49 protein-coding genes and 2 pseudogenes are annotated in these 57,671 nt (G+C 60.2%); 27 read left to right on the top strand and 24 right to left on the bottom strand.

Annotated elements, in window-relative coordinates; all coding sequences use genetic code 11:
- Positions 1 to 940 precede the first annotated feature (940 nt).
- Entirely contained in the window at positions 941 to 2,221 is a 1,281-nt protein-coding gene (locus tag CO656_RS23940; RefSeq protein WP_234819577.1) for an MFS transporter, read from the top strand.
- A 171-nt stretch (positions 2,222 to 2,392) separates the two neighbouring features.
- Here the strand turns inward: CO656_RS23940 and hisN are convergent, their stop codons facing one another.
- From hisN to CO656_RS23920, 4 genes are all read right to left on the bottom strand, one after another.
- Complete coding sequence (hisN, locus tag CO656_RS23935; RefSeq protein WP_097527375.1) at positions 2,393 to 3,175, bottom strand: histidinol-phosphatase; 783 nt, start codon at positions 3,173 to 3,175, stop codon at positions 2,393 to 2,395.
- A gap of 147 nt (positions 3,176 to 3,322) precedes the next feature.
- Complete coding sequence (locus CO656_RS23930) at positions 3,323 to 3,502, bottom strand: hypothetical protein (protein WP_234819576.1); 180 nt, start codon at positions 3,500 to 3,502, stop codon at positions 3,323 to 3,325.
- A gap of 144 nt (positions 3,503 to 3,646) precedes the next feature.
- Complete coding sequence (locus CO656_RS23925; RefSeq protein ID WP_097527373.1) at positions 3,647 to 4,528, bottom strand: sugar phosphate isomerase/epimerase family protein; 882 nt, start codon at positions 4,526 to 4,528, stop codon at positions 3,647 to 3,649.
- A gap of 84 nt (positions 4,529 to 4,612) precedes the next feature.
- A complete protein-coding gene (locus CO656_RS23920; RefSeq protein ID WP_097527372.1) occupies positions 4,613 to 5,629 on the bottom strand; it encodes a Gfo/Idh/MocA family oxidoreductase in 1,017 nt (338 codons plus the stop codon).
- Between the two features lie 134 nt (positions 5,630 to 5,763).
- On the opposite strand from CO656_RS23920, the gene CO656_RS23915 reads away from it, so the two are divergent.
- A complete protein-coding gene (locus tag CO656_RS23915) occupies positions 5,764 to 6,588 on the top strand; it encodes a helix-turn-helix transcriptional regulator (RefSeq protein ID WP_097527371.1) in 825 nt (274 codons plus the stop codon).
- 29 nt (positions 6,589 to 6,617) lie between these two features.
- On the opposite strand, the gene CO656_RS23910 is transcribed toward CO656_RS23915, so the two are convergent.
- Positions 6,618 to 7,325 (bottom strand): hypothetical protein, encoded by a 708-nt coding sequence (locus tag CO656_RS23910; RefSeq protein ID WP_234819575.1) that lies wholly within the window; start codon positions 7,323 to 7,325, stop codon positions 6,618 to 6,620.
- Between the two features lie 128 nt (positions 7,326 to 7,453).
- Here CO656_RS23910 and CO656_RS23905 point away from each other — a divergent pair, with 128 nt between their 5' ends.
- From CO656_RS23905 to CO656_RS23865, 9 genes are all read left to right on the top strand, one after another.
- The gene (locus CO656_RS23905; protein ID WP_234819574.1) at positions 7,454 to 9,481 is read left to right on the top strand and encodes a thiamine pyrophosphate-binding protein; all 2,028 of its coding nucleotides are present in this window, start codon (positions 7,454 to 7,456) and stop codon (positions 9,479 to 9,481) included.
- Between the two features lie 100 nt (positions 9,482 to 9,581).
- Complete coding sequence (hisD, locus tag CO656_RS23900) at positions 9,582 to 10,895, top strand: histidinol dehydrogenase (protein ID WP_097527369.1); 1,314 nt, start codon at positions 9,582 to 9,584, stop codon at positions 10,893 to 10,895.
- A gap of 63 nt (positions 10,896 to 10,958) precedes the next feature.
- Entirely contained in the window at positions 10,959 to 12,206 is a 1,248-nt protein-coding gene (locus CO656_RS23895) for an ABC transporter substrate-binding protein (RefSeq protein WP_097527368.1), read from the top strand.
- Between the two features lie 63 nt (positions 12,207 to 12,269).
- Complete coding sequence (locus CO656_RS23890) at positions 12,270 to 13,163, top strand: sugar ABC transporter permease (protein ID WP_097527367.1); 894 nt, start codon at positions 12,270 to 12,272, stop codon at positions 13,161 to 13,163.
- Entirely contained in the window at positions 13,156 to 14,061 is a 906-nt protein-coding gene (locus tag CO656_RS23885; protein ID WP_097527366.1) for a carbohydrate ABC transporter permease, read from the top strand. Before CO656_RS23890 ends, CO656_RS23885 begins: the two co-directional genes overlap by 8 nt.
- 4 nt (positions 14,062 to 14,065) lie before the next feature.
- The gene (gene ugpC, locus CO656_RS23880) at positions 14,066 to 15,166 is read left to right on the top strand and encodes a sn-glycerol-3-phosphate ABC transporter ATP-binding protein UgpC (protein WP_097527365.1); all 1,101 of its coding nucleotides are present in this window, start codon (positions 14,066 to 14,068) and stop codon (positions 15,164 to 15,166) included.
- An 11-nt stretch (positions 15,167 to 15,177) separates the two neighbouring features.
- Positions 15,178 to 16,677, top strand: coding sequence for a GMC family oxidoreductase (locus tag CO656_RS23875; protein ID WP_097527364.1), 1,500 nt, complete (start codon positions 15,178 to 15,180; stop codon positions 16,675 to 16,677).
- Entirely contained in the window at positions 16,677 to 18,359 is a 1,683-nt protein-coding gene (locus tag CO656_RS23870; RefSeq protein WP_234819573.1) for a GMC family oxidoreductase N-terminal domain-containing protein, read from the top strand. The genes CO656_RS23875 and CO656_RS23870 overlap by 1 nt, the downstream gene beginning before the upstream one ends.
- Positions 18,356 to 19,360 carry a glycoside hydrolase family 3 N-terminal domain-containing protein gene (locus CO656_RS23865; RefSeq protein ID WP_097527363.1) on the top strand — a complete coding sequence of 335 codons (1,005 nt, stop codon included), beginning with the start codon at positions 18,356 to 18,358 and terminating at the stop codon, positions 19,358 to 19,360. The genes CO656_RS23870 and CO656_RS23865 overlap by 4 nt, the downstream gene beginning before the upstream one ends.
- A 331-nt stretch (positions 19,361 to 19,691) precedes the next feature.
- On the opposite strand, the pseudogene CO656_RS23860 reads toward CO656_RS23865, so the two are convergent.
- Positions 19,692 to 20,135 (bottom strand): annotated as a pseudogene (locus tag CO656_RS23860) (SDR family NAD(P)-dependent oxidoreductase); the annotation flags it as partial.
- Positions 20,136 to 20,152: 17 nt separating this feature from the next.
- Positions 20,153 to 21,037: a LysR substrate-binding domain-containing protein gene (locus CO656_RS23855; RefSeq protein ID WP_097527362.1), complete on the bottom strand. Its 885-nt coding sequence runs from the start codon at positions 21,035 to 21,037 to the stop codon at positions 20,153 to 20,155.
- 142 nt (positions 21,038 to 21,179) lie between these two features.
- On the opposite strand from CO656_RS23855, the gene CO656_RS23850 reads away from it, so the two are divergent.
- The 10 genes from CO656_RS23850 (at position 21,180) to CO656_RS23805 (ending at position 31,225) form a co-directional block, all read left to right on the top strand.
- Positions 21,180 to 21,941 (top strand): SDR family NAD(P)-dependent oxidoreductase, encoded by a 762-nt coding sequence (locus CO656_RS23850; protein WP_097527361.1) that lies wholly within the window; start codon positions 21,180 to 21,182, stop codon positions 21,939 to 21,941.
- A gap of 42 nt (positions 21,942 to 21,983) precedes the next feature.
- Positions 21,984 to 22,823, top strand: coding sequence for a transketolase (locus CO656_RS23845; protein WP_097527360.1), 840 nt, complete (start codon positions 21,984 to 21,986; stop codon positions 22,821 to 22,823).
- Complete coding sequence (locus CO656_RS23840; protein ID WP_097527359.1) at positions 22,820 to 23,857, top strand: transketolase family protein; 1,038 nt, start codon at positions 22,820 to 22,822, stop codon at positions 23,855 to 23,857. The genes CO656_RS23845 and CO656_RS23840 overlap by 4 nt, the downstream gene beginning before the upstream one ends.
- A gap of 61 nt (positions 23,858 to 23,918) precedes the next feature.
- The gene (locus CO656_RS23835) at positions 23,919 to 24,923 is read left to right on the top strand and encodes a TRAP transporter substrate-binding protein (RefSeq protein ID WP_097527358.1); all 1,005 of its coding nucleotides are present in this window, start codon (positions 23,919 to 23,921) and stop codon (positions 24,921 to 24,923) included.
- A gap of 27 nt (positions 24,924 to 24,950) precedes the next feature.
- Complete coding sequence (locus CO656_RS23830) at positions 24,951 to 25,478, top strand: TRAP transporter small permease subunit (RefSeq protein ID WP_097527357.1); 528 nt, start codon at positions 24,951 to 24,953, stop codon at positions 25,476 to 25,478.
- Positions 25,475 to 26,734, top strand: coding sequence for a TRAP transporter large permease subunit (locus tag CO656_RS23825; RefSeq protein ID WP_097527356.1), 1,260 nt, complete (start codon positions 25,475 to 25,477; stop codon positions 26,732 to 26,734). The genes CO656_RS23830 and CO656_RS23825 overlap by 4 nt, the downstream gene beginning before the upstream one ends.
- A 13-nt stretch (positions 26,735 to 26,747) precedes the next feature.
- Entirely contained in the window at positions 26,748 to 28,238 is a 1,491-nt protein-coding gene (locus CO656_RS23820; protein ID WP_097527355.1) for a sugar ABC transporter ATP-binding protein, read from the top strand.
- The gene (locus CO656_RS23815; protein WP_097527354.1) at positions 28,235 to 29,248 is read left to right on the top strand and encodes an ABC transporter permease; all 1,014 of its coding nucleotides are present in this window, start codon (positions 28,235 to 28,237) and stop codon (positions 29,246 to 29,248) included. Before CO656_RS23820 ends, CO656_RS23815 begins: the two co-directional genes overlap by 4 nt.
- A 44-nt stretch (positions 29,249 to 29,292) precedes the next feature.
- Complete coding sequence (locus CO656_RS23810) at positions 29,293 to 30,270, top strand: substrate-binding domain-containing protein (protein ID WP_064253085.1); 978 nt, start codon at positions 29,293 to 29,295, stop codon at positions 30,268 to 30,270.
- Positions 30,271 to 30,331: 61 nt separating this feature from the next.
- Positions 30,332 to 31,225 carry an amidohydrolase gene (locus CO656_RS23805; RefSeq protein WP_097527353.1) on the top strand — a complete coding sequence of 298 codons (894 nt, stop codon included), beginning with the start codon at positions 30,332 to 30,334 and terminating at the stop codon, positions 31,223 to 31,225.
- A gap of 211 nt (positions 31,226 to 31,436) precedes the next feature.
- Here the strand turns inward: CO656_RS23805 and CO656_RS23800 are convergent, their stop codons facing one another.
- The gene (locus CO656_RS23800; RefSeq protein WP_234819581.1) at positions 31,437 to 32,000 is read right to left on the bottom strand and encodes a LysR substrate-binding domain-containing protein; all 564 of its coding nucleotides are present in this window, start codon (positions 31,998 to 32,000) and stop codon (positions 31,437 to 31,439) included.
- On the opposite strand from CO656_RS23800, the gene CO656_RS23795 reads away from it, so the two are divergent.
- Both CO656_RS23795 and CO656_RS23790 read left to right on the top strand, forming a co-directional pair.
- The gene (locus CO656_RS23795) at positions 31,884 to 33,011 is read left to right on the top strand and encodes a DMT family transporter (RefSeq protein WP_234819572.1); all 1,128 of its coding nucleotides are present in this window, start codon (positions 31,884 to 31,886) and stop codon (positions 33,009 to 33,011) included. The two genes, CO656_RS23800 and CO656_RS23795, sit on opposite strands and share 117 nt — an antisense overlap.
- A 91-nt stretch (positions 33,012 to 33,102) precedes the next feature.
- Positions 33,103 to 33,279, top strand: coding sequence for a Beta-galactosidase C-terminal domain (locus tag CO656_RS23790; RefSeq protein WP_337441764.1), 177 nt, complete (start codon positions 33,103 to 33,105; stop codon positions 33,277 to 33,279).
- Between the two features lie 69 nt (positions 33,280 to 33,348).
- On the opposite strand, the gene CO656_RS23785 is transcribed toward CO656_RS23790, so the two are convergent.
- From CO656_RS23785 to CO656_RS23755, 7 genes are all read right to left on the bottom strand, one after another.
- Positions 33,349 to 34,947, bottom strand: coding sequence for an MFS transporter (locus CO656_RS23785; RefSeq protein WP_097527351.1), 1,599 nt, complete (start codon positions 34,945 to 34,947; stop codon positions 33,349 to 33,351).
- Complete coding sequence (locus tag CO656_RS23780; protein WP_097527350.1) at positions 34,944 to 35,387, bottom strand: DoxX family protein; 444 nt, start codon at positions 35,385 to 35,387, stop codon at positions 34,944 to 34,946. The genes CO656_RS23785 and CO656_RS23780 overlap by 4 nt, the downstream gene beginning before the upstream one ends.
- A 174-nt stretch (positions 35,388 to 35,561) precedes the next feature.
- Complete coding sequence (locus CO656_RS23775; RefSeq protein WP_097527349.1) at positions 35,562 to 37,544, bottom strand: amidohydrolase; 1,983 nt, start codon at positions 37,542 to 37,544, stop codon at positions 35,562 to 35,564.
- Positions 37,544 to 37,831, bottom strand: a complete 288-nt coding sequence (locus CO656_RS23770) for a XapX domain-containing protein (protein ID WP_097527348.1) — start codon at positions 37,829 to 37,831, stop codon at positions 37,544 to 37,546. Before CO656_RS23770 ends, CO656_RS23775 begins: the two co-directional genes overlap by 1 nt.
- Before the next feature lie 66 nt (positions 37,832 to 37,897).
- The gene (locus CO656_RS23765; protein WP_097527347.1) at positions 37,898 to 38,587 is read right to left on the bottom strand and encodes a hydrolase; all 690 of its coding nucleotides are present in this window, start codon (positions 38,585 to 38,587) and stop codon (positions 37,898 to 37,900) included.
- A 672-nt stretch (positions 38,588 to 39,259) separates the two neighbouring features.
- Positions 39,260 to 40,180, bottom strand: coding sequence for a LysR family transcriptional regulator (locus tag CO656_RS23760; protein WP_097527346.1), 921 nt, complete (start codon positions 40,178 to 40,180; stop codon positions 39,260 to 39,262).
- A gap of 166 nt (positions 40,181 to 40,346) precedes the next feature.
- A complete protein-coding gene (locus CO656_RS23755) occupies positions 40,347 to 41,279 on the bottom strand; it encodes a VOC family protein (protein WP_097527345.1) in 933 nt (310 codons plus the stop codon).
- A gap of 118 nt (positions 41,280 to 41,397) precedes the next feature.
- Here CO656_RS23755 and CO656_RS23750 point away from each other — a divergent pair, with 118 nt between their 5' ends.
- Positions 41,398 to 42,297, top strand: a complete 900-nt coding sequence (locus CO656_RS23750) for a LysR family transcriptional regulator (RefSeq protein ID WP_097527344.1) — start codon at positions 41,398 to 41,400, stop codon at positions 42,295 to 42,297.
- Positions 42,298 to 42,337: 40 nt separating this feature from the next.
- Here the strand turns inward: CO656_RS23750 and CO656_RS23745 are convergent, their stop codons facing one another.
- The 8 genes and pseudogenes from CO656_RS23745 to CO656_RS23700 all read right to left on the bottom strand — a co-directional run bounded on the left by CO656_RS23745 (position 42,338) and on the right by CO656_RS23700 (position 54,356).
- On the bottom strand, positions 42,338 to 43,066 hold the full coding sequence (locus tag CO656_RS23745; protein WP_097527343.1) for a gamma-glutamylcyclotransferase: 729 nt from the start codon (positions 43,064 to 43,066) through the stop codon (positions 42,338 to 42,340).
- Between the two features lie 75 nt (positions 43,067 to 43,141).
- Complete coding sequence (locus CO656_RS23740) at positions 43,142 to 43,600, bottom strand: Rid family hydrolase (protein ID WP_097527342.1); 459 nt, start codon at positions 43,598 to 43,600, stop codon at positions 43,142 to 43,144.
- 97 nt (positions 43,601 to 43,697) lie between these two features.
- Positions 43,698 to 44,534: an alpha/beta hydrolase gene (locus tag CO656_RS23735; protein WP_097527341.1), complete on the bottom strand. Its 837-nt coding sequence runs from the start codon at positions 44,532 to 44,534 to the stop codon at positions 43,698 to 43,700.
- Positions 44,535 to 45,217: 683 nt separating this feature from the next.
- Positions 45,218 to 45,601 carry a hypothetical protein gene (locus CO656_RS23725; RefSeq protein ID WP_144353231.1) on the bottom strand — a complete coding sequence of 128 codons (384 nt, stop codon included), beginning with the start codon at positions 45,599 to 45,601 and terminating at the stop codon, positions 45,218 to 45,220.
- Positions 45,602 to 46,858: 1,257 nt separating this feature from the next.
- Positions 46,859 to 50,236 (bottom strand): adenylate/guanylate cyclase domain-containing protein, encoded by a 3,378-nt coding sequence (locus CO656_RS23720; protein WP_097527338.1) that lies wholly within the window; start codon positions 50,234 to 50,236, stop codon positions 46,859 to 46,861.
- A 795-nt stretch (positions 50,237 to 51,031) separates the two neighbouring features.
- Positions 51,032 to 51,853 carry an alpha/beta hydrolase gene (locus CO656_RS23715; protein ID WP_097527391.1) on the bottom strand — a complete coding sequence of 274 codons (822 nt, stop codon included), beginning with the start codon at positions 51,851 to 51,853 and terminating at the stop codon, positions 51,032 to 51,034.
- 654 nt (positions 51,854 to 52,507) lie between these two features.
- Positions 52,508 to 53,005: a hypothetical protein gene (locus tag CO656_RS23705; RefSeq protein WP_234819570.1), complete on the bottom strand. Its 498-nt coding sequence runs from the start codon at positions 53,003 to 53,005 to the stop codon at positions 52,508 to 52,510.
- 470 nt (positions 53,006 to 53,475) lie between these two features.
- A pseudogene (locus CO656_RS23700) lies at positions 53,476 to 54,356 on the bottom strand (LysR family transcriptional regulator).
- A 96-nt stretch (positions 54,357 to 54,452) separates the two neighbouring features.
- Between CO656_RS23700 and CO656_RS23695 the strand changes: the two are divergent.
- Positions 54,453 to 55,079, top strand: coding sequence for an SDR family NAD(P)-dependent oxidoreductase (locus CO656_RS23695; RefSeq protein ID WP_234819569.1), 627 nt, complete (start codon positions 54,453 to 54,455; stop codon positions 55,077 to 55,079).
- Between the two features lie 96 nt (positions 55,080 to 55,175).
- Here CO656_RS23695 and CO656_RS23690 read toward each other — a convergent pair whose 3' ends face one another.
- Positions 55,176 to 55,631 (bottom strand): Rrf2 family transcriptional regulator, encoded by a 456-nt coding sequence (locus CO656_RS23690; protein ID WP_097527336.1) that lies wholly within the window; start codon positions 55,629 to 55,631, stop codon positions 55,176 to 55,178.
- A gap of 85 nt (positions 55,632 to 55,716) precedes the next feature.
- Here CO656_RS23690 and CO656_RS23685 point away from each other — a divergent pair, with 85 nt between their 5' ends.
- Both CO656_RS23685 and CO656_RS23680 read left to right on the top strand, forming a co-directional pair.
- Positions 55,717 to 56,496 carry a class I SAM-dependent methyltransferase gene (locus CO656_RS23685; RefSeq protein ID WP_097527335.1) on the top strand — a complete coding sequence of 260 codons (780 nt, stop codon included), beginning with the start codon at positions 55,717 to 55,719 and terminating at the stop codon, positions 56,494 to 56,496.
- Positions 56,497 to 56,698: 202 nt separating this feature from the next.
- Entirely contained in the window at positions 56,699 to 57,208 is a 510-nt protein-coding gene (locus CO656_RS23680) for a nucleoside kinase (RefSeq protein WP_097527390.1), read from the top strand.
- Positions 57,209 to 57,671: the final 463 nt, after the last annotated feature.

The following is a 57,671-nucleotide window of genomic DNA, read 5'->3' as shown; positions in this document are numbered from 1 at the left end:
CGAAAGGCTTTTCCGACCGTAGGGGACAGGTATAGGTGGAATCACCGGCAACTGTGTCGCAGCCCAAAGGCAGCCGTGCATCATAGGTGAACAGCGGTTCTCAGGCCAGCGAGGACCGCGCGGTCCGCTGGCCCGCTGGAGGTAACGATGGATAGGACAACGAAAACGATCATCGCGGTGGGCATCTTTGGATTGATGATCGTCGCTTTCGCGATGCTCTGATAAGGCTTGCTCGGAAGGTGAAGAAGGGACGGTTGCGGGCGTAGGGCTGCCATTCATGACCCGGCGGGTCAAGGTCGGCTGAGGGTCGAGAGTTCACCTTCACCAGCGTCGTGGGTGGGTGGAAAACAGGCATTCAGCGCGGTTCATCCGAGCGGCTTCACAGGGGTCAACACGGGACATTGGACTCAGGCATGTGCCGTTTCAGCGTAGGTCCGCAGTCTGCGAAAGAAACCACTCAAGGAGAATGTCGAGGTTCTCCTGTTAGGCTCTTCGTTCGTTGACGACCAGGAAAAATGCTCCTCCCGTTCGCACTGAAACGTCCAGCGGTTTCACGAGAAGCGCCGAAAAGTTCCAGCCCAACGTTCTCGTTCTGGCGACGTCCCCCAGGGCCAGTTTTCGTGCGGTCGTAGCTTGGGACATCGGCGTAGAAGCTGCGGCAAGGGCGCGGACACTGTGAGCGCCATTGGCCCGCTTACATGTCACCGGCGACGTAGCCGCTTCTCCTTGATGGCAAGCAGACTGAATTCACCGCCGAAACCCCCACAATTTCCCACCGGGAGACATGATTGACGCTCACTGATGCAGGCTAGGGAGCCCCGTGATGGCCGTACAGCGGAGTGCGTCAGCTTGCGTCAGGAAAGTGGACAGTGCGAGCTTGCGTCCCTGGAGACACAAACTAGAACTGTCATGACGAGGCTTCCTCGCCGCGCGGCAGACATTGCTGAAGCCTCTGCAATTCCCTCAACATCAAGACTGGGCATTCTTTATGAATAGGCTTCCGTTTTCGGCCGAAACCCTCCGCAGTTCGAAGCGCGTGCGGTGCAGCCTCTTCTTCCTCGCGGGCGGCGTGGGAATTGGGGCATGGGCTTCGAGTCTGCCGTTGCTTGCAGCGAAGCTGGGCTTGGACAAAGGGCAACTTGGGACTTTGCTGTTGTGTTTCGCCCTTGGAGCGATCGTTCTAATGGTGAATGTCGGGCGCATTAGTGATCGCTTTAGCGGGAGCTATGTCTTGAGTCTTGGGGGTAGCCTGGTGTTCGGCCTGGCAATTCTCATGATTCCATTCGTTGACGGCCTGGTCGTGGTCGGAGCGCTGGTGTTGCTGGCGGGCGCCGCCTTTGGAACGCTCGACGTATCGATGAACATCGAGGCATTGGATATCGAACGAGCAACGGAAAGGCACTTAATGTCGTCCTTTCATGCCCTGTTTAGCATCGGGAACATCGTTGGGGCTTCCTTGGTCGGATTCCTTGCTTCCTACGGCGGCGGGCTGCGAGCATGTCTGGGAGGCGCCGGAATTCTCGTGCTTCTTTCAGCGTTGTCGACACGATTTGTTGCTCGTAACGACGCTAAACAACAATCACGCACCACCGATACTGTGGCTACTGATAGCCGAGCTAAGCTGAACAGGTCGCAGACACTGCTGGTCCTCCTGTTCGGCGTTGTTGCCTTTCTGGCTTTCCTGGCCGAGGGCGGGATCATGGATTGGTCGGCTGTTTACATGGTCGACACACTCGGTTCTTCGGAAAGTGTGGGGGCTTACGCTTTCGCCATCTTCGCCGCAGCCATGGCAATCGGCCGTCTGCTTGGCGACGGCGTGACGAAACGAATTGGGCATGTGAACGTGCTGAGATTCGGAGGACTCATTTGCGCACTGTCCCTTTCAACGATGTTGATTGGAAACAGCGTTGAAATCAGTATGGCGGTTCTTGCGTTGTGCGGTTTTGGCGTCGCGAACATGATACCTGCGGTCTTCGCGTCGGCGGGAAGAATTGGTTCTCGTGCAGCCGGAAAAGCGATGTCGATTGTGACCACGATGGGATATAGCGGACTGCTACTTGGACCAGCGCTGCTGGGTTTCGTCGCACAGGTTTCGAGCCTCACAATCAGCTTGGGACTGGTGACGCTTGCGTTTGCGTTGATTTCACTCGGCACCCTTTACTTGAAACGCCGCTTATCGCAGTTCCACAAGCAAACTCAAACCAGTGAAAGCTTCGCGTGATTTCGGAAACCAGGAGGCTTTCGGAAAGATGTGAGCCAGAGCCCGGCGAGGCGTGCGCTGTATAAGGGCGCGGAGTGGGTCGCCATCGGAGATTGCGAAAGCCGACCAAACTGTCACGTGTACGAGCCATCGCCTCAATGGCCGACGGAGTTCTCGCATCCCTCTGAAATCTTAAGCGGTCAGCGTTCTAAGCACACGCTCGTGCAGCACTTCATTGGCAGACGCCAGAACGTGCCCGCCCGCTTCGGGGCGCTCGCCTGTTAATCCCGTCACAACGCCGCCCGCCCGCTCGATGATCGGGATCAAGGCGACGATGTCGTATGGCTGCAGGGACAATTCCAGACAAAGATCGATCTGTCCGGCTGCGAGCATGGCGAATGCATAGCATTCGCCCCCATAGCGCGTCATCTGAACGCTGTCTCGCAAGCGTTCGAAACGGACTTCCGGGAATTCCCCATATCGTTCGGGAGAGTTCGTATGCAGGATTGCGTGCGGCAAATCTGTCGTCGATCTGGTCCTCATGCGGTGGGTGCCCGACACGTTTTTCGCCCAAGCCGCTTCCTGATCAGCCCAGAAGCGCTCCTGCGTGAAGGGTTGGCTCATCATCCCCATTACACCGCGACCTTCCAGTGTCAGACCGATCAACGTACCCCATACAGGAATGCCGCATATGAAAGGCCTCGTGCCGTCGACCGGGTCGATGACCCACTTCCATGGTCCAGTCCCGGTCTCGCCGAACTCTTCACCGAGGATTGCGTGCTCGGGATACTCAGACGAAATCAGTTCACGCAGGACTCTTTCTGCTTCCTTGTCCGCCAAGGTCACGGGATCAAAACGATAGCCAGGCTTGAACTTCTCTTCGACTTCGAGAGTGGTGCGGAATCGAGGCAACGTCTCCATGGAAGCCGCGTCCGCCAGGCGATGGAGAAATGAAACGGGAGGGAACGTGTCCATGGCCTTATCCAATCTGGTCCATTTATGTGTAAGACCGCGCCTGGCTGCTTCTAAAACACAGGCCGGAAAGAGTGGCGGCGATGGGGAGAACCACCGCCGCCTGCCACCTTTTGCGATGTTGGTAACGTACAGCAGGTGGCGAGCGCGTTAGATGCCCTGGAATATGGTGATCACCGCATCCCTCTTCAGGGTGGCCTGGAGCTCGTAGAGGGAAGCAATCTGGGCAGAAGAGTTGCCGATGAGAGGGCCGAGCCACCAGAGGCAGAGCGCAGTCAGGATTGCGACAGCAATCGGGGTGCCCGGAACGCCTATTCTGTAAAACCTCAAGATTGCCTCCCGTTGCCAAGTATGCAAGCAGGATAAGTCACAGCGGCCCGCGGGTGGATTTCTCATCCCTAAAATACCTGAAGCAAAGTGACGCAAATGCCTGCGTCTGTTGCGAATGGTCACTGCAACCATTGCAAATGGAGATCAGCCAGCGACCAGCGTCGACATCAGCGCGTGCAGACCGCGGGCGACATCGTAGCTGTTCTGCTGTTGTTGTTTCCTGCAGAACAGCTCGCAACTCCACCACCCCTCGTAGCCAGTCGCCTTGAGCGCATCGGCCCACAGCTTCAGGTCGATCACACCTGCGCCCGTTGGCACGTCTCTCAAGACCACTTCATTGGGAACTCCGCCGGAAAATGCCAACGAGTCGCACACATGGACGCCATAAATGAGTTCCTTGTCGAGCCGCGCGATATCGTCGGGGGTGTCTCCGGACGTATAGCAATGCCAGAAATCGATCACCATCCGGACGTTATCGCGCCCGGCGCGATCGATTATCATCAGTTGTTTTTCAATCGTGTTCAGGGGCGTCCAGGAAAGTGCTTCGAGGTATATGAGAAGCCCATGGCTGGCAGCGAGGTCGGCGATCTCCGAAAGGTTCGTTGCGGTAAGGGCGATTTGCTCCTCAATGGCTCGACCGAGAAATCCGCTGTAAAGGTTCGCTGGGAGTCCTTCCTGATGGCGCAGTACCGCCTCCACGTTGACGGGGCCGGTCAGCACCTGAACCCCTTTGGCCCCAGCCACGGAAGCGAGACGAAACAGCTCTTCCGCTTCACGCATGAGCTGTTTCCTCGCCTCGCCCTGGCGCTCGATATCGACCAGGAAGCCCATTCCTGGTACGTTCACATCCCGCAGCAGCGCCGCCAGCTCGGCTTCGGAAAAGCCTGACTCCAGAAATGCTGTCAGCTTGGCTGCGGATGCTTCTATGCCGTCGAACCCGACATCTTCGGCGATGTCGAGATCGATCGCGAGCGTAGAATCTTTGGCGACGAGTGAGTGCAGCAGGAGCTGGTGCTTTTTGGTCATGAGTTCACCTTTTTTATCTCACGTTACTGCTCGTCGACAGCCTCGTGAGTGCGGCTGAAGACGAGCATCCAATTGGCGGTGTGTTCAGGCGCTCTCGTCAAATGGCCGGATTCCCGTCGCCCGGCCTCTTTTTGCCGCTGAAGCCACCGCCTCCGTAGCGACCAGCGCCGCGAAACTGTCCCTGCCAGTCGCTAGTGGGGACGCTTGATGTCTCGCTGCTGCCACGAATTCCTCCAGGGTGGCGGTATGCAGATCGCGGTCACGCACTGGAACGAGTTCGTTACGGCCCGCGAGCCTGCGCACCAGGACGCCGGAACCGCGCGAGCTCAAGGTCCCGCTGGCAAGCAGCACGCCATCAGTGCCGGCTGCCACCACCATGCTTTCCATGTCAGCTGTGCCAAAACTCTCATGCGCTTGGAGAAAGCTGCCATCGTCCATGCGGATCGTATATGCCAGATGGTGAGGCGAGCCGTTCGATTCCTTGGCAAAGGCAATCGCCTCAAGGGGCTCGCCACCGGTGAGAAAGCGCGCGAGATCGATGTCCTCGGCGCAGATGTGAAGGAATACGCTGCCACGATCACAGGATATCTCCCCCCTTCGATTTGGAGGAGGTTGAAAGGGGCCTCCGCGCAAGATCGAAACCGACTGGATGGTACCAATTTCCCCATCAAGAATGAGGCGGCGCATAGTTTGGTGAATCGCGGAGGCACGAAGGGGCTGGTTGACCGCGAGCACGACTCCATTGTCTGAGCAGTGCTTGATCAGTCGCCTGGCGGTTTTGCTATCTTCCGACAGCGGTCCATCGCAGAGAATGTGTTTTCCTGCAACCGCCGCTGCGAGGACATAATGCTGTCGGCGCTTGAGAGTGGCGCTGATGTAGACGAACTTGACCGCCGGGTCGGACCAGATCCGCTCCATATCCGTAGTGGCCTGCGGAATGTCCAGGTCATTTGCGAAATGCAGAGCATCGGTTTTGCTTTTGCTCACCACCCAAAGCGGCGAATGCCCGATCGCACGGATGGCCGCAACCATCTGCTCGGTCGCGATTGGCCCGGTGCCCATAACGCACCAACCTTCGGCGGCGCTCTGTCGCAATCCCATGGGTGCCTCGCGGATCGGCTTTCGGGCCACAGTGCGGCAAGACCCCGCGCAGAGCAACTTCGCAGCCGGTTGATGTCCTTCGCGAAAAGACGTATGATGTGCTTCCTATTGCTTCAGTTCGGAGGGTTGCGAGGTTGGATCATTTCGGGGGAAATGCCGCTGCTCTGGCGGCCAATCTCAGAACCCTGTGCGAAGGCCACGGTTCGATTGCGGCGGTCTGTCGAAAGATCAACGTCAACCGGCAGCAGTTCAACAAATATCTTTCAGGCGCTCACGTGCCATCTGCATCCAATCTTAGAATGATCGCAAACTATTTCGGCCTCAGCGTTCCAATACTGTTTTCGGATCCAGACGAGTTTCGCACACTTGTCGACGGAAACTTCTTCCACGCCATGTCTACCGCTCGCCAGCTACCGGAATTCTCGCGATTCGTGTCAAACATGATCGTCGAGAACAATTCTCTGGATGACGATATCCTCGGTGTCTATGACAGGTATCAGTTCTCCTCCATATACAAAGGTTTCGTGCTGCGGTCCGCCTTTTGCATCTACCGCAACAAGGAATTCCTTCAGCACTATTATGTCGAACGGTTCCCGAGCTTCGAAGATCCAAAGAAAACTGAATATGTTTTCAAGTACTACGGCTTCTGTTTCCCCGTGGCTGACCGCATCTTCACGGCCGACTTTGAGGGAATCCAACGCAATGAGCTGACCTTTGGAGTTTACGCTCAGGTAAAGCGTAATGCGAAAAAGTTCATGTTCGGCATAGCCAGCGGCATCGCCGCAAACATGTTCAGACAGCCATACTCCACCAAAGTAGCTCTCCACTACCGCGGGCCAGGCCTTTTGAAACGCGAGCACCTCAACAACCTGACCGTGATGGACCGGAACGATCCGTCAATACCCCGCGAAGCCTTGCAATACCTGGGTGACGGGTCTGACATGATTCAGATGGGTTGAAGCCCGACTGAAATGGTCGGGCTCTATTCTCACGGATGCAACTCCACAGCCAACCAGACGGAGTCGGTGTCCGCATAGTACCGGTGCCAAGGGTAGGTCCACTGGTTCTTTCCGGTCACCCTGCAGAATGGATCATGCGAATAGCCGACGGGCATCACCACGTCTTCGTATAAGGTGGATGGGTCGCGTTCTCTGAACTTCTGCATCCTGCCAGAACCGTGGATCTGCGTGTGTGTCTCCAAAAACGGATGCTCATGATGAATGAAGCAGTCCGTGTCGCCGGGTGCCCACCAGAGATTTAGCTTCAGCGTGAAAGCCTGCGGCGCCTCGTGTTTCGAGCGCTCGTTCGTGAAAACGCGGGGGTCCGTCGTGACCGTGCCGACCTCGTCCTGCTTCGAGATAAAGAGGGGCGTGTCCCTCGGGAAACTGCGGATCCGGTTGCCGAGCCAATCCCAGCCCCGGAACATGGCTCCTCCAAGATTGGTCGCCCGCTGCACCTTCACCAGCGCGACCCGTTCGGCGCTCTTGATGCGCCCGCCGCGCAGCCAGGTGGATTTCCAAGCGGGAACGATCGCCGGATGCTCATCCCCGGTTACAAGCGGCCGCGGGCTCAGATTGACGACGATTGCATCCTCGACCTCGTGGTCAACCACGTTCTCGACGAGCTTCGCGTAAATGAACTCGTCGGCAAACGCGAGATCTCTAGTTTTGTTCTCCACGGCGAACTCCTCCTGCAAGGCTACTTTCTTCACAGGAAGCCACGACAAGAGCGAAATTCCTATTGCGCGGGACTCTGATTTACCGCGCAAGTATACGCGCAGCGTGCGTCTGGTTGCGAATTCTCTTGAGGCGACCACCAAGCGGCATGCAGATCGTCTGGGAACAAAGCCGCGCGAAGAGCCAGCCTCTCGAGCGGAAGGTCCCAGAGGGGCGATGCAAAACTCAGCAGACCTTGCTTCAGTCTGCGTCAGCTAATCGTACCCTGCGAACTTGTAAGGTTTGCACGAAACGCGGACTGTTTCTCCCATGGTCGAAAGAGCCGGCGTCCGAAGGCTCGCTGGCAAGAACACTACCGAGGAGGGTTGATCAGATGAAGCTCACGGGCGGTCAAGTCGTCGCGAAAGCACTAAAGGAATACGGAGTGGAGTATGTGGCTGGTGTTCCGGGCCACGGCATCTGGTCACTCTTCGACGCATTTCTCGAAGAAGGTTCGCAGCTTCCTTTCATCCAGGTCATGCACGAGCAAAGCGCCGTGCATATGGCCGATGGCTATTTCCGGGCGTCGGGACGCCCGATGGCCTGTTCGACCTCGGTCGGTCCGGGTGCGGCGAACACGATCATCGGTCTGGCCACAGCCTATTGCGACTCCACCTCGTTGTTTTATGTTTCCGGCTCGCCGCAGACCTACATGCATGGTCATGGCACCATGCAGGAACTGGAGCGTCAGCAGGACAATGCGTTTCCGCGTATTACCGAGCAGGTGACGAAGCGTGCCTGGCAAGCGAACTCGGTTCAGGTCCTGCCGAGCATCATGCACCGTGCATTCAGCGCGATGATGACGGGCCGTCCCGGTCCCGTGCATGTCGAAGTGCCGATGGATGTGCAGGTCGAGACGGCAGATGTCACGATTCACCCGCTGGAAAAGCGCCTGCCGATCGGTGTGGCCTACCCGGACCCGAAGGCGATAGAGGCGGCCATCAAGGTTCTGCTGAACGCCGAGCGTCCGGTCATCGTCGCAGGGGGAGGGGCGATCACCGCCAATGCCTCGGCCGAACTGACGCGCCTTGCCGAAAAGCTCGGCGCGGCCGTCTCCATCACCTGGAACGGCAAAGGCGCAATCTCCGAAGATCACGCGCTGTTCATCGGAGCCGTCGGGCAGACCGGCACGACCTGCGGCAACACCATCACCGCTTCCGCTGACGTCGTCGTCTCGGTCGGTTGCCGTTTCACCGACTGGTCCGCCTCATCCTACGCCAGGGGCGTGTCCTTCTCGATACCGGCGGCCAAGCTGATCCACATCGACCTTGATCCGCGCGAAATCGGCAAGAACTATGAGACCGAAGTCGGTATCGTTTCCGATGCCAAAGTCGCTTTGGAAGCGATGCTTGCCATGATTTCCGATGCCGACTCGACCAGGATGCTGTCGCGTCGCGAGAAGTTTCTGGCCGACGTGCAAAAGGCCAAGGCCGACTGGCGCGCGCAAGTTGAGCCGCGCGAGAACAGCCGCGAAACCCCTTTCACCTCGCAGCGACCCCTCATGGCGCTGCGCAAGGTTCTGGACCGCAACGGCATCGTTGTCGTCGGATCGGGCAACACGCAAGGTTCGGTCAAGCAGAGCTTCCCCGTCTACGAGTCGCGCACGCATCTGACTTCGGGTTCCTATTCTCCGATGGGCTGGGCGGTCCCGGCCGCGCTTGGCGCCAAGCTTGCCTGCCCCGATCGCCAGGTGGTCGCGATCGTCGGCGACGGTGACTTCATGATGTCCCTGCCGGAAATGGGTACGGCGGCGATGAACGGCATCAATGTGGTGTTCCTAGTGTTGAACAATTCCGGTTACATGTCGATCCGAGGTGGTCAGCGCAAGTTCATGGGGCGCCACATTGCATCTGAGTTCAACCGTCACGCCGGCAATGGGGAGCCCTATTCGGCCGATATCGCCGCGTCGGCCCGCGCCTTCGGTCTGGAGGCCTGGAAAGTTGAAAAGGACGAAGACCTGGAAAGCAGCCTGAAAGCGGCTTTGGAATGCGGCGGTCCGGCCCTGGTTGAAGTCGTCGTATCACGCGATGCGGCAGGTCCGTTCGCCACTGGCTGGTGGGACTTCCCGTCGCCGGCCTATTACGAGAAGGAACAGGCTGCTTACGCTGAGATGCGTGCACGCGAACAGCATCTCTAAGCAGATCTCGCGGGGGTGGCAGTAGGCCGCCCTCGCCACTCACCATCCCTCACGTTGAGAGTACGGCGCTTGCGGCGACCGTAAACGAAGAGTCTTTGTCATGATACGGCACATCAAATCAGCGCAGGCCTCTGTAGAAGAGGGCGGTACCGACAGCGCGGTGACCAAAGCAGTCGAGGCGCTTCTCGCAAAGGTCAAAAACGGTGGTGACAAGGCAGTTCGCGAGCTGTCGATCCAGTTCGATAAGCTCGATCGAGAATCCTATCGTCTTTCGAAGGAAGAAATCGACCGATCCATCAATTCCCTCACGAGCCGCGAGCGCGAAGATCTCGACTTCGCACAGGATCAAGTCCGAAAGTTTGCAGAAGCCCAGAAGGCAACCCTGACCGATCTTGAGGTGGAGACTCTGCCGGGAGTGATCCTGGGTCATCGAAATGTCCCTATCCAGAATGTCGGCTGCTATGTGCCGGGCGGCAAGTACCCACTGTTGGCCTCGGCGCATATGACCGTCCTAACCGCCCGCGTGGCCGGCTGCGAGCGTATCATCACCTGCGCCCCGCCTTTCCAGGGCAAGATTTCCGAGAAGATCGTCGCGGCCCAGGCACTTGCAGGTGCCGACGAGATCTATTGCCTGGGTGGCGTTCAGGCGATCGCAGCGATGGCTTACGGGACGGAAACGATTGCACCGGTCGACATGCTGGCGGGTCCAGGCAACGCCTATGTTGCCGAGGCGAAGCGATTGCTCTTCGGGAAAGTCGGCATCGATCTCTTCGCCGGCCCGACTGAAACACTTGTCATCGCTGACGACAGCGCCGATGGCGAACTGGTGGCGACGGATCTGCTGGGGCAGGCCGAACACGGCGTAAATTCGCCTGCGGTTCTGATCACGAATTCCGAAAAGCTCGTCCGTGATACTCTGACCGAGATCGATCGTCTCCTGAAGATCCTGCCCACAGCCGCGATTGCAGCAAAAGCATGGGAGGACTTCGGGGAAATCATTCTCTGTGACACGGTCGACGAGATGGTCGCCGAAGGTGACCGGCTTGCTTCCGAGCACGTCCAGATCCTGACGCGCGATCCCGACTACTTCCTTAACAACATGAGGAACTACGGCGCGCTGTTCCTGGGCGCCCGCACGAACGTCTCCTTCGGCGACAAGGTCATCGGCACCAATCATACGCTGCCGACGAACAGGGCTGCCCGCTACACAGGCGGTCTCTGGGTCGGCAAGTTCCTCAAGACCTGCACCTATCAGCGCATCGAGACGGACGAGGCATCCGCTCTGATCGGCCAATACGGCTCGCGACTTTGCCTCATGGAAGGATTTGCCGGCCACGCAGAGCAGTCGAACATCCGCGTTCGTCGCTACGGCCGCAAGAACGTCGGCTATGCCATGCCGGCGGACCCCAGCTAACAACTTCGCGCCAAGAACCCGCCAAGGGCCTGCGATCAACCGCAACCAGAGAGGAATACATAGATGTCAAAGTTTATTGCCAGTCTTGTCGCTGCCACGATGCTGGTGCCGGCGGCCGCGCGTGCGGAAGGCACGATCGAGGTTCTCCACCACTGGGTTTCCCAAAGCGAAGTCGACGCCTTGAACGTCATCCGCAAGGACCTGGAAACAAAGGGCTTCCAGTGGAAGGACTCCGCCGTCGGCGGCATGAGCGGCGCGAACGCGCAGCAGGCCCTGAGGTCACGTCTGACTTCGGGCGACCCTCCGGGCGCAATGCAATTCTTGGGTTGGGAAGGACCCCAGTGGGCCGAACAGGGTGTTGTTCGCGATCTGAACGACCTTGCCAAGGAAGGCGGGTGGCGTGAGGCGCTTCCCCCGCAACTGCTTACTTTCGTCACCTCCGGCGACGCGTTCATTGCGGCACCGATCAACATGCACCGTCAGAACTGGGTGTGGGCCAACAAGAAGATCTTCGACGAGGCCGGCATCGCGCCTCCCAGGACATGGGAGGAACTTATCGCTGCCGGTAAGAAGCTCAAGGAGAAAGGCGTCACGCCGGTCGCGATGGGCGACGAGGCCTGGCAGATCGGGATCATCTTCGATGCACTGCTGTCGGACTTGAACGGCCCCGAATTCTACAAGAAGGTCGCAATCGACCTCGATCCGGCGGCGCTGAACAGTCCGGAAATGACCAAGGTCTTCGACACGCTGCGCGAGGTCCGTGGCCTCGTCGACGACAATTTCGTCGGCCGAGACTGGGCCGTGGCGACCGGCATGGTCATCAACGGCGAAGCCGCGATGCAGTTCATGGGAGACTGGGCAAAAGGCGAGTTCCTCGCCAAGGGCCTGAAGCCGAACGCAGACTTCTACTGCTTCGCCACGCCAGCCAAGGTTTCCTCGTTCCAGTACGTCATCGACAGCTTCGGCATGTTCACGGTGAAGGACGAGACTGTCCAGAAAGCCCAGGTGGCTCTCGCCGAAACGATCATGGACCCCAAGGTTCAGAAGGGCTTCAACCTGATCAAGGGTTCCATCCCGGCTCGAACGGACGTTTCCGTGGACGATTTCGACGAGTGCGCAAAGCGCGGCTTTAACGAACGTGCCGAAGCCATAAAGGCGGGCAGCATGCTGGGCGCGATGACGCACGGTTTTGCCGCCAAGCCGGAATTCGCATCTGTCTTTGGCGATGTGGCTGCCCAATTCTTTGTCGGCAACATGTCTTCGGAGGACGCAGTGAAGATGCTTGTCGAAGGAATCGACAACGCCCGCTGACGCAGCCGGCCGGGTGCCCAGCACCCGGCCCACCTCGAAGGATTCGGTCATCGGAGCTAGCTCATGAACGCCGCCAAGAGTTTTTCATCACGATTGGCAGGCTGGCTTCCACGCATTGTCGTCGCTCCCAGCCTGCTGATCGTCATCGTCACGGTCTACCTGTTCATACTTTGGACAGGAGTGATCTCGTTCACCTCCTCGAAGTTCGTACCGGTCTACGACTTCGCGGGTTTCGAGCAATTCGTTCGGTTGTGGGCGACGCCGCGCTGGCACACCGCCGTCGCGAACCTCTTTATCTTCTCCGCGCTGTTCCTGATGCTCTCGACGGGCATCGGCCTGCTCATGGCAATTCTGCTCGACCAGAACATTCGAGCGGAAGGATTCTTTAGGGCGGTCTACCTTTATCCGATGGCGCTATCGTTCATCGTCACCGGGACGGCATGGAAGTGGATCATGAATCCCGGTCTCGGCATCCAGAAGGTCGTCAACGAACTCGGCTGGACGAGCTTCACGTTCGACTGGATCACTGATCCCAACATGGCGATCTACACGGTCGTGATTGCTGGCGTCTGGCAATCCTCGGGTTTCGCCATGGCGATTTTCCTGGCCGGTCTCAGAGGGATCGACAACTCGGTCATTAAGGCCGCGCAGATCGAAGGAGCCAGCCTCCCGCTCATCTACCGGCAGATCATCATCCCGATGCTGCGGCCGGCGATGCTGAGCGTAATTGTCCTTCTGAGCTACATCGCCATCAAGAGCTTCGACCTGGTGCTGGCGCTCACCAACGGTGGCCCCGGTTCAGCGACTGAGCTTCCCTCAACCTTCATGTTCTCGGCGACGTTCCGCAGGAACCAGATGGGGGTCGGAGCGGCGAGCGCCATCATGATGCTCATGACCGTCGCGGCAATCATCATCCCCTACCTCTATTCAGAACTCCGGGAGCGCAACAATGGCTAACGCCCTCGCGCAGCAGAAACCAATTGCGGAAACCCTCCAACGACAAAACCGGATGCGTCTGGGTCGCGTGTTCATCTATGGCCCACTCGCTGTCATGGCAGTGCTCTATCTGATGCCTCTTTGGGTTATGGTCGTGACATCGCTCAAGCCGCTCGACGAAATCTACGGCGGCTCCTTTATAGGGCTGCCGCAGACCATCACCCTCGATGCCTGGCGTTCCGCCTGGTCGCAGGCCTGCATCGGTACCGAGTGCACCGGCCTCAGACCCTATTTCGTGAACTCGCTGCTGATGGTCATTCCGGCCGTCGTCCTGTCGACAGGCATCGGCGCCATCAACGGCTACATCCTGACGAAGTGGCGATTTCCGGGCGCGAACTTTGTGTTCGGCTTGCTGCTCTTCGGATGCTTCCTGCCCTATCAGGCGATCCTGATCCCGATGGCGCGAACGCTCGGCCTGCTCGGCCTCGCCGGCAGCATTCCTGGCCTCGTATTCGTCCATGTCGCCTACGGCATCTGCTTCACCACGCTGTTTTTCCGCAACTATTTCGTCTCGTTGCCGGACGAACTCACCAAAGCGGCCATGGTGGATGGAGCAGGCTTCTTCAGAATCTTCTGGAGCGTCATCCTGCCCACGTCGATTCCGATCATCGTGGTCTCCTGTATCTGGCAGTTCACGCAGATCTGGAACGACTTCCTGTTCGGTGTCTCGTTCACATCCGGCGGCAACAGCCCGATAACGGTCGCGCTCAACAACATCGTCAACGTGACCACCGGGCGCAAACAGTACAACGTCGACATGGCCGCCGCCATGATCGCCGCTATCCCCACTCTTTTGGTCTACATCGTCGCAGGACGCTACTTCGTCCGCGGACTGACGGCCGGCGCTGTGAAAGGCTGATCCAATGTCCACTCTTGAAATCGATCGCGTTCGCAAGACTTACGGCAATCTCGAAGTCCTCAAGGAGGTGAGTATCTCCATTGGCACTGGCGATTTCCTCGTCCTTCTTGGTCCTTCCGGGTGTGGAAAGTCTACCCTCCTAAGCATGATAGCCGGGCTGGAAAACATCTCGGGCGGCGAGGTCCGGATTGCCGGAAAGGTTGTTAACGAGCTGTCGCCGAAAGATCGCGACATCGCGATGGTCTTCCAATCCTACGCGCTTTACCCGACGATGACGGTTCGACAGAATATCGAATTCGGCATGAAGATCCGCGGGGTGCCGCCAGCTCAGCGCGATAAGGCCGTTCGATCAGCCGCCGATCTTCTGCAGATCACGCATCTCCTGGATCGCAAGCCGTCGCAATTGTCGGGCGGCCAGCGTCAGCGCGTTGCAATGGGACGCGCCATCGTGCGCCAACCCAAGCTGTTCCTGTTCGACGAGCCGTTGTCGAACCTCGACGCGAAGCTGCGCGTCGATATGCGCACCGAGATCAAGCGCCTGCACGCGCGGCTCGGCACGACGATCGTCTACGTCACGCACGACCAGATCGAAGCGATGACGCTGGCGACCCGCGTGGCCGTCATGAAGGGCGGTGTGGTCCAGCAGCTCGACGATCCCCAGACGGTCTATGACCGGCCGGCGAACGTTTATGTTGCAAAGTTCGTCGGCTCGCCGTCCATGAACATCATTCCCGGCAGGATCGAAGTCGAAGGCACGACCGCGACCGCGATCATCGACGTTGCCAACCGGCGGGCAGCGCGGATACCAGGAATCAGTCTGTCCGGTCAGGCTGCTTCCAAATATGCGAACCGCAAGGTTCTCATCGGCATCCGGCCCGAAATGTTCAGTGTCGGAAATGGGCAGGCGCAAGGTGCAGTTTCGGTGGACGTTGACGTGGTGGAGCCCACCGGCCCGGATACGCTTGCCGTGTTCCATCTCGGCGGCGTGGAAGTCACGGCCCGTCTGCCGCCAAAGCAGGTCAATGCACGCACCTCAGCCACGCTCGCCGTCGATACTTCGAAAATCGTCCTCTTCGATCCGGACAGCGAAGAGCTGATCAATTGACAGGATGTTTAATGGACCAGACAGCGGACATTGTAATAATCGGGTCGGGGATCGGCGGCAGCTCTCTCGCCTATAGTCTTGCGGGCTCGGGAAAGCGCATCGTCATTCTCGAACGCGGGGAGTACCTGAAGGACACCCCCGAGGCTCGGGATGACGTGGCCATTTTCCAGAAGGGCTTCTACCGGTCGACCGAAGAATGGGTGGGTACCGATGGCGAGTCGTTCCTGCCGGGCAACTACTACTATGTCGGTGGCAATTCCAAGTTCTTCGGGGCGGTGATGTACCGTTACCGGGCCGAGGACTTCGAGCCCCGTCCGCATATGGAAGGCCGCTCGCCTGGCTGGCCATTAGGCTATGCCGATATGGAGCCCTGGTATCAGCGGGCAGAGGAAATCTATGGCGTCCGTGGTGCGGCCGGCGAGGATCCGACGGAGCCGCCGCGATCGCATCCGTATCGCTTCCCGGCTGTTCCCGACGAACCGGCCATTGCCGCGGTGCGGGCAAGGTTGCGCAGGGCCGGCGTCCACCCGGCAAGCCTGCCGCTGGCGATCGATATCGAGGAGTGGCTTCGACGCGGGAAGACAGGGTGGGATGCGTTCCCGAATACCGGACGCGGTAAGATCGACGCGGAAGTCGGTCCGCTTGCCAGTGCACTGGCGCACCCGAACGTGAGCGTCATTACGGGCGCAAATGTGGTGCGGCTGGAAACTGATCCGCTCGGCACGAAAGTGACGGCCGCCGTTTATATCAAGGATGGTGTGGAGCAGCGGATCGGCGCCGAAATTTTTGCAGTGGCTGCCGGTGCGGTTCAGTCGGCCGCCCTACTGCTGAGATCTGGCAATAGCACGCATCCCCGAGGCCTCGGCAATAGCTCCGACCAACTTGGCCGCAACTTCATGAATCACAACACGACTGCGATGCTGGCGATCGATCCAAGATCACCCAACACCGCCGTCTATCAGAAGACGTTGGCCTTCAACGATTTCTACAACAAGGACCCCGATACGGGCTTCCCGCTGGGCAATGTTCAACTGCTGGGCCATATCACCGGCAATATCCTCAAGGCGCAAACGCCGTCGGTGCCGGCCTGGATGTCAAGGCTCATGGCGCGTTATGCCTATGGTTGGTTTCTCACAAGCGAGGACCTTCCCAATCCAGACAGCCGAGTAATGGTGAAGGACGGCAGGGTCGTAATGCATTGGGTGCGCTCAAATATGCGTGCCCACGAAGCGCTGATCAAAAGAACCCGCGACGTCATGCGTAGGGCAGGCTTTCCGATAGTCCTGACGCGCACGTTCGGACGGAAGACGACCTCTCACCAATGCGGTACCGCCCAAATGGGAACTGACCCGCAAGCGTCGGTTGTCGATCTCGATTGCCGCAGCCACGACGTGGAGAATCTGTACGTCACCGACGCGTCGGTCTTACCTACTTCGGCTGCCGTCAATCCGGCACTGACGGTCGCTGCGCTCGCTATCAAGGCAGGCAATTCGATCTCAAGGGGGCGTTGATGGCACGCTGGGACATTGGGTCGGCGGTTTTCGGACTTCGCTCGCGGCAGCCGGACGAGGTCAACACGTACGATTACATCGTCGTGGGCGGAGGCTCGACCGGCTGTGTCGTGGCCTCGCGTCTCTCGGAGGACCCCGCTGTTAGCGTATTGCTCATCGAGGAGGGGCCGCGCGACCACAATCCCTACATTCACATTCCCGGCGCCTACTACAAAACGGCGCAGGGTGACTTGTTGAAGCGCATTCACTGGGAACCGATGGCCGATCAGGCACGTGATGAAAAGCCGACCATGGTACAGGCGAGGGTGCTTGGCGGCGGCAGCTCCGTCAACGCGATGATCTACATTCGTGGCGTGCCGTCCGATTATGAGCAGTGGGTCAACCTGGGTGCTGAAGGCTGGGGCTATGCCGATGTCCTGCCGTTCTTCATGCGCGCCGAGGACAACAATCGCTTTTGCAACGGAGTCCATGGCGTCGGGGGGCCCCTCGGAGTTTCGGATATCGACTATATTCATCCCCTGACCCGCGCCTGGTTGCAGGCCTGCCAGCAGGCGGGGCTTCCTTACAACCCCGACTTCAATTCAGGAAATCCGGCCGGTTGCGGCCTGTATCAGATAACGTCCCGCAACGGGCGCCGCAGCTCTGCCGCGGTTGCCTATCTCAACCCGGCCCGCAAACGGAGCAACCTGCGTATCGAGACTGGGACTACGGCTACGCGCGTGATAGTTGAGAAGGGACGCGCAGTCGGTGTCGAATGCGTGAGGGGCAAACGCACCCTGGTCTATAGGGCCGAGCAGGAAGTCGTCCTCTCCGCCGGGGCGATTGGCACGCCCAAGCTCCTGATGCTGTCCGGGATCGGTCCCGAAGACCAGATCAGACGCCAGGGCATAGACCTCCAGGCGGACCTGCCCGGCGTGGGCCAGAACCTGCAGGATCACATCGAAATCTCGTTGGTCTACCAGCTCAACGGACCTCACAGCTATGACAAGTATAAAAAGCCTCTCTGGAAGGCGGCGGCGGGTCTGAACTACGCCCTCTTCCGTGGCGGACCCGCGTCATCGAACCTGATTGAAGGCGGCGCATTCTGGTGGGGCGACAAGGCAGAGATGACCCCTGATATCCAATACTTCATGGTCGTTGGCGCGGGCATCGAGGAGGGGGTCGATGCAGTGCCGGGCGGTAACGGATGCACGGTCAATCTGGGGCAGATCAGACCCCGCTCCAGAGGTGAGGTGACGCTCGCTAGCGCTGACCCGACGGCAAATCCGCGCGTAGCGCCGCGCTACTTCTCGGACCCGTACGATCTCGACGCCATCACCGACGGAACAATGACCGCGCTCGACATCATGGCGCAGCCGGCAATCGCGCGATACGTCGCCGCCCGGCACACGCCGTCGCCGTCTCTCAAGTCGCGCGAGCACATCAGAGCTTTTTGTCTCAAGGACGCCCACGCCGCCTTGCACCCTTCTGGGACATGCCGCATGGGCCAGGACGAGATGGCGGTGGTCGATTCTCAGCTTCGAGTGAGAGGGATCGACGGACTGCGGGTCGCTGATGCCTCGGTCATGCCAACGCTGATCTCGGGCAACCCCAACGCCGTCTGCATCATGATCGGCGAGCGTGCGGCCGATTTCCTGCGCTTAGAAACCGCGCAGAGACATCAAAAGGATCACGGCTTATGACCCTCACACTCGATCAGGACGCCAGGGCAATACTCCTGCCGGCGTTCGATAATCTGGATTTTGCGGACGTCATGGAACCGTTTCTGGAAAAGGGCGGCCGTTCCATTCTGATCGGGGAAACTCGGGCCGAGTACGTGGCTCGAGAGATGTCAAAAGAAAGACTCGCCACGGAGACCCCGGATATCTTTCGAACCGCTGTCGACAGGCTCCGGGCTGGATGTCCCGAGCTCATAGTCGCCGTCGACCAAGAGTTGGGCGGCATCCAGAGGCTGGAAGGGCTTGTCTGTGCGCTCCCCGCCTTGCAAGACGCGGGCGCGTTGTCTGAGAACGTGCTCGCCGAACGTTGCCAACAAGTCGCGGCAGCCGCTTGCGAGCTCGGCGTCACGATGTTCCTGGCGCCGATCGCAGACGTCGTCGACGGCCGAAATCCATGGCTGCACAACCGGACGATGGGCAGGGATGCGCAAACCGTCGCGAGGCTTGCCGCGGCGTACGTCAAGGGCGTCCAGAAGGCGGGGATCATTGCAGTGACGAAGCACTTTCCGGGCTTCAACGATCTCGAAGCTGACCCCGCGCTGGTCGATGTTTCGCTAGGAACGACACTCGACCGTATTCTCGCAAGTGCCCTGCCGTTCAGGGCTGCGATCGAGGCTGGGACGAAAGCGGTGATGACAGGCCCCGCGCCCGTCGCCGCGCTCGACGCACAAAATGCTGCCAGCACGTCAGCGGCCGTGATCGCCCTGTTGCGCGGGCACTTCGGCTTCAAGGGCCTCGTCGTCAGCGACGATCTTGACGCTCCTGCCACGATGCGTGGCGCATCGCTTCTGGACACCGCGATCGCCTCCCTCAATGCAGGGGTCGACCTCCTGCTCGTCGGAGGAGGGCCACACATCCACGCCTTGTCCGACGGCATCGCAGACGCAGTGCGGGCTGGGCGTCTTTCTGCCGAGCGGTTGGCGGACGCGGCGCGCCGCGTGAGGGAAATCGCCGCTGGACGTTGAACGAACGGTACCGGATTGCTCGCCGGGCTTCTCCGGCGGGTGCGTAGCAAAAAGCCCTCGAGAACATTCGTGGGTCGACACGCAGTCGATTGCAGTCAACGCGCCTGCGGTAGAGCGGATCGCCAACTGCCGCAAGCTGCCTGTGCGGCTATGTTAGCCGTCCAAAGCGAGCACACGGAACATTGCCAACGAGCTGTCCAGGGTCGTGGTGATTGGGTTCCGCAAGCGTTGCACTGGCCACTCAGCGAGGAGTCCGCATTAAGCCCATGCCAACCAATCCCTCTGCGATCAGACGGGACAGGAGATAGTTGTCGAGCCGCTCACGATAATTGGTGGATGCTTCAGTGAGCAGTTCCGTGCGGAAAAAACCAGGATTGACGATCATTGTCTGGATGCCGAATGGATCGACTTCGGCCTGTAGCGCTTCCATCCAGCCATCGAGGCCGAACTTTGACGCCGAGTAGGCCGAGTTGAACTCGGAACCCATCAATCCGGCTGATGAAGAGATGGAAATGACCTTGCCCGAGCGCAGCTTTCGCATGGCCGGAAGAAAGGCGCGGGTCACGTTTATGGGACCACCAAGGCTGGTACTGAGCTGCAGCTCCATCTGTTCGGGAGACAGCTCCTCGAAATACCCGGCGTAGAAGCTCGCCGCGTTGTTGACCAGCACGTCAATCCGTCCGAACCGCTCGAGCGTCGCCTGTGCGGCGGCTTCCGCATCCGCTGCGCTGCTCACATCGAGCTTAACGAGTCCCACCAAGACACCATGGGCTTTGACATCATAGTGCGCAATCAATCGCCAGATTGCATTATTCTCGTGAGCCAGTCGGCGAAAATCCTCGCCAAGCGCCGTTGGCTGCCAGATTTCGGATAAGCCAGGTAGTGCCCGATGTAGCGCGTGTCGCGACACCTGCCTGCGAAGGGCCGCACCAGTTTTCCGTTGTCCAATTCGCGCCGCGCCAGCACGTCCGATTCAAGTGCGACACCCAACCCGTTAGCGGCGGCGTCTACCGCAAGGAAGCTCCTGTCGAAGCTCATCGTTGGAGCAGGAGGTGGCCCGAGGTTGTTCGCCTCGAACCAGTCGATCCATTGGATGCGCTTCAGATCGCTGCGTATGAGTGGCTGTCGTACGAGGTCACGGGGCGATTTGAGTTCCTTGGCCATCTCCGGCGAACAGAGGGGAGCGACGATCTCCTCTCCGAGGGAAATAACGATGAGGTCCTCGCGATCCAGAGGCTCGCCATAGACGATATCCGCATCGAAAAGATCGTCTACGAAGCGGGCATAGTTCGTGCTGGCGGCGAACCTCACTTCGATGCCGGGGTTCTCTTTCAGGAATAGCGGCAGGCGCGGTGACAGAACTTGAGCGGCGAAACTCGGCGCGCAATGGACGCGCAGCAACTGCGCCTTTTTGGATGAAATAAGTTCAACACCATGGCGCAGCTCCTCAAAGGCATTGGAAGCATGGGTGAGCAGCGTCTGGCCTGCCAGCGTCAGCTCGACATTGCGCGTTGTCCGCTCGAAAAGACTGGCGCCGAGGTCACGCTCAAGTCGCACTATCGCATGACTGATCGCGCTCGGCGAAAGCCTGAGCTCCTCGGCTGCCGCTCGAAAGGAGCCGAGGCGGGCGGCCGATTCGAAGATGCGCATGGCGGAAAGCGAAATCATGTTCAGCATCGGATTAGTGAAGCAGAGTCATCTACCGATGTAAACTTGGCGTTTGCAGCAGACCGCTCGTTCATTCAATTCTCTCCCCATCGAAGCGGCGGACCGCCACGCGGACGAAGAGGACCAGAGGCTTCGGGAGGAGGAGACCTGTATGCTACTGCGAGGAAAGACCGCGGTCATTTCGGGAGCGGCAAGCAAGCGCGGTATCGGTCGCGCCACGGCCGAGCTTTTTGCGGAGAATGGTGCCAGAGTCGCCATCCTGGACATCGATGCCGAGGCCGCGAGCGAAGCGGCGTCGACCCTGGCACCGGTTGAGCGCGGCAGTCACATTGGTCTCGGCTGCGACGTCACCGATCGGGCGTCGTGCAAGGATGCGGCGGAGGCGGCAATCGAGGCGTTCGGCGCCATCGACGTGCTCATCAACAACGCCGGTGTCACGCAGCCCGTGAAGACGCTCGAGATTTCCGAAGAGGATTGGCAGCGCATCGTTGCGGTCAACATGACCGGCGTATTGAACCTCAGCCAGTCCTTTATCCCGAACATGCGCGACAATGGCGGCGGATCAATTGCCTGCATGTCGTCGGTCTCTGCCCAGCGTGGAGGCGGCATTTTCGGCGGTCCGCACTATTCGGCGGCCAAGGCCGGCGTTCTTGGTCTCGCGAAGGCGATGGCGCGCGAATTCGGCCCGGCAGGCATTCGCGTCAATTCTGTAACCCCCGGCCTCATCCAGACTGATATCACCGGCGGCAAGCTGTCCGAGGAGATGCGTTCCGACATCATCAGGGGCATCCCGTTGAACAGGCTCGGCGAGGCACGCGACGTCGCCAGCATCTATCTGTTTCTCGCCTCCGACCTGTCGGCCTATGTCACCGGCGCCGTGATCGACGTCAACGGCGGAATGCTGATCCACTGAGCTCCGACAAGGCCTCCATCATAAATCGGAAGGAAGGTAGGAATGGCCGAGATTGGTCATAATGTGAGCTTGAGCGAGCGCGCAAGGCGCATCCGCCGCAACGCGCTCCGGATGGGAGAGGTCCAAGGCCAGGGCTATATCGCGCAGGCGCTTGGTGTCGCCGATGTACTCGCCGTGTCCTACTTCCACGCCACCAGCTATCGCCCGGAAGATCCGGAGTGGGAAGGCCGCGACCGGTTTCTGCTTTCGATCGGCCACTACGCGATCGCGCTCTATGCCGCCTTGATCGAGGCGAAGATCATTCCCGAAGATGAGCTCGGGACCTACGGCATGGACGACAGCCGGCTGCCGATGTCCGGCATGGCTACCTATACGCCGGGCATGGAGATCACCGGCGGGTCGCTCGGCCACGGACTTGGCATTGCTGTCGGCATGTCCCTGGCGTTGAAGCGCAAGGGCTCAAAATCGTTTGTCTACAATCTCTTCTCGGACGGCGAACTGGACGAGGGCTCCACCTGGGAAGCGGCGATGTCGGCCGGCTCCTACAAGCTCGACAACCTGATCGGCATCGTCGATGTCAACCAGATGCAAGCCGACGGGCCTTCTCTCGGGGTGATGAACTTCGAACCGCTCGTACCGAAGTTCGAGGCCTTCGGTTGGTTCGTGCAGCGCGTCGACGGAAACGAAATCGACGCACTGGTCAAGGCGTTCGATGCTGCCCGCCACCACGACGGCGCACAGCCGCGCATGATCATCTGCGACACGAAAATGGCGAAGGGCGTGCCATTCCTGGAGGCGCGCGAGCGCAACCACTTCCTGCGGGTCGAGCCGCATGAATGGGCCGAAGCCCTGAAGATCATCGACGCAGGAGCCGTGGCATGAGGCGTTCCAAATACATTCGGCCGGAGCACTTGCTGAACAACGGCGACAGACCGCGGCTTACGACTTCAGCGATGATCGCGTCCATTGCCGGGCCGGACCAGCCGACGAAGCCGGCACCTTTCGGGCACACGCTGGCAGCGATAGCAGACAGGGACCCTCGTATTGTCGGCCTTTCCGCCGATCTGGCGAAATACACCGATCTGCATATCTTCCGCGCCGCCCACCCGGACCGATTCTACCAGATGGGGATGGCCGAGCAGCTTCTGATGATGGCGGCTGCCGGCATGGCGAGGGAAGGTTTCCAGCCGTGGGTCACCACCTATGCGGTCTTTGCCTCCCGTCGCGCCTACGACTTCATCTGCCTCGCGATCGCCGAGGAGATGCTGGACGTAAAGATCGTCTGCGCGCTTCCCGGCCTCACGACCGGCTACGGGCCGAGCCATCAGGCAACCGAGGACTTAGCGATGTTCCGCGGCATGCCGAACCTGACGATCATCGATCCTTGCGATGCGCACGAAATCGAGCAGGCGGTGCCGGCGATCGCCGCCCACAAGGGCCCGGTCTACATGCGGCTGCTGCGCGGCAACGTACCGCTCGTGCTCGACGAGTACGGCTACGAGTTCGAACTCGGGAAGGCGAAACTGATCCGGGACGGACAGGATACGCTGATCATTTCGTCCGGCCTCATGACGATGCGGGCGCTTGAAGCCGCCAAGGAACTCCAGAAGGGCGGTGTGGATGCGGCCGTGCTGCACGTTCCCACCATCAAACCGCTCGACGAGGCGACGATCCTTGCGGAGTGCCGAAGAGGTGGGCGCCTCGTCGTCGTTGCCGAGAACCACACCGTGATCGGCGGGCTTGGCGAGGCCGTGGCCGCTACGCTCATGCGCTCGGACGTCCGCCCCCCAGCCTTCCGCCAAATCGCACTACCGGATCAGTTCCTGGAGGCGGGTGCCCTGCCGACGCTGCACGATCAGTACGGGTTCTCCACGGGCAAGGTGGTGTCAGCGATCAAAGGTTGGCTCGACGAATAGTGGAGATCCGGCTTGGAGGAGCTGGATCGCCTTCAAAATGTAAGCACTTGAGGAGGAGACAATGAGCTTGCAACTTCATAGACGTACGTTTCTCGCATCGGTCGCGGCAGCGCTTGCCGCGCCCGCGCTCGTCAGCACCATCCGACCCGCCAGGGCCGAAACGACGTTGACGCTCGGTCACGGCGCCGCGCCGGGAAATCCACGGACCGTCGCCGCCGCCAAGTTTGCAGAGCTGGTGGCCGAGAAGACGTCGGGACGCGTGAAGATCAATGTCGCGGGAGCCGAGACGCTCGGCAGCGACGCGGCCATGTTGACGAGCCTGCGCACCGGGGCATTGGACTTCACGGCAAACAGCCAGGGCGCCACCTCGGCTCTGGTGCCGGAGCTGGCGGCCCTCGGCTTGCCTTTCCTGTTCGCGAGCACCGAGAAGGCGATGAAGCTTCTCAACGGGGCCGTCGGACAGGAGCTCAACAAGCGTTTCGAGGCGGTCGGCGTCGTTCCGCTCGACTGGTGGGACAACGGCATCCGCCACCTCACCAATTCGAAGCGAAAGGTCGTCGCGCCCGCCGATGTTTCCGGCATGAAGATACGCACGCCGGCGGATCCGATGACCATCGACATTTTTGAGTCGCTCGGCGCGACCACCGAGCAGATCGCCTTTGGAGAGCTCTACATCGCCCTGCAGCAGGGCGTCGTCGACGGACAGGAGAATCCACTCGCCAACATCGAGAGTTCGAAGCTCTACGAGGTCAACCGCTACATCAGCCTGACCGCGCACAAGTGGGAGTCGACACCGTTTCTGATGTCGAAGATCGCCGAGGCGCGGCTTGGAGGTGACCTCGAACCGGTGAGGGTGGCAGCCAAGGAGGCCGGCGACCTGCAGCGAAAACTCTCCGCCGAGAAGGCTTCGGAGGTCCTGGCCGCCTTCAAGAGCAACGCAAATATTGAAGTCGCCGAGGTCGATCGCGAGGCGTTCGTGAAGGCGACGGCTCCCGTTGCCGAAATCTGGAAGAAGAAGCCGTTCGGCGATTTCGTCAGCCAGATCGAAGCGGAGGCGAGGGCGTAACCGTCCTCGCCAAGCCGGAGCCTCGCCATGCTTATGCTGTTGCAGCTCGTCGACGTCGTCGAGAAGGTCATCGTGCGGCTCGCCCGCTTCGTCGTGATAGCGAGCGGGATCGCGCTCACCCTCGTCACCACGGGCAATGTGATCGCCCGCTATACCCTGAGCGGCGGCTTCTCCTTCGCGCAGGAGCTACCGATGCTGATCTTCCCCTGGTTCATTCTGGCAGGGATCGTGCTGGCCGCACACGTCGGCGGACACATGGCCGTCGAATGGCTCTACGACAAGCTGGGACAGCGGCTTCGTATTGCCGCCTTCGTGCTCGCTAGCGCGGCCAGCGCCTCAGCCTTCCTGGTGCTCAGCTATCAGGCAATGGTCGTCGCGGAGATCGCGGGCGTGGAACACAGTCCCGTGCTGCAACTGCCAAACAGCGTCGGATACTACTCGCTGGCTGTCGGCGCCTTCCTCGTCGCTATCGTCACGGTCTCCGTCGCGGTGAGGGTGCTTCGTTTCGGCTGGGAACAGCGGACCAAGGTCGGGGCAGAGGAGATGCCGCTATGACGCTGATAATGATCATCTCGTTCTGCATTCTCATGGTGCTGGCCGTGCCGGTGGGCTACGCGCTCATTATTGCGGCGGGCGTCGGTGTGCTTTTCAATGGCTACGTGCCGCTTTCCGTGGTTGCACAGCAGGTTTACGACCAGACCCAGTCCTTTCCCATGCTGGCGCTGCCGTTTTTCATGCTGGCTGGGACGCTGATGCTTGGCGGTGAACTCGGCCGGCAGCTCCTGGCGCTTGCGTCGAAGGCGATGCAGCGCTGGCGCGGAGGCCCGTTGTCGACGACGGTCGTCTCCTCGGTCGTCTTTGGCGGCGTATCGGGCTCGGCTGTTGCGAATGCCAGTGCGCTAGGATCGGTGCTCATTCCGTGGCAGAAGAGGCAGGGTTATCCGCCGGCGCTCTGCGCCGCGAACAATGCGACCTCGGCAGTCATTGACGTGCTGATCCCGCCGTCGATCCCGATGATCCTCTATTCGCTCATCAGCGGTGTCAGCGTCGGCAACCTGTTCCTGGCGGGTATTGTTCCAGGACTCTTTATGGCAGCGAGCTTCGTCTTCGTCTGCTGGTTGGTGTCGATTCGGCGTGGCTACAGCACGCAAGCCGTGAAGGTGAAGAAAAGCGAGCTGGCGATGCTCGCGCTCAAGAGCTTTCCTGCAATTCTGCTGCCCATCCTGATCGTTCTGTTCCTGCGCTTCGGTTTCGCGACCCCGACCGAGGTGGCCGTGCTGTCGGTCGTGTACTCCCTTTTGCTGAGCCTGCTGTTTTACCGCGACCTGACCTGGACGCGGTTCTGCGAGAATGTGGTCGAGGCGGGCGTTGCGACCGGCGTGGTCATGCTCGTCATCATGGGAAGCGCTGCTGTCGGCTGGGTCCTCACCTTCGACCAGGCGCCGCAACAGATGGCGGCATGGGTGGCGGACAACATCTCGAGCCCCATCCTCATCATCCTGCTGATGAACATCCTGATGCTGATCGTCGGCATGCCGCTCGACATGCCACCGGCAATCCTCCTGCTCGGCCCGATCTTCGTGCCTCTGGCGGACGCGATTGGCCTCGACCGTGTGCAACTCGGCCTGATGATGGTTATCAACCTGGGGATCGGCCTCTACACGCCGCCCATCGGGACGACTCTATTCATCTCTTCCTCGATCGCAAAGACACCGCTTGGTGCGACGACACGGGAGCTGTGGCCGTTTTTCGGCATGGCGATGCTTCTTCTGCTCGCCGTCAGCTTCATTCCCGGCCTGACGATCTATTGAGGGGAGAAGCGTGATGTCGAACGCACAACAATTCGTCCTATCGGTCAAAGGGCTGACCAAGTCCTACGGCGCTACTTCCGTGCTCAAGGGTGTCGATTTCTCGGTTGCTCGCGGCGAAGTCCACGCGCTCCTCGGAGGAAACGGCGCGGGCAAATCCACTTTGATCCGCGTCATCACGGGTTCGGCCTCCAAAGGTGAGGGCGAAATCATCTTTCGGGATCCTGCCGGTGCCGCTCGCACCGAAGCGGAGGGGCGGCGAAAGGTGGCGGTCGTTCATCAGGAGCTGGCGCTGTTGCCGCATCTGACGGTCGCCGAAAACATCGCCCTGCCGCATTTTCGAAAGGGTTTTGCACCGTTCAGCCGCAAGGGCGCGCTGCGGCACGCCCACGAGGCGCTGTCCATGATCGACCGCGATTTCGCGTCGGCCTCCGTTCATCGGCTTGTTGGCGACCTCAGCCTCCACGAAGGCCAAATGGTTGAGATCGCCCGCGCACTTTCTTCAGGCGCCGATTTGCTTCTGCTTGATGAACCCACGGCAAACCTGACCGCCGCCGAAACGGAGCGCCTGTTCTCGGTCCTGAGGCGGCTCACCCGCAATGCGGGGCTCTCGGTCGTCTTCGTGTCGCACCGAATGAGGGAGATCAGAGAGATTGCAGATGTCTGCACCATCATCCGCGACGGTCGTACGGTCGTGGACCGGGTGCCGACGGCAAGTCTCAGCGACGCGGCGATTGTCGAGAAGATGGGTCAGCTCGCCGCTTTCCATTCCGCCGAGCACGCGCCCCTCGCACGAGCGAGGGTCAGCGGCGAAGGCCTGACGGTATGGGAAGACGGGAACGAGCTGGAATTCGCGCCGGGCACCATAGTGGGGATTGCCGGTGCTCCCGTCGGACCACAAGCGCTGATCGATGCTCTCGTGGGCGCTGCCCGGTCGAAGCGCTGGACCGTCTCTCGTGCCAAATGGCCGACCCGGTTTTCTTCGCCGCGGGAGGCGGCCAGGCTCGGGGCCGGATTCGTCACCGGCGACAGGTCGCAGAAGGGCATACTTCACAGCCTGCCCATTCTCGACAATGTGCTGGCGTCTCGGCGCGTCGTTCGCGGCAGCCTGTTCGCGGGCGCCAGCGAGCGGATCGAATGTCTGGATCTGTTGCAGGCACTGAAGGTTAAAGCCGATTCGATCTGGGACCTGCCGAACACGCTCAGCGGCGGGACGCAGCAGAAGCTCCTCGTGGCGCGCTGGCTGGGCGTTCCCTCGCATCTCCTCGTTCTCGAGGAGCCAACACGCGGCGTCGACATCGGGACAAAAAAAGAAATCTATCAACTCATCCGGCAAATGGCGTCGACCGGCACGATCATCGTCTGGTGGTCCACGGAGAATGTTGAGCTTCTGGAGGTATGCGACAGGGTCATCGCCTTCGATACCGAGGGACGTTGTTCCGGCCTGATAGAGCATGGCGATTTAAGCGAGGACAGGCTCGCTGAACTGACGGGATTGGCGGCATGACACATACGACCACACAAGGCACGCAAGCGGCTGGTCAGACGCCTTCCGCAATCAGGCACCGTGAGAGCATCATCGGGACGTATCGCACCGAAGTTGCAATCGCCGTTGCAATCGCGCTTCTAGCGCTTGCCGTAGGCTCGCAGGTGCCGCAGGCGCTGAGCTGGGGCAACTTCGCCAACGTTACCCAAGCTGGAGCGCCGCTGATCATCATGTCACTCGGCGTGCTTCTCGTCGTCATCACTGGGGGCATCGATCTGTCCGTTGGCTCAGTCTTTTCGCTGACCGGCATGGTAACTGCGCAGGCCATGGCGTACGGCTATGGCGGCGTCGCGGCAAGCATGTTCGGCTTGGGCGTGGGCCTTGTGTTCGGCTCCATCAACGGCTTTCTAGTGACGATCGTAGGGCTCGCGCCCTTTGTGGTGACGCTGATCACATTCGCGGTTGCCGGCTCCCTTGCCTTTATCGTGACCAATGGTCGCTCTATGCCGATCCCAGATCCGGATTTCTGGCTCTTGAACAGTGGCAGCCTCATTCCAGGCCTGCCTAACTACATTCTGTTCTGCCTGGTCCTTCTGATAGCGATCGAAATCTTCCTGAAGAAGATGGTGGCCGGCCGGTGGTTCTACGCCGCAGGCAGCAGCGCCGCGGCAGCCTATCTGCTCGGAATTCCAGTCAAGCGCACCAAGTTCTTCGCCTATGTGGCCTCGTCGCTTCTGGCGTCTTTCTCCGGCCTGCTGACGATCTCCTATATTTTGAATGCCGAATCCACCGCCGGCTCGAGCCTCATGTTGCAAGCCATCGCAGCGGTGGTGATCGGCGGCGCGAGCCTCCTCGGTGGCACGGGGACCGCAGTGGGAGCCGTGCTCGGCGCTCTGATGATCACTGTCATTCAGAACGGCGTCAACCTGATCGGCATCAACAGTTTCTGGCAAGGCTCGGTGACGGGTCTCGCAATCCTGATCGCGGTCGTGATCGACCGCTTCAGCAAATCCCGGCGCGGGGCCGGCTGAGAGTGACATCGGCGTCCGCGCCGGTTCTTTTGGAGGAGAAAAGCATGAAGAACAAACTTACGACAGCGCTTATCTTGACTGCTGCCATTGTGGGAGCAGGAGTTGGCCTTACAGGCGTACAGGCGGAGGAGAAAAAGACGGTCGCCTACCTCGCGCCCTCGCTCGACATTTCTTACTGGCAATGGGTTGGCTACGGGGTAAAGAAAAAGGCCGAGGAACTCGGCATGGACTATGTCGAATACACGTCCGAAAACTCGCCCGCCAAGCAGATGGACAACGCCAGGACGGCGGTAACGAAGGGCGTGGATGCGATCGTGATCGGTCCGGTGAGTTCCACCAGCACGCCGCCACTGCTTGCCTACCTGAAGTCACAGAACATTCCGATCGCTTTCGCCGGCATTGGCCCCCAGCCCGGACAGACGGACTATACGTCGTCGGTTACCGCGAACAACTACGAGACCGGAAAGGCTCAAGGCAGTTTTGTCTGCAAGCTCGCCAAGGATCGCGGCGGAAGCAAGGTTGGCATGTTGTCGCTGCCGCAGGATCGGGAAAACGCCCAAAAGTACCTCAAGGGTGCCAAGGAAGCATTCGCGACCGACGGATGCGAGTTGGCGCAGATGCTCGAAACCCGCGGTCTGACGGTTAACGAGGCCGTCACGCAGGCGAACGACATGTTGACGGCGCATCCCGACATCAAGGCAATCTACGGCATGTATGACGAAGCCGGAACGGGCGCGGCCAAGATACTCGAGACGCGTGGCCTCACCGGCAAGGTGGGCATTGCCGTTGCAGACGGCAGCCCGACCACCATCGGTCTCCTGAAGGCGAACGCCATCCAGGGCATCTTCTTCCAGGAGGCAGTCGGACAGGGGCTCGATGGAACGCAACAGGTGTTCAATGCACTCACCGATGCGCCTGTTACGAAAGACCTGGCCTTGGTCATGCCGCTCGTCACCGCCGACAAGGTAGACTCGCCCGAAGCCAAGGCTGTCGTCGCTCGCGTCTTCCCGCCCAGCAACTGATATCGATAGGGTGTCGGGACTTGTCCGGGCACCCCCTGCCTCCCAATCGGAAACGTCAAACATGGATGACCTTCCTATCGTCGACCCCCATTTCCATCTCTGGGACTTGGACCACAACTACTATCCTTGGCTCTCCGACGGCGTGAAGCCGTCGGCTTTCGGCGACTATACCGTCATCAACAAGACCTACCTTATCGGTGATTTCCTTGCCGACGCGAAGAACCAGAACCTCGTCAAGGCGGTTCACCTCGACGTCGGTTATGATCCGAAGGATCCGGCCGGCGAGACGCGTTGGCTGCAAGGCGTGGCGGACAAGCATGGATTTCCGCATGGGATCGTCGGTTACGCTGACTTGCGGAAGCCGGATGTGGGCGAACTTCTCGACGAGCACATGCAATATGCGAACTTCCGCGGCATCCGCCAATCCATGAACTTCCACAAGGACCCGGCCAAGACCTACCTAACCCAGGCGGGGGTAAGCAGGACACCCGAATGGCGGCGGGGATTTCGTGAAATGGCCAAACGCAGACTGAGCTTCGATCTCCAGCTCTACTACTGGCAGATGGAGGAGTTCCTTGACCTCGCGCGCGATTTTCCGGACGTTCAGATCATTCTCAACCACACCGGCATGCAGGTCGACGGACCCGATCATTTCGAAGGTTGGTGTAAGGGAATGCGGTTGCTGTCGCAGGCGCCGAACGTCGCCTGCAAGATTTCCGGCCTTGGCATGGGTGACTGGACCTGGACGACGGCATCGATCCGGCCCTACGTCGAGGAAGCGATCGCCGCCTTTGGGTTGGAACGCTGCATGTTTGCTTCCAACTTCCCGGTGGACAAGCTGTTTTCCAGCTACGATGCAATCTTCAACGCCTTCAAGGACATCACGAAAGGCTACTCAGGCGATGAACGCGCCGGTCTCTTCCACGATAATGCGGTGCGGTTCTACCGTCTTTGATTCTGACGCAAAGACCCAGCGCTGCCAGGGCCAGGGATCGGGGCGGTCTGAAGCGAGGCACTGCTGCGCAAGCTGCACCCGTCGGCGAAGGTCTGCAATGACTCCAAAATTGAGACGATCATCGCCTTCACCGCAGGTGTCTGCTTCGGGTCGATCGTTCCGTTTCAGATTACGTCTCAGTCGGAACAGCAGTCATACTCAACATGCACTTTTAGAAATTTGCGGCCATGAATTCCCGTACTTCGTTGGCAATCCAATGCCTGAATGCGCGAACCTTCGGGTGATCTTGATCGCCTATCTGGTAAACAAGATCGTATCCCCATTCGACCTCCAGCATGGCTTGCGGGAATATCGACACAAGGCGGCCTGCCACAAGGTCTTCTGCGACCAGAACGCTCCGCCCCAGGGCCACGCCTTCACCCCGGATCGCCGCCTCGATGGACATGCTGCCGTGACTGTATCCGTGGGTCCTTGGATATGGCAAGTCCATCATCGCGAACCACCTTTCCCATGTCGTGGTCATGCCGATCTCGTGGATGAGCTGGCATTTGGCAAGCTCGCTGGGAGATCGAAGCCCACCGATGCGGTCGAGATAGTCCGGCGCACAGACCGGGGACACTGTCTCGTTCATGATGCGCTCGGCGGTCGCGAAGGGATATTGGCCGGCCCCATAACGCAGGGCCACATCGACGTGACCTGCCGCGATATCGATCGAAGCGTCGGTCACTTCGAGATGGACGTCGAAATCCGGATACCGAGCCATCAACCTGTGCAGTCGCGGTGTCAGCCATTTGCTTGCGAAGGAAACGCCCGAGCTGACGACGAGGCGCGTGGTGTCGTTCTTGCGGCGAACGTTTTCCGCCTCGCGTGCGAGTTCGGAGAGCAGACGGGTGACGGCACTGAAGAACGAGATGCCGGCGCAATGCTGTTGCTCGCAATCATGTGGGGCCTTTCAATTCCGATCACGAAGCGGGGCCTTGAATCGATCCCGCCTTTGACGCTCACCGCCATGCGTTTCCTCGTGGCGGTCCCATTGTTTCTGGTCTTGGCGGCAGGTCGGCTTCGTGTGCCGTGGCAAGCTGTCCCCAGCATCATAGCGCTCGGCGTGATGGGCATTACGCTGGGCAATGTCGCCCAGTCGTTCGGTGTACAAGGCACATCCGCGTCGGTCGGAACGATCATGTCCGCGACAATTCCGATCATTATCGTGATCTTCGCGGCGCTGCGTCTCAAGCAACCCGTGGCGGGTCGGCAGTGGATTGGATTGCTCGCAGCCTTCGGCGGCATTGCCCTGGTGGCGGTGGGAAGCGGATCGGAAGTTGACGACCTGTCCAGGACCACGGTCGCTGGCGTGGCTTGGATGCTCGTCTCGGCGGTTGCCATCGCCTTCTACTACATCTGGAGCGCCGAACTCACCGAGAAGTACGGCACCTTGCCCGTGGCGGCATGGAACGCTGTGGCCGGCCTGGTCGCGATCCTGCCTCTGGCCGGTTGGGAGATGACGCACGAACCCATGCAGATCACGATGCAAGCGCTATGGGCGACAGTGTATCTCGGTGTCATGGTGACGGTCGCGGGCCTGCTGTTGTGGTTGTATTTTTTGCGGGCTGTTCCGGCCCGGGTCGCGGCGAGCGTCCAGTATCTTCAGCCGGTCTTCGGGATTGCCGCTGCGTCGTTTCTGTTCGGCGATCGGCTCGGCCTGATGTTCGCGGCGGGCGTGGTCCTGATCTTGGGCGGTCTGGCGTTGGCGGTGGCCAACAGCGGCCAGCCCCCGAGGAAGCTGTAGCGCATGAGGCGCCTCCTCGAGGTCGAGCGGCCTCACATCACCAGCCGTCGCGAAAGCCTAGCAGCCTCTGGTACCGGACTTGCCGCCTGCGGTGGAGGTGGTCCTGAGGGAGGCGGAAAACAGAAAGCTGCTCTTCCTGCTGAATTGCGATGCGGAGCCGGTGGAGGTCACGTCCCTGCCTGCCGGGATCGAACTTTTGTCCGGCGATCCGGTGAACGAAGCGCTGAGGCTTCAGCCATATGGCTGTACTGTCATTCGCCTCAGATGAGGATCGTCACGCCAGAATTTCAAGATCACTTGGCAGCGGCGGCCGCAGCCGCCACCCTTCGCTACCCCGCTACGCGGCCCCCGGTTGGTTGATCGTTAGGAAGTGACGGACGACGGGCTTGCCTGGGCCAACATGGTAGGCGAGAACCTTCCCCTGTAGGTCGGCGTCGGCGTTGGACACCCTTTTGTGCTGGCGAAGATGCTCGGCCCAGGATTCCACCATGAACCATTCGACGATCTTCTGAGGGTCGGCCGAATCCTCGGTGACACCCCATCCGTAGGCACCATCGCGGCGACGTTCCTTGGAAAGGTGATCGATGGCATGTAGGAATGCGCTCCGATGCTGCTTCTCGACCTTGTACTCGATCAGGATCAGAACCGGGCCACGATCATGGGCGACGGGTTCGGCGACAAGAGGCTCGGGCCAGTGGTTCGACGGCACCATGTCGGCATCGCCGGCTGGAAGCTTCACGCGGTGCATGATGAACCCGGCGATGAGCAGGCCGATGGCTCCGATGATCAAGGTGGACTGGATGCCGACAGCCTCGCCGACCGCGCCCCACCCCAGGCTTCCAGCAGTCATCGCACCGTTGAACACGGTCAGGTACACAGCAAGACCACGACCGCGCACCCAGTTGGGCAGGACAGACTGCGCCGTGCCATTGAGCGTTGTCAGAGCGGTGATCCATGCACCACCGAGGAAGAGGAGGACGATAATGGCGACCCACTTCGGTGGAGCGAGAGCAAGGACTCCCATGACGGCTGCAGTGATCAGCGCAGCGCCGAGAAGCAGGCCGTCAGAACTCAGGCGTTCGCGCACCTTCGGCATGACCAAGGCTCCACCGATCGCACCAGCTCCGACCGCACCAAGGAGAATACCGTAGAAGCTGGCATCGCCTCCAAGCAGTTGCCGGGCAACGAGCGGGAGGAGCGCCCAGACGGCGCTGGCGAAGGCGAAGAAGATCGCGGCGCGCAGGAGGACGACGTGCAGTGGCGTGCTTGAGCGGGTGTAGCGAAGTCCGGCCCGAAACGCACCGAAGAAGTTCTCCTGGAGCGCGTCGTTTGCGTTCTTAGCCCGCGGCCACCAGACGAGAGCTGCGATCACCACGATGTAGCTGGCAACGTCCGCGCCATAGGTGATCCCGGCTCCAAGGGCTGCGAGAAGCAGGCCGCCCGCAGCAGGCCCGATGGAGCGAGCGATGTTGATGCCGAGCGAGTTCAGGGCTACCGCGCTCTTCACGTCCTCGCGTTTGACCAGTTCGGGAACAATGGCCTGCCATGTCGGCCCCATCAGAGCAGCGCCAATGCCGCCCAGGAAGGTCAGACCGATCAGCGCGCTGACCGACAGCATGCCCGTCTGGGACAGGACCATAAGCGAGATGCTGACGGATGCCAGCAGGAGCTGGACGGCGATCAGGAACCTGCGGCGATCGAGGATGTCGGTGAGAACACCCGCAGGAATTGCAAGCAGGAAGATCGGCAGGGTTCCGGCCGCCTGGACCATGGCGACCGCAGCCGGCGATGCCGAAAGATCCGTCATCAGCCAGGAGCTTGCGACGTCGCGCATGAAGCTTCCGGTATTGCCAAGGACGGTGGCGATCCAGAGAACCGCAAACACAGGCTGTGCGAGTGGCGCGAAGGTTCCGCCGGATGATTTTGTAGCGCTCATTTGCCTGCTCCCTTGGCGAGATCGGATGCGGCGACCAAGAGGAATGCGCCAGCGAGGCCAACATGTTCAAAGAAGGCGTTGGTCGCCATCATGCGGTCCATGCCGGGAGCCATCTCCCAGAAACGGAGGGCGATGAACGTTGCCATGAGCGTGAAGGCCGCGAGGGCCAATGCTCCAGCCCAACGGAAGAAGCCCGAGACCACCATGGCAGAAGCCGTCAGCTCGAACACGATGACGGCGACCGCGAAGAAGGCGGCTGGGTGGAGATCGAAGTGGTCCATTTCGGCCAGTGCGCCGTTGAAATCGAAGATCTTGGTAAGCGGGCCCTGGATGTAGGCGGTGCAGAGCGCAAGGAGCGACACGGTTCGCGTGACCGGAGAAGCGACGATGCGTGCAAGACTGCTCCGGACCGGATTCGACAAATGGGATTGGTGGGTCATATCTGCTCCTGCATGTTTGCCGATCTGATTGAGCGGCTGCGTTTGATGGAGCGATATTGGCGGGTTACCGTCTTGCCAACAATTGCAGCAGTCGTTTCGATTTAATTGCGGTTTCTGAAATTATCGGGACGGTCGCTCGGGCGGCGGCGTGGCCGCCCCAGCGCAAAGCTGAGTTTAGACCGCCCAGCAGGAGCAGCCGAGTGCGCCGAAGAATCCCTTGAGGTCGGCGATCGGAAGTTTGGATGTCCAAGCCCCGGCATGGTCATGGCCGTGCACGCCGCAATCGCTGGCGCATCCGCATGTGGAGATCGCCGTGCGGCGCAAGGAGCGAGCGCCTGCGCCTTCCGGTTCACCCCAGGCCGCATAACCGCCGAACTTGCGGACAGGAGACCAGTCGGGCATCGCAGGCGGGATGTCGTTCTCGTCGAGCGTCTTGAAGTCGCCCGCGCCGTAGACGATCTTGCCACCGACCATGGTCAGTTCCGACACGAGGAAGGAGATCTCATCCTCTGCGCAGGAGAAGAAGTCCTTGTTGGGAACCACGAGGTCCGCGAACTGGCCCTTCTCGATACGGCCCTTCTTGCCCTCTTCGTTCGAGAACCATGTGACCTTTTCGGTCCACATGCGCAGCGCCGTCTCGCGATCGAGGCAGTTTGCACGCGGGTAGATCTGCATTCCGCCGACTGTCTTGCCGGTCACCATCCAGGAGAGCGAGACCCACGGATTGTAGGAAGCAACGCGCGTCGCATCCGTACCTGCGGAGACATTTACGCCCTTGTCGAGCATGCGCTTGATCGGCGGAGTGGCTTCCGCCACTCCATGGCCGTAACGCTCGACGAAGTATTCGCCCTGATAGGCCATGCGGTGCTGCGTGGCGATGCCGCCACCGAGTGCGGCGATGCGGTCGATCGAGCGATCCGAGATGGTTTCGGCATGGTCAAAGAACCAGTTCAGTCCTTCGAGCGGAATGTCCTTGTTGACCTTCTCGAACACATCGAGGGCGCGGGAGATGGTCTCGTCATAGGTGGCGTGGAGACGCCAGGGCCAGCGGTTCTCGACCAGAACCCGGACGACCTCTTCCAGTTCGCCTTCCATTTCCGGAGCCATTTCCGGACGGGGCTGGCGGAAGTCCTCGAAGTCGGCAGCCGAGAAGACCAGCATCTCGCCGGCACCGTTGTGACGGAAGTAGTCGTTGCCCTGCTTGTATTTGACCGACTGCGTCCAGTTCAGGAAGTCCTGTTTCTCTTCCTTGGGCTTCTGGGTGAAGAGGTTGTAGGCCAGACGCACCGTCATCTGGTTCTCATCGGAGAGCTTCTGGATGACCTCGTAGTCGTCCGGATAGTTCTGGAAGCCCCCGCCCGCATCGATCACGCCTGTCACGCCGAGGCGGTTCAGTTCGCGCATGAAGTGACGGGTCGAGTTGACCTGGTAGTCCAGAGGAAGCTTCGGCCCCTTGGCGAGCGTCGAGTACAGAATGCCCGCATTCGGCTTAGCGAGCAGCATGCCAGTCGGGTTGCCGTTGGCATCGCGCGTGATTTCGCCGCCGGGCGGGTTCGGCGTATCCCGGGTGTAGCCGACTGCGCGGAGAGCGGCACCGTTGAGCAGCGCACGATCATAGAGGTGCAGAAGGAACACGGGCGTGTCGGGCGCGATCGCATTGATCTCCTCGATAGTCGGGAGGCGCTTCTCGGCGAACTGGTGCTCGGTGAAGCCGCCGACGACGCGCACCCATTGCGGCGCGGGCGTGATCGCCACCTGGCGCTTCAGCATGTCCATCGCATCGGCGAGCGACCGAACGCCGTCCCAGCGCAGCTCCATGTTGTAGTTCAGGCCACCGCGAACGACGTGGGTGTGGTTGTCGATCAGACCCGGCAGGACGCGCTTGCCCCTGAGGTCGACAATCTTCGTGTTGGCACCAGCCAGCGCCATAATCTCGCTGTCGGATCCGACTTCGAGAAACAGGCCATCCTTGATGGCGATCGCCGTGGCGTTCGGGTTGGTCCGGTCGAGGGTCGTCACGCGGCCGTTGTGGAGGATCAGGTCGGGATGCATGGTGTCTACTCCGGTCTGGTTGGGATCGGCGGCTTTCGCCGGGGAGAAGAGGTTCGAGAACGCCAGGCTCGACGCGCCCCCAAGAAAGGATCGACGAGTCGTCATCAGCTCCGCTCCTCCGCTGTCGCCTCCGCCTGATGGGCGAGGTCGATCCGATCGCCGCCCTTCGGCAGGTGGCCGAACATGTGCGGCTTGACCTGATGAAGCCATGAAACGGCCGCCGGCTCCCTGCTCCACAAGGTCTTTGCGAAAGGGATGATCTGTTCGCCGACGAGAATGCCGAGCAGACCGACCAAGGCGATGACAGGCGGAGCCGGCGAGCGCACGTTCAGGAGGCTGTAGACGATGCCCACAAGCAGACCTGCACCGAGAGAAAGAAGATAGATTTTCACGGGATGTCCTCCACGCTTAGAGAAAGGCCGCTCCGACGGGGTTATCGGAGCGGCCTGATCAGGCCGTTACTTGGCGGGGTTCGGGCCGATGCGCTTGCCGTGCTTGACGCGTTCCTCTGCGCCGTGAACCATAGTGTAGGCGTAGTCGATGCCCATGCCGTATGCGCCGGAATGCTCCTTCACCAGAGTGGTGACAGCATTGTAGGTTTCCTTGCGAGCCCAGTCGCGCTGCCACTCGAGCAGGACCTGCTGCCAAGTGACCGGGATCACGCCTGCCTGAACCATCCGGTCCATCGCGTATTTGTGTGCGTCGGAGGACGTGCCGCCGGAAGCATCCGCGACCATGTAGATCTCATAATCGGGAACATCATGCAGGGCCGAGAGTGCGAAGGTGGTGTTGCAGACCTCGGTCCAGAGACCGGAGACGACGATCTTCTTACGGCCCTCGGCGGCGTTCTTCGCCAGCGCGTCACGGACGTTCTGGTCGTCCCAGGAGTTCATCGAGGTGCGCTCGAGAATATCGTTCTCCGGGTAGACGGCAAGCAATTCCGGAAAGGTGTTGCCCGAGAAGGATTGCGTCTCGACCGTGGTGATCGTGGTGGGGACATTGAAGATCTTGGCGGCCTTCGCCAGACCGACGACGTTGTTCTTGAGCGTCTGGCGGTCGATCGACTGGACGCCGAACGCCATCTGCGGCTGCTGGTCGATGAAGATGAGCTGGCTGTTCGCGGGGGTCAGGACTTCGAGCTTGGACATGAGATTTTCCTCTTCGGTTGTTTGGACCGCGAATGCGGCGGGTTATAAACTGGGCAGGGCCTGTTGGTCGGACACCATGTCCTGGAACACGGCTCGTAAAGCCCTGAGTGGGTCGAAACCAATGCTTCCATGCAGGTTGCCTCGGCTGCTGAAAGGAAACGTAGTGTGGTTTGGGCTTGTGCGAAATTGCAATATTAATTGAGAATGAATTGCCTTTATCGCAATAATTACTCTGACGTTCGGTTGACCCGCGGACGTCGCACGAGGCTGCGCTACGCGACCATTCGGTCCGAAATTTGCTCAAGAAAATTTCATTCGGACAAGCGGCCCTGAGGTAGTTTTGCAGTGTCACTGTTCACGCTATTCGGCGTGGAGCGATTTGGCTGAATTCGCTTGGGGCGAAACAGCCCGCTGACATCAGGGGAGCAGCGTGTGAGCCGCGAAGTGCTTGGCAGTCTGCCATTGAGCATTGACGCGACTAGATGGTGACTACGCTGTACGCGCAGGGGTTCCATATCGCGGCTACTTTGTCTTCTGCTTACCCTCAACAGCGTTGCCCTCCGCGCCGTCTGTCCGACGATGGATCAAATCAGCCGGGGGAAATATCTTTAAAGGAGAGATGGGAGAAGCCCGTGATTGTGGAGTAACCATCCAGGGATATGGACAAAGCCACTAGGGTGTGCCGGTATCATGGTCGTAGGCAGAAAACACGCCCGCAACCCAGTCTGCAAAGACCTGATACTTAGCGCTAGGAAACCGGCCCGCTGGCCTTACTATGTGAACGGGATAACGTGGTGGCGCCCAATCGGTCATGATTGGGACCAGGGCGCCACGAGCGATATGGGGCCGTGCCAAGAATTCAAATGTCTGCCCAATACCCAGTCCTGCTAATATTCCATGTAAATGCGCCGTCGCATCACTGGTGGAGAGCTTGATGGGGCTGTAGATCTCGATTTTCTCATCGCCTTTAATCAGTCGAACGGGTGCGGCTTTCAGACTACGTGCATAAAAGTACTGCACGAAAATATGATCACGCTGCAGATCCGATGGCGAAGCTGGCACGCCGTGTTTTTCGAGATACCCCGGGGTTGCGCAGGTCACTATCTCAACGCTGCATAACTTCCTCGCAACAAGAGATGCGTCGCTGGGCAGATCGCCGGCACGAATGACGCAGTCTATGCCCTCTTCGACGATGTCGGCCTGACGCTCTGTTACACCAAGATGCAACTCGATCTCTGGATAGAGCGCGTAAAACTCTGGCAACCGAGGGATCAGAATCGCATTCGCGAAGGTCCCTCCTACGTCAACCCGAAGTTTTCCCCTGGTGGCGAGGCGCCCACGGGTCGCCTCATTGTTCATCTCGTCGAAATGGGCGATCAGACGAATGGCGCGCTCGTAATATGCGACTCCCTCAGGTGTCACGGTGACTGAACGTGTCGTGCGTTCGAGCAGTTTGAGGCTCAAGCTTGCCTCGAGATCCTGAACAAGCTTACTCACGGTCGACCGCGGCGCCCCCATCGTGTCTGCAGCCTTTGCAAAGGATCCGGCCTCGACGACGCGAACAAACGCTCTGATCGCTCCCAATTGATCCATTGTCATCTCTCCATCGAATGTGTGCGAATGCCTTGGGGCTCAGTTATCGATCAGTTGCAAAGGGCATCAGGCGTAGTCGGATGTTTGAAGATCTTCCCTGCAAAAATCCAGGGCGCCGCCGGGCAGATGCGGCGTCCAAAATTCGAAATGCCATCAGTTGGTATTCTCAGACAGCCAATGGCTCGAGATTTGCCTGGATCTGATCGCGGAAAGCTTCATATCGGCTCGGGAGCTTGAGAGCCTCCCCGAGATGCGCGGTGTCCTCGTCACGGTTGAAGCCAGGCTCGTTGGTGGCGACCTCGAACAGGATACCGCCCGGGGTGCGAAAGTAGATGGCCCAGAAGTAGTCGCGGTCGATGACGGGTGTGACTTGATAGCCCGTGTCCATCAGGGCCTTGCGCACCTCGAGCTGCTTCTCGCGGTTGTCGACGGCAAACGCGATGTGGTGAACCGATCCCGCCCCCTGTCGCGCGAAAGGTGTCTTCGGCAAAGCTGCCAGATCGATCGTGTCCGCTCCGTTCCCGTTTGGAATGATGAAGCGAGTCACGTCGCCCTCCTTTTCGGCGCGCTGGTAGCCCATGAAGCCGAGCAGCTCTTCCGTGGCAGCCGTATCATGCAGGCTGAAGCGGGCGCCGGCGAAACCGCGGATGGCCGCATCGTCGGGAATTCCGTCCGCCAGCCATGGCGCGCGGTTGTCGTCGGCGGATTCGATCAGCGCAAGACCGTCGCCATCCGGGCCCATGAAGCGAAGACGGTTGGAACCGAAGACAGTATCCGCTTCCAGACCGTCGAGACCTTGAACCGCGAAGCGATCCTGCCAGAACTTCAGCGATCCCCGTGGAACCGAGAACTGCGTCTCACCGACCTCGCCTACGCCCGGACGCCCCAGCATCATGTTCGGGAATGGGAAATAGGTCATCACCGTGCCTGCGGAACCATTCTCGTCACCGTAGTACAGGTGGTAAACGCTCGGATCGTCGAAGTTGACCGTCTGCTTGACGCGGCGCAGGCCCAGCGTGTCGGTGAAGAAGTGATTGTTCTGCCGCGCGTCCGATGCCATCGAAGTCACGTGGTGAAGTCCCTTGATGTCCTTGATCATGTCGGTGCCTTTCAAATCAGCGTCGGTGTTCAGGTGTTGATATGAATGTAAGCCCGTTGATCGTCGTGCGGAATTGCAATATTCCTTTTGATTGAATTGCAATTTATGAAACAATGAGATGAACGACTACAAAGCTCTCCGAACCTTTCTGCTCGCTGCCGAAAAACGAAATTTTGCCCAGGTCGCCCGCGAGCTGGACATGACGCCAGCAGCCGTGACACGGGCGATCGCCGCCCTTGAGGCGGAACTTGGCGTGCAGCTCTTTGTGCGCACGACCAGGCAGGTATCGCTGACAACCGACGGCGCAATCTTTGCTGCGCAGATCCAGCCAGCGGTCAAGACTCTGGAGGACGCGCGGCGCGAAGTAATGAACGCACACAAGGCGGACGAGGGTCGGCTGCGTATCAGTGCGCCGACATGGTTCGGCAAGACGGTACTGCCGCCGATCCTGTCCGGGTTCAAGGAACGCTATCCGAAGATGAGCTTCGAGATCTCGCTGTCCGATGGATTGGTGAACATCGTCGACGACGACTACGATCTGGCGATCCGCATCTCGTCGCAGCCTTCGGACAAGTTCACGATCTGGAGGAAGATCCGGATGGTGCCGCGCATCCTGGTCGCCGCTCCCGGAAGCAGATTCGCCGACATGCAGCACCCCAACGAACTGAAGCCCGATGACTGCCTCGCGTACAGCGGCGAAAGCCGGCGTGAGAACTGGGTGCTGTCGGACGGGGGGTCAAGCATCACGATTTCGGCAGGTCGAGCCTTCAGCGCGAACAGCGGAGAGGTTCTGGCGGACATGGCCGCCGACGGCGCGGGTGTCGCGCTGCTTCCAGGATTCAACATCGCCGATCACATCAGTAGCGGTCGCCTTGTCCACGTCTTCAAGGGATGGGCACCGCCGGACCTGTGGCTGACGCTGTTCTATCCGCCCTACCAAGCCCTCCCGCCAAGGATTGCGTCATTCTCCAAGTTCTTCGAGGAGCAGGTCGCGGCAAAGATGGTCATGCTGGACTGACGCACGCAAATGCCCGTCACCATGATCTGGCACACCCGTTTCAGATTCGATCATGCTGTTGGCGTGCTCGAAGCCTAGCTGCGACTATTTGCTGTAGCTGCCACAGGTTTCGATCATAGATTTTGCGATCCGCCAGATCGGAAACCGTCCGATGCAGGTATTCCGCGCAAGATCCGACAGGTCCACATGCTTGCGCGATCAACCCTGCCGCCTCTTCGAGGGGAATCTTCTCCGTGAGCTTAGATTGCCTGCCGCTCGCCCAGAACGTGAGCGCCCGCCGCACACCCTTCGGTGTCTTGACCGCAACCCAACGCACCATGTCGCACACTTCGGCATACCGAATCTCTCGGGCCAGAAGAGTACGCAGATTCTCCCTCTTGGTAGTGCACGGAAGCTTGAGGACAAGACCCGAACAGCTTCCTCCTGGCCGAAGCGCGAGCATGAGACCGGGCGCGTCGGAGGTGGCCCTGAGCCGCTCGATCCTCAACGAGAACGCACGGTGCCAGCCGTAAGCGACCGCCTCTTCGCTGGCGGCCACCTCGAAGCCCGGGTTCCACATCAAGGATCCGTACGCGAACACCCATATCTTCCCGTCACCAGCCTCTTCCTCAACCCTGCTGACGAGGTCGTCGAGCTGCTCGGGCGAGATCGGATTCCAATTGGGTTCCGGTCCCTCGTCTTCAACAATTCTAATGGTCGTGGCGACTAGGTCGGGGGTAAGTTCCATGGTGGCAGGTGCGGGCGCCCCGGCGATCGGTGTCTTTGGCATCGTGTGAACCGTTTCAACGAGTTTGCCGCCGGGGGCCAATAGCTTCCGGCGGTTGATGGAGTAGCTGCCGCCGAATTAGACAGCGGGATGGTTGATAATTGCCCGGAAGGTGATTTCGACGAGCTGCTCGGGGAAAGCCAGCGCCGAAATGCCGATTAGGTTGCTGGCGCACTGAGGCACATCCGTGCCGTACATTTCTTTGCGGACCTTGGATCCGGCCGCAAACGCGCTAGGAACATCAAGCACATACAGTGTCTCTTCAACGACATCGTCGAGGGTCGCACCATATCTGGCGAGCAGAGTTTTTGCGTTGACGTAGGTCTGGCGGATCTGGCTCTCCATCTGGGAGAAATCCGCAGGCCGCTTATCCTCATCGAGTTCCGCCGGAGCGACAAGATTGCCGTTGTCATCGTGGCTCAACTGGCCCGAGACATAGATCGTGTCCTTGACCTGCACGGCCTGAACGTATCCGAAGGCGCGCTCCCAGGCGACGCCATGGTTCTCTACTTTCTTGGACGGGTTGCTGTTCGTCATGATAGGTTCCTTGCATTGATGATTGGTGCGCCGAGTAGGCACTCGTGGTTCATGGAGGTGACGGATGCGTGGATGGCCGCACCCGTCGCCGGACCGATCAGGCCTTCACGAAGGCCAGGAGATCGGCATTCAGGACATCGGCGTTGACGGTCAGCATGCCGTGCGAGAAGCCGGGATAGGTCTTGAGTGTGCCATTCTTCAGGAGCTTGGAAGACTTCAGTGCGGAGTCTGCGATCGGCACGATCTGGTCGTCTTCGCCGTGTAGCACCAGTGTCGGCACGGTGATGGCCTTCAGGTCTTCCGTCTGGTCGGTTTCGGAGAAGGCCTTGATGCCGTCGTAATGGGCCTTCGCGCCGCCCATCATGCCCTGTCGCCACCAATTCTGGATCACGCCTTCCTGGACTGTGGCACCATCACGGTTGAAGCCGTAGAACGGGCCGGCCGGAACATCGCGGAAGAACTGCGCGCGGCTGGCGGCGAGTGCGGAGCGGAAACCGTCGAAGACTTCCATCGGCAGGCCTTGCGGGTTGCTGTCGGTCTTCAGCATCAGAGGCGGGACGGCGGAGACGAGAACAGCCTTGGCAACGCGGCCGGATGGCTGGCCGTGTTTGGCGACGTAACGAGCAACTTCACCGCCGCCGGTAGAGTGGCCGATATGGACGGCGTTCCTCAGGTCAAGCGCTTCGACGACGGCGAAAGCGTCTGCAGCGTAATGGTCCATGTCGTGACCGTCGGTGACCTGGGCAGAGCGGCCATGACCACGGCGATCATGGGCGACGACGCGATAACCCTTGGACAGGAAGAACAGCATCTGGGCATCCCAGTCATCCGACGACAGCGGCCAACCGTGGTGGAAGACGATCGGCTGAGCGTCCTTCGGACCCCAGTCCTTGTAGAATATTTCGACGTCATCCTTGGTGGTTACATAGGCCATTGTCTTGATTCCTTCGGTTGAGCTCGATGCTTGATGCAGCCTCGGCTGCTAGATCGAGAGATGGTGAAATCGCCATGGCTGCGACGGCGGCACTTGCGGAAGGAAGTGCGCTCCTGCGTGTCATGGAAGAAAAGGTCTGGTCATTTTCGTCTGCCTGCGGCTTCTTCGTTGGGGCTTCAGGCGACACTGAGTTCGTCTGACGGGCTAATAGTGCCGCAAGCGCAGGGCGCTCACAATTGCGCCAATAGTTTCGATTTTATTGCGGAATTCGAAATGGTGGCGGCGGGGTCAGATAGCTCATGTCGTCACCCTACGGCCCTACCAGCCCAGTTTGCTAGTACTGAAGCTGAGGCAACCGCTCTCCCCTTCACCTCAGCTTCAGTGGAAGCTCCGCCTTTGGACCTTGAGGTTGTCGATATGGAGATCCCAAGATGTCGCGCACCTAACTTCGACGGCCTTTTCCCGGCTAGCCCGACCACCGGAGAGCCTGTTCTGATCTTGGCAAGCCAGCGCATCCAGAACCTCCTGTCCTGACAGCTCGAGCCGAGAAGCAAGTTTGTCGGCAAGAACCGTGCAAGCTTCTCGATGCCTCGCACGGTCGAACTGCTTCTGCAGAATGCCGTCGACCCGCGGGAGAAGCATCGGATCGAAGTGGCCGTTGCCCCCGGGCGATTGAGATCACCCTACGCAGCGAGCTTCGTTCCCATGCCGAACGGCTCCAGGGCCATAGCGGTCTTCGTTGCTTCGAAGGGGCCGGATCCCGCGTTGCCTGCGGCGCCGTCGTCATGTCCACCGAGGAACACTTGCTCCGCAGCCATGCCGGCCAACGACATGGCAATCAGATCGAGATAGTGCTGCTTCGTTCTTCGGATCCATGGATCGCGCCTGAAACGCGCGTGACCCACGTACTGTAGGTTCTCGTCGATCCGGATGCGGCCAACAATAGCAACCTTCACTAGCTCCATCCCGAGCACTGCGCCGACGACCGCATGGCCGATCTCATGAACAGCGTTCGCCCGCAGGATCCTTGGTGGGATGTCTGCCATGAGGGGCAAATGCAGGATCAAGTCCGCCCTTGTGATCGCGCCGCGCCGCCTTCGCGCTGTCCTGCGGGCGTTTCGGATAATCTTCTCGATCTCGGCACGACAGTCCTTCTGTGACTTGTGCAAATGTCTGCGGTCGTCCACTTGGCATAGGAGGTGGCGATCAGCTCACCTGGCATGAGGCGCGCGCTCCGTCAAAAAGCGATCTAGTACCGATGGACCAGAGATAGCATTCTCGACAGGCCGGCTGACTACCTCACCCGCGGAAAGAGCTGTCGATACTGCGGTGGGTACAATTGTCGAGGTCGGGGCGACCGTAGTCGCCGACTGGTCGGGCTGCGGACTTATGCTAGCTGAATGACCTGCTTCAGGCGGGTGCGTGGGATCTTGTGGAGGTGTTTTGACGAGATGGCGGTCGTCGGACGGGATCTCAATAGCGCGAGTAGATTCCAAAAATTCACTGCTGGCCTCCATAACGTCGCGACTATCGGTCAGCGCCATGAAAGCCACCAGATTCCAGGTCAATACCGGCTGATAACATTCTCGCTCCAGCTAGCCATGGGCAGCTTTCACGACCTTGTGCGACGAGCGAGACTTCTGGTAGGCGGCCGGCCACGCGCAATGTTGATCAGGATCATCTGCAGGCGATCAGGATTCGTCGCCAAATCTGGCAGAAATCTGCGGTGTACGCTTGTGCCCAGCAGGAGCATTTCGGTGTACGCGGATGCCGAGAACGGTGTACGCGAGAACAACGCACCATTCCGAAAAGCTCAATGAATTCTAAGGAGAGCGGTGTGCGCTGATGCCAAGCGCTACAACCCGCTCGACAGTGGCGGTTCCGACGCCCGCGTGACGGGCGATGTCCCCATAGTTCGTCTTGCTCAATTTCCAGGCCCTCTGGTGGCTGACGCTACCATGTCGATTTTCGGGCGTGAGACGTGTTCGTTGCTGATGTATGTAGGCCCGCAAGCCTCACAGAGGAGTTGAGCGAAGTCAAAAGCGGCGGGTGATGAGGCAAAAGGTAGACCGGTAGCCGAAAATCCAGTCAAGCTACACGTCTGCTTCACACCGTGAACCGGGAATTCCGGGCATTAGCGGCGAATGCCTGGTTAGGGTCGAGAGTTCACCTTCACCAGCGTCGTGGGTGGGTGGGAAACCGAAGTTCGACGCTCCCTCGGCTGACGTCTGGTTCGCCGCGGTTCCAGTCGTCCCAATACCCTGTCGAAATTCAGAACCATCGCGCCAGTCGGGAGTTAAATCAAAGTCGTTTTCAGCGGAGCATCAGGTGCTCAATTTGCCACCTCCGCAGCTCTCAACGACTGCTTGAGCGTCCTGAAGATCGAGCGTTCCATGGCCGTTCGAGAAACAGCCGAGAAGGGGCTCGAGCAGCTTGCAAGCCTGGGCTCCATGACCCTGTGCTCGCCAAAGCCGCGCCAGGCTCACCGCCGAGCGCAGTTCCCACATCTTGGCCTCCTGCACGCGAGCGACATTCAGCGCACGGCGGAAGCACGCCTCGATTTCGGCGGGATCGCATTCTGAACTCGAGTATATGAGTTCGCCCTTGAGCCGATGCAGCTCCGCCTCGCACCAGCGGTTGCCGGTGCGCGCGACGATGGTGAGCGCCTCGTCGATCAAGGTGCTGCCCTCGGCAAAACGATCGTCCTTTCCATGCGCCTCCGCGAGCAGGCCCATCGCCCAAGGCGCCGTCATTCCCGACCCGATCGCCTGCATCCCAGCCAGCCCCTCTCTCAACCGCTCGATGCCTTCCTCGACGTGGCCCTCTTCTGCCAGCACCCACCCCTGCAGGAAGACCCCTTGGGTGCGCCAAAATGGAAATTCGTGCTCGGCGGCGAACTTCAATGCCAGCTCCGCCGCCTCTTGCGCCTTGGCGATGTCGCGTCGATGCACGTGCAAAATCGCCGCCCATGTCAGTACATAGGCACGGCTGAACAGATGTCCGAGTCTCGCGGTCATGGCGAGCGCCTCGTCCATCAGCTCCAGCGCCCGGTCATCGTGGCCGAGATACCACAGCGCCATGCCGCCACGGCACAGGCAGATCGGTCCTCCATCCTGTCCATAGAGCGCGAGATGGGCCCGGTGCTGGGCGATGTCGTACTGGCTGATCCCGTGCTCGAAGTGCTTCCATGCCGAGGCGAATTCGCCGCGCCAGGAGCAGGTAATGCCCAAAGCATAGGACGCTTCCACTACGAGCACAGGATCCGAGATCTGCTGCGCCAACCTCAGAAGCCGTTCGCCAAAGTCCCGCGCCGCGGAAAGCTCGGACCGCACCGCATGATGAATGGTGAGACCGAGGAGCACCGGGAACAGCCTGGGCGTTTCCTTAATGCGCTCCGCCAGGTTGAGAGCACGGTTGTAGACACGCTCGACCTCCGGGTGGCCATAGCCCTTCGCGGCGGTAAGCACTCGTCCCATGGTGATCAACAATGTTAGCTCAAGCTCGAGGCGCTCCGGGTTCTCGGGCATCCGGGCGAGCAGGTCGAGTGCCGTGGCCAGGTGGCCGACGGCCTCGGCATTCGCCGCCCGCTCGTTGGCGTGCTCGGCAGCCCGGTGCCAGAACACGATCGCTTGCGGCAACTCTCCTGCCTCCGTCAGATGATGGGCCAGGAGCTCCGGCTGAGCGGACACGACATGCGGGGCGAGTTCTTCGAAAACCTGGCCGATGCGGCGATGCAGTTCCCGGCGGCGGCTCTTGAGCAGCGACTGATATGCGGTATCTCGGACGAGCGCGTGCTTGAAGCTGTAGACCGCATCGGGCGGACTTCCGCGCCGGAAAACCAGCTCGGTAGCAACCAGTTGATCAAGTCCCCTCTGCAGCTCAGGCTTGTCGAGCACTGCTAGCGCCGCAATCATCTCATAGGAGAACTCGCGCCCGATGCAGGCGCCGATTTGGGCCACCGCCTTGGCCCGGCCGAGACGGTCAAGGCGGGCCATCAGCGAGTCGTGTAGCGTCACCGGGATCGCCCGCGGCGGCAAATGTGCACCCGGTCCAAACTGATCGCCGCACTGATCGCCGCCCACTGCCAGGAGACCGGATTCGAGCATGGTCTTGGTCAACTCCTCAAGGTACAGCGGGATGCCATCGGTGTTGGCCAGGATGTAGTCGAGCACGACGGCAGGCAGGCGCTTTCCGCCGGCCAGCCGTTCGACCAGCGATTGAGCCTGCATTCGGTCGAGACGGTTCAGGATCACCTTTGTCACGTGCGGGAAACTACGCCAAGGCGGGACGAACTCGGGCCTGTGGGTGATGACCAGCAGCACCGGGAGCCGCCGGATCGTGCCCACGAACAAACCGAACAGCTCGAGGCTGCTCGCGTCAAGCCAGTGAGCGTCCTCCAGCACCATGAGCACCGGCTGCTGCGCAGCCAGTCCGGCAAGCTGCGCGATGAGCACTTCGAAGGTTCGTTTCTTACGCTGTTGGGGCGCAAGATCCAGGGTTGGACAGCGGTCGGTCCCCGGAAGGCCGAGAAGCTCTGCCAACAACGGCAGCATTTCGCTCACCTCGCCCATCTGCTTTTCGAGCAGTTCCTGGAGTTTGGCGAGCTTCTCGGCCGATGAGTCCTCGCGTTCAAATCCCGCCTCCTGTTCGAGTTGGGCAATCACCGGACGAAGCGCGCTGTTGACGTAGTAGGGCGAGGCGAAGTAGCGGCGCAATCTGTGTGGTTGTCGAAAGAGACGCTCGCGAAGGGCGAGGGCGAGGCGTGACTTGCCGATCCCAGCCTCACCTTCGAGCAGGACCACCTGGCCTTCGGCGGTCTTGGCCAAATTCCAGCGATCGACCAACAGCGCGAGTTCCTGGTCGCGCCCGACCAACGGCAGCACGGTCGCGTGACCGACCTCGAAGCGGTCGTCGCTGCGCACTTCGCAGAGCACCCGAAACGCTTCAGCCGCCCCAGAAAACCCCCTGATCGGCCGCAGCCCGATGCTTTCGAGCTTGAACTGCCCACGCAGCAATGCGCGGGTCGCTTCGGCAATGACTACTGTGCCGGGCCCGGCTAGCGCCTGTAGCCGGGCGGCCAGGTTCGGAGTTTCCCCTACAACGCTGCATTCCTCGGCCTCGCCGGTACCGATGATGTCGCCCACCACCACCAGGCCGGTGGCGATTCCGATCCGAACAGCCAGATGTTCGCCTGCCGCATCCAGCCGGTCGACCGCCTCGACGACCGCGAGACCGGCCCTCACCGCCCGCTCGGCATCCTCCTCGTGAGCCTGCGGATAGCCGAAGTACACAAGGACGCCGTCGCCCATGTACTTGGCGACAAAGCCGTCGTACCGGCCGACGATCTCGGTGGCGCAGGCACGGTACGCTACGATCGACTGCCGTAGGTCTTCTGGATCTAGGCGGGCGGAGAGTGCTGTCGATCCAACGAGATCGCAGAACATCACCGTGAGCTGTCGCCGTTCCGCTTCGGTGTGGATCAGTGACACGGGGGGCTTGGTCCCCCCGCGGACGGGCGGCGGCTGAGGCAGGGTCGCGGCCGCCCTGAGAAAACGCTTGCGGTCACCAAGGGACAGCCCGAGCTCCTTGAGGTCGGCGTCGGTGAGATCGTCGACGACATCGAGATCGATGCCGTTCTTCAAGAAGGTTTGGCGATACCGCTCAAGCCTGATGCTGGCGAGCCAGTCTCCGATGTCGGGCATGACTAGCATCCTCTGACATGGTCGAATTTGGCTTGTTCTGATGCGCTTTCCCACGAGCCTCGAATATAAAAAGCTTACACCTGTGACCCTGATCAGTCCTCGTCAATTCAGTCTCACGAGCAATAAGCGGTCGACCACCACCGCCTTTCCTGAAAGCTCGTCCGGGTTCGCGATTTGCCCGCGTGAAGCGAAATTACCGAAGCGGGAGGAAAGCATCGGAAATCGCGTTCATACCTGCCGCCTGATCCGTGCCGATTAGCTACTTTATTATAAGAATGCGGCCGTTTCAGTTACATTGGGAACTTATATTACGAGAATCTAGCTGCAGCATCGGTTCTGCCGTGCTCGACCGGCTGATGTAGTGGGCGAGAAGGAGCGTGACGTCTCGAGGTCGTTGGCAGCGCGATCGCCTCGTGCGACGACTGCGACAGCTCGCCCTGTTGCTCCCGAGGAAATCTTCGGAACATCCGGCGAGCTGGCGCAGTCGAAGTCGTCGTTCCGATCAAGGTTCGGCCTGGAAGCGCGAAGTTGCATTCGTGACCAATTCCGACATCTTGGCATCCTGAGCCAACAGGTGGAGGCATCCGCCTCTTCGCTGTCATTGGCGATGTGTCTGGCATCGAGTTCCTCAACAAGGATGCCTTGAAGTGGCGGCTGCGCCCGGCACGAAGCGCATCCAAGCTCCGGTAACGAAGTCTGCTTCGCGCCCCAGCAACGGACATTCCATGTGTGATCGGCGACCGACTGCTTCGCGTTGTCGCCATCGATCTGAACGCCAAAAAAGCGTCAAACCGGTCACGGACTTTCCAGAAATGTCCAAATCAAGCCGGCCACTTTTTCAGGGTCTTCCCAATGGAAGTTATGGCCGCGGCCGGGAAGAGAAATGAGCTGCGCGCCGACGATCGCATCTTTCATTTGGGCCTGATGCTCCTCAGTTGCGATGATGTCCTCCTCGCCCCGCAGGATGAGCGTCGCCGCGGAAATATCCTGCAAAAGCGGCGACGGATCATAGGCAAGCTGCTCGTAATAAATAGAACGCCAGATTCGTGACGGCAGGGCGGCGCTTTCGCGTCGCGCATGGGCAAGGAAATTCTCGTCGACCGGACCTACGCCAGAACACCATTCCCGGATGAATGCGCTTTCTGGATCGATCGGATCGCCGAGCATTTGGATGTTGTCCCACAACCACCCTCGACGCTCGCGTAGTGCGGCCGAGGTCGACATAAGAACGATTTTCCGGACGAGGTGGGGCCACCGTTCAGCGATCGCTTGTGCAAGCCGACCACCGAGCGAATGGCCGACCACGTGCGTCGGCGAAACGTCCAAAATCTCTATTAGACACCGAACATCATTCGCCAACTCGGGAATCGTGTAGCAGCCCTCAGGTTGGTCCGAATTCCCGTGGCCCCGCAGATCTGGCGCTACAATGCGAAAGCCCGACGCGAGATAAGGCGCGGTGAGGCTCCAGCTTCGGGAGCTGTCCGTAAACCCGTGGAGCAGGATGATGGGCACACCGCTAGGGTCGCCCATCTCGATGTACGCGAGCCGGAGACCGTTCGGCAACACGACGGTTCGCTGCAACCCTGAAAAATGATCTTGGGAAATCGTTTCAACCACACAGTTCACCTTCAATGTTGAATTCATATTGAATCCCGTGACTGTGGCGATTATAGCGCCCGCTTCCGGGGGCAACCGGTACATTCCGTTTGCCCTCATCGGCGACCGCTTAGGGTCGATTATTCGGGTTCAGATCCGTCGCCGAAGGGTGAAAGCGGACTACCGCTCGCCGCCCCAGATTACCCGACCGCCATAGCGATCAGCCAATCGCTGCGCCCGACGGCAGCTTGTCGGCGGGGGCTGGTGGCCAGCCGGGCGATCATAGAACCACACGCGGCAGCTTCCCGGCGGTGGTAAATGCCCACGGGGTATGCCGAAGGAATAGCGCCTGTAATCATCACCGTGGTCCCACGCGCGAAAGGAGCCATTGCCGCTCTCGTCCTTATAGGGATCGGCAAGCGTGGGCGAGGCGATCAGGGCGACGGCACCAGCAAGGAAAAGACACTTCAGCATTGATTGAGCATATCTCACCAGCAGTTTGCCAGAGCAACCGTTTCATATTCGGCCTGAACCGGGGCTGAACGGTGCTGTGCAGCTTTCAACCGCTGTCCGCTTTGGGTCGATCATTCCCGTTCCCCATTGTCGTAGTAGGGCGGAACGGTGGACCAGCGGGTCTTAGTCTGAATTTATTCTCAGCACAATTATCCCGCATTCTCATGCATAACCGTTCGGCGTTCCTCTGCCGCAAGTCGGCTGCGCTATGGCTGACGAGTCGCTCGACCAGGCGAGCTGCCTCCTCTGCAACAGCGGGAATGGTGCCTGATTTTCGCGTCGATCCGAAATCGAGGCCGGCAAAAAACAGCCCTGGAATGGTGGCGACTCCATCCTCGTGTACGGGCTGGCCGGCTGCGTCGAGAGCGCCGGGGAACCGGACCCAGGAGAAATCGCGGTGAAGCCCGTGCACCACACCACCGATCTGACGCCGCTAGCATTGCAATCGATGGACCGGATCGGCGGATCGGGCAGACGCGGCTGAACCGTCTCGGCCGGATCGTCCTCGGCTGGGGGCGCATCGAGCCCGGCACGCTCGATGTATTCGTCAATCAGCCGCTTGGCATTCGCGGAAATCTCGTCGGCAAATCGCATATTGCCGTCGAGCTCGTCGCCGAAGGTCAGGCTACCATTCTCCACACCGCTGAAGCGACCGAGCAACACCACCCCTTGCGCGCTCAGCGATTGCAGGCTGATCGTGTGGGTCGCACCGACCAGCGCGCGGGCCGGAAGCTTGCCGGAGGGGAGGACGAGTTCCCTGCAAGCTCATCCGCCTCTTCGCTGTCATTGGCGATGTGTCTGGCATCGAGTTCCTCAACAAGGACGCCTTGAAGTGCGGCTGGGCCCGGCACGAACCGCATCCAAGCTCCGGCAACGAAGTCTGCTTCGCGCCCCAGCAACGGACATTCCATGTGTGATCGGCGACCGACCGCTTCGGGTCGTTTCGCCGCATTCACCGCGGTCGCAGAAGAGTGTAAGACCGTTGTTCGTCCTATAACGAGCAGGTTGCGTCAAGACGTTGCGACTGTCGCGAAAGTCCCTACTCTACGGCGTCGTTCGGTTGGGGCAAAGCATCACGACTGGCAGCGGGGGTGGACGCCCGAGTCTCGGGCGCAGGCAAGAACATCAAACTACAAATCTGTCGCATCGAAAACCGCCGCCACCCAATCGAGGAAAACCCGCACACGTGGCGATAGCTGACGGTTCTGCGGATAATAGGCAGCGAGCGGCAGTGGCGGCGGCGGCTGGGCCGGCAGGAGCTCTACAAGGTCGCCTCGCGCCAGATCCTCCCGGAAGCGATAGCGGGGCGCCTGAATCAGCCCGTAGCCCATCCGTGCGAGATGATGCGCTGTCTCCGCCTCGTTGGCGGTCTCGCGGCAGGGAAGTGTCACCTCCCTGATTCCCTCGGCGGTCTGAAACTCCATCGGCATCACACGGCCCGTGCGTGACGACACGAAGCCGATCATCTGGTGTCGGTCGAGATCATCGACCGAAGCGGGTATCCCGTGATGCTCGAGATATTGCGGGCTGGCGCAGGTCCGCTCCGGAATATCGGGGAGCCTGCGCATGATCAGACCGCTGTCATCCGGTTCGCCCGCCCGGATGACGCAATCCACCCCCTCGCGCACCAGATCGACCAGCCTGTCGCCCTGGCTGATCTGTGGGTACGCTTCCAGGAAGTCCGGCAGACGCGGCAGTAGGAAAGCCCGCGTCAGTGCGCCGTGCGCATCGATGCGGAGCACCCCGAGGGTTCACCGCCCCGCAAGGCGCCCTCCGCTTCGTCGATATCCGCGAGGATCGACAGGCACCGCCGGTAATAGGCTTCGCCATCCGGCGTGGGCGCCACATGCCGGGTGGTGCGTTCCAGCAGCCGGCTGCCGAGATGGCGCTCGAGCCGCCTGATCGCTTCGGTGGCCGTCGAACGCGGAATGCCAAGATCGGCCGCCGCGGCCGTGAAGCTGCGACGGTCGATGACCCGCACGAAAAGACGCATTCCATCGAGGCGATCCATGTTTGTTCGGGGTAGCCGAATTTTATTGCCCGCGAAAGGGGGATTATCCCGCCTCCAAGTTTCGCTACTTCCTTGCCTAGCAACGGAGGTCAAGAAATGAGGCTGAAAGACAAAACCGCAATCGTGACCGGCGCCGGCAAGGGCATCGGCGCGGCAATCGCACGACGGTTTGCCCATGAGGGTTGTGCTGTTGCGGTGAACTATGCGCGCGATGAGGCTGCTGCCCGTCAGGTCGTGCACGACATCGAGCAGGCGGGCGGCAAGGCGGTTGCGGTGCAGGCTGACCTCGGCGATCCGGCCGGCATGCCCGCGCTGTTCGATGCGGCTGAAGCCGCGTTCGGTCCGGTCGATCTACTGGTCAACAATGCAGGCATGATGCGGCTCTCACCTGTAGCCGACGCAACGGACGCGGACATCGAAGACCACTGCAGCATCAATCTCGCCGGCACTTTCCGCGGCATGCGCGAAGGCGCCAAGCGGCTGCGCGATGGCGGGCGGATCATCAGCGTGTCCTCAATCGTGGTGGGCTTCTACCAGCCCGGTTACGGATTGTATGCCGCGACGACTTGTCGATACCGGGCACCTCGAGCACCGTACAGCTGCGCGAGAGCCTGGCCGCGCCCGGCCTTTCACTGCCGCGGGATAGGCTATCGCGGATCGGTGAAGCGATTGAGCAGGAGGTGGGTTAGGCGAAGGACCTATACAAGCTCACCTGCGGAATGAATGACCGCTATCAGGCGGCGATACCCAGCATTCGAACTTCCGAAATGAAGGCGCATTGCGGACACGCCTAAAAGTGTATCCCGCCTGCTAGTATGCTTAGGTTTGCTTCGGCGCCCGCGCCTCAATCGCCCCAGTACAACGCATGTCGAAGCGTTGGGCGAGTTCCGCCAGGCTGACCTCCCCGAGACGGCTGATCAACAATGCCTCAGCCTCACGCATGGCGCCTTCGACCGCCTCGTTGACGATCTTCTCGACGGCGCAGTCGGGGTTGGGATGCTCGCTACCGATGGCGAAGATGCGCGGACCTCCCACTGCCCGATGAACATCGAGCAGCGACACTTTCGTCAGGTCCATGGCGATCGACCAACCGCCGCCATGCCCTTTCTCCGATCGCACATAACCCGCTTTACGCAGGCCGGCCATCGTACGGCGTACGACCACCGGGTTGGTCCCAAGCATGCGCGCGGCCACCTCGGACGTCATAGGTCCATCGTGGCGTGCCATGTGGAGCAACACATGGAGCATGCGGGAAAGGCGGCTGTCGTTGCGCACGGTTTCATCCTTGCACGGTGGAGTGGATTGGCAGCATCGGCAATTCACGTTACATTAAATGTTACATGATTCGTAGAGGCGTGACATGCGTGAATTTGAGAACCCCGATCATTGGGATACTGCCGCTCTGCACTACGAGAAGACCGCGCACCCCTTCACCGCGCGCTATGCCGAAGCGGCGTTGGCACGCGTGCCGCTGACCTCGGAGACTCGAGTCCTGGATGTCGCGGCCGGCACCGGCGCATTGGCACTGGCTGCGGCGCGCACGGGCGCTCAGGTGCTCGCGACCGACTTTTCGCCCGGCATGGTCACCCGCATCGCGGCTGCCCGACTGCCCAATGTGGAGGCGCGCCTCATGGATGGGCAGAACCTCGACCTTCCTGACGCGGGTTTCGACGCAGTCTTCTCGATATTCGGCGTGATTATGTTCCCCGACTGGCGCAAGGGCCTTGCCGAGATGGCGCGAGTGACTCGTCCGGGTGGATATGGTGTGGTCGCAACCTGGCAGAGTCGTGGCGCGGCGACGTTTCTGCTGCTAGGTCAGATCCGCCAGACGCTGTTTCCTGACCTTCAGAGCATGGCGATGCCGGAAGCCGTTCAGGCGCTAAACGATCCAAAGGATTTCGCGCGGGAACTGATCGATGCAGGCTATCGGGATCCGCAGATCGATCAAGTCATGTATGAATATGAACTTGAGGTCGCGACACTCAATGAGCCCGACACATTGTTTGGCATGTCTCCGGATTGGACTAGCCTTTCCGATCAGGAGAAAGCGGCAGTCGTCGCCGAGGTCCGCAGAATTGCTGCCGATCGAGCGGTTCTGCCGATACCATCTACCGCACTGATCGGTGTCGCGCGCCGCTGAACATCGTGCGGCGGCGGCTGAACGGATGACTGCTTTCAAGATCGTGGCAAGTCGTCCTGAATAACGTATTTGAGGGCGCGTTCCGGGCGTGGCTGCACTAACGTAGCGGACGGACAGCTGACCTGATCGCTCAGCTTGTGACCTGAGCACTCTGAGGTAGGGTGTCTTCTCACCCGATTGGAAGCCATGATAAACAATGCCTATGGGCATCAAGAACTATCTGATCGAAGGCAGTTCCGGCACTGGAAAAACGTCTGTCGCTACAGAACTGGAGCGGCGGGGCTACCATGTCATCCATGGTGATCGGGTCTTAGCTTATGTCGGTGACCCCGAGACAGGCCAGGCACTCGCAGGCCCTCCCAAAGGCGCAGACCGCATCGCTTGGGGATACGCGCACTGGATCTGGCCCGCCGACAAGGTCCGGACCATTGCTGCCGACACCACCCATCCTGCCACATTCTTCTGTGGCGGCTCGCGCAATTTCCAAAAATTCCTGCACCTATTCGACAAGGTATTCGTGCTCGACATCGACGCTGAGACGTTGAACCGAAGATTAGATGGACGGCCGAATGAGCCTGGCTTCGAACCGGCTGAGCGGGCACTGGTACTCCACTACCATCATACTCGGGAACATCTTCCTGCCGGCATCACCATCGACACGGCGAATACCGTCGCACGTGTTGTCGACGATATCCTCGCTAACCTCACTTGAACCCTTGCAGCAATTGTGATCGGAAAGGGACACCCCGATTATTGCGGGAAAACCGAAGCCGCTTGAACCGGCCACTGGGCGTTGTCACTATCGTAGCCGACCGGCAGCTTTGAGAAAGACAACCCCAACGACCGTCTTGGGCGCGCAAACCTGCCGTCCCCGCGCAACGAATTGACAGTCCGCTTCGGGTCGATCGTTCCGGTTCAGGGCCACGTAGCGGTCGGGTGGATAGTCGAAATTCATCTGGATGGCGCTGAGTGACCACTTCGTGACAACTCAGATGCGATTCGGATCCGGACGCCCGGTCCTGACCTTCCACCGGGCCATGGCTCCGTGAGAAGCGCGGCTTGTCCGCACACATTGGCGCACAACACATGCGCCCCGCCAAGAGAGTTGGACCAGCGAGACCAAATAGCATTAGCGACATCTAATGCTATCTATGGCACACATCCGGCGTACGCGA

This window comes from Sinorhizobium sp. FG01 (genome assembly GCF_002531875.1).
Classification (GTDB): Bacteria; Pseudomonadota; Alphaproteobacteria; order Rhizobiales; family Rhizobiaceae; genus Sinorhizobium; species Sinorhizobium fredii_C.
The sequence above is the reverse complement of the archived record's forward strand: the minus strand, read 5'-3'. Positions and strand labels throughout refer to the sequence as shown.

What these genes read in the sequence shown, in the direction of transcription:
- CO656_RS23865 (WP_097527363.1), top strand. Translation starts at nt 18,356, where the DNA reads ATGACCCTCACACTCGATCAGGACGCCAGGGCAATACTCCTGCCGGCG.
- CO656_RS23750 (WP_097527344.1), top strand. Translation starts at nt 41,398, where the DNA reads ATGAACGACTACAAAGCTCTCCGAACCTTTCTGCTCGCTGCCGAAAAA.
- CO656_RS23920 (WP_097527372.1), bottom strand. Translation starts at nt 5,629, where the DNA reads ATGGGATTGCGACAGAGCGCCGCCGAAGGTTGGTGCGTTATGGGCACC.
- hisD (WP_097527369.1), top strand. Translation starts at nt 9,582, where the DNA reads ATGATACGGCACATCAAATCAGCGCAGGCCTCTGTAGAAGAGGGCGGT.
- CO656_RS23735 (WP_097527341.1), bottom strand. Translation starts at nt 44,534, where the DNA reads ATGGCCTATGTAACCACCAAGGATGACGTCGAAATATTCTACAAGGAC.
- ugpC (WP_097527365.1), top strand. Translation starts at nt 14,066, where the DNA reads ATGTCCACTCTTGAAATCGATCGCGTTCGCAAGACTTACGGCAATCTC.
- CO656_RS23785 (WP_097527351.1), bottom strand. Translation starts at nt 34,947, where the DNA reads ATGAGCGCTACAAAATCATCCGGCGGAACCTTCGCGCCACTCGCACAG.
- CO656_RS23830 (WP_097527357.1), top strand. Translation starts at nt 24,951, where the DNA reads ATGCTTATGCTGTTGCAGCTCGTCGACGTCGTCGAGAAGGTCATCGTG.
- CO656_RS23895 (WP_097527368.1), top strand. Translation starts at nt 10,959, where the DNA reads ATGTCAAAGTTTATTGCCAGTCTTGTCGCTGCCACGATGCTGGTGCCG.
- CO656_RS23905 (WP_234819574.1), top strand. Translation starts at nt 7,454, where the DNA reads ATGCAGATCGTCTGGGAACAAAGCCGCGCGAAGAGCCAGCCTCTCGAG.
- CO656_RS23720 (WP_097527338.1), bottom strand. Translation starts at nt 50,236, where the DNA reads ATGCCCGACATCGGAGACTGGCTCGCCAGCATCAGGCTTGAGCGGTAT.
- CO656_RS23805 (WP_097527353.1), top strand. Translation starts at nt 30,332, where the DNA reads ATGGATGACCTTCCTATCGTCGACCCCCATTTCCATCTCTGGGACTTG.
- CO656_RS23825 (WP_097527356.1), top strand. Translation starts at nt 25,475, where the DNA reads ATGACGCTGATAATGATCATCTCGTTCTGCATTCTCATGGTGCTGGCC.
- CO656_RS23855 (WP_097527362.1), bottom strand. Translation starts at nt 21,037, where the DNA reads ATGCTGAACATGATTTCGCTTTCCGCCATGCGCATCTTCGAATCGGCC.
- CO656_RS23685 (WP_097527335.1), top strand. Translation starts at nt 55,717, where the DNA reads ATGCGTGAATTTGAGAACCCCGATCATTGGGATACTGCCGCTCTGCAC.
- CO656_RS23745 (WP_097527343.1), bottom strand. Translation starts at nt 43,066, where the DNA reads ATGCCAAAGACACCGATCGCCGGGGCGCCCGCACCTGCCACCATGGAA.
- CO656_RS23740 (WP_097527342.1), bottom strand. Translation starts at nt 43,600, where the DNA reads ATGACGAACAGCAACCCGTCCAAGAAAGTAGAGAACCATGGCGTCGCC.
- CO656_RS23840 (WP_097527359.1), top strand. Translation starts at nt 22,820, where the DNA reads ATGAGGCGTTCCAAATACATTCGGCCGGAGCACTTGCTGAACAACGGC.
- CO656_RS23775 (WP_097527349.1), bottom strand. Translation starts at nt 37,544, where the DNA reads ATGACGACTCGTCGATCCTTTCTTGGGGGCGCGTCGAGCCTGGCGTTC.
- CO656_RS23835 (WP_097527358.1), top strand. Translation starts at nt 23,919, where the DNA reads ATGAGCTTGCAACTTCATAGACGTACGTTTCTCGCATCGGTCGCGGCA.
- CO656_RS23810 (WP_064253085.1), top strand. Translation starts at nt 29,293, where the DNA reads ATGAAGAACAAACTTACGACAGCGCTTATCTTGACTGCTGCCATTGTG.
- CO656_RS23755 (WP_097527345.1), bottom strand. Translation starts at nt 41,279, where the DNA reads ATGATCAAGGACATCAAGGGACTTCACCACGTGACTTCGATGGCATCG.
- CO656_RS23820 (WP_097527355.1), top strand. Translation starts at nt 26,748, where the DNA reads ATGTCGAACGCACAACAATTCGTCCTATCGGTCAAAGGGCTGACCAAG.
- CO656_RS23760 (WP_097527346.1), bottom strand. Translation starts at nt 40,180, where the DNA reads ATGGATCAATTGGGAGCGATCAGAGCGTTTGTTCGCGTCGTCGAGGCC.
- CO656_RS23850 (WP_097527361.1), top strand. Translation starts at nt 21,180, where the DNA reads ATGCTACTGCGAGGAAAGACCGCGGTCATTTCGGGAGCGGCAAGCAAG.
- CO656_RS23680 (WP_097527390.1), top strand. Translation starts at nt 56,699, where the DNA reads ATGGGCATCAAGAACTATCTGATCGAAGGCAGTTCCGGCACTGGAAAA.
- CO656_RS23870 (WP_234819573.1), top strand. Translation starts at nt 16,677, where the DNA reads ATGGCACGCTGGGACATTGGGTCGGCGGTTTTCGGACTTCGCTCGCGG.
- CO656_RS23780 (WP_097527350.1), bottom strand. Translation starts at nt 35,387, where the DNA reads ATGACCCACCAATCCCATTTGTCGAATCCGGTCCGGAGCAGTCTTGCA.
- CO656_RS23925 (WP_097527373.1), bottom strand. Translation starts at nt 4,528, where the DNA reads ATGACCAAAAAGCACCAGCTCCTGCTGCACTCACTCGTCGCCAAAGAT.
- CO656_RS23845 (WP_097527360.1), top strand. Translation starts at nt 21,984, where the DNA reads ATGGCCGAGATTGGTCATAATGTGAGCTTGAGCGAGCGCGCAAGGCGC.
- CO656_RS23885 (WP_097527366.1), top strand. Translation starts at nt 13,156, where the DNA reads ATGGCTAACGCCCTCGCGCAGCAGAAACCAATTGCGGAAACCCTCCAA.
- hisN (WP_097527375.1), bottom strand. Translation starts at nt 3,175, where the DNA reads ATGGACACGTTCCCTCCCGTTTCATTTCTCCATCGCCTGGCGGACGCG.
- CO656_RS23815 (WP_097527354.1), top strand. Translation starts at nt 28,235, where the DNA reads ATGACACATACGACCACACAAGGCACGCAAGCGGCTGGTCAGACGCCT.
- CO656_RS23875 (WP_097527364.1), top strand. Translation starts at nt 15,178, where the DNA reads ATGGACCAGACAGCGGACATTGTAATAATCGGGTCGGGGATCGGCGGC.
- CO656_RS23890 (WP_097527367.1), top strand. Translation starts at nt 12,270, where the DNA reads ATGAACGCCGCCAAGAGTTTTTCATCACGATTGGCAGGCTGGCTTCCA.
- CO656_RS23765 (WP_097527347.1), bottom strand. Translation starts at nt 38,587, where the DNA reads ATGTCCAAGCTCGAAGTCCTGACCCCCGCGAACAGCCAGCTCATCTTC.
- CO656_RS23695 (WP_234819569.1), top strand. Translation starts at nt 54,453, where the DNA reads ATGAGGCTGAAAGACAAAACCGCAATCGTGACCGGCGCCGGCAAGGGC.